The following is a 54055-nucleotide window of genomic DNA, read 5'->3' as shown; positions in this document are numbered from 1 at the left end:
GATTTGAGCGCATTGTTAGATTACGGCACGCAATGGTTTACAGCATGAAAGCTGCAACCAGTTTGGCAAAGCTCTAGAAGGACGCTTTCGTCGAGTATGAATACACGAGAAAACGTGCTCCAAGGACTTTTGATGTGCAGGTGTGACAACAGTATGGGTACTGCTTTTTGGTGTTGCAGTGCAGCGCCTGGCCAGTTGTCGTACACAAGAAGCCAATTCTCATCGAACAGCGTGAAGCCTTCTCGACCTGCAACTTCTACCTTCTTGCCGATGAAGTGGGCCATTGCCTCGGCCCAGCTTCGCTCAACAGAATCACCTACCCATCCAGGTGAAGGCTTGTCGGCCTCGATCTCGGCCATGAGGGCCGATCTGCTCTTGCGCGCCTCTGTAAGGCTAGCGGGGCGCGTAAAGTGAAGATCTGGACCGTGGCCTTGGGAACGAAGAAAGGCTTCCTTTGCAGTGTTTTCGGGAATCGCCTCGGTGTGCTCAATCCCAATGCGAGATTTAGCAAGCGTTAGAAGAAAATCGGGGCGCTCCCGCTTTTCGATAGCAAGTGGGAAATCATCCAATTTAAAGGGAAGCGAGCCCAACAATCGCACTACCGAATAGATTTCTACATGATCCTGTGTGCGCCCCTTAGATCGTTCGGGAACGTCAACGTTTACAGTACGAAGCCTGCAGTGAAGCTGTTCAAAAGTGTCAGCGACCAACATAGCTGGCTCCGTAATCTAACGTTTGGTTAAGGGGCGGGCTTTAGCCCGTCCCAGCGAGCGCAGCGAGCGATTTGAACCAACTGTTAGACGCTCGGATGTACGCATAATTTAAAGTACCGCCTTCCCTGCTTGTAACGCGTTACGCGCTGAACCTGGCGAAACGCATTAAATTTAATGTTTGCAATGCTACTGACTGTCTGCGGTTTTGACTCTGCCCCGTTAGTGGCCGCGGTAGTTCAGTAAATACAAATTTCGATGATCTGTGAAGCATTAAGCAGTGGAGCGATGTTGCTGATGTACACGATACAAAACCAAACAAGCTGAAAGCGATTGGCTAACTATAAATAGACACCAATTGGTGTGATAACGCTTTTACGATCGTGGTGGATAACATTCCTTGTCCTCTCGTCTATCCCTGTCTAGGCTAGGCATTGCAGCGGTCGGATGACCGTATAAGGGAGTTATACACCATGGACGGAAGGCCCCGGTTGCTCGATCAGATGCGCGAGCAGATTCGCCTCAAACACTACTCGATTCGGACAGAGCGCGTCTATTGCGAGTGGGTCAGGCGTTTTATTCGATTTCACCACTACCGCCACCCGCTGGAAATGGGGGCTGCTGAAGTCGAAGCGTTTCTTTCCGATCTTGCTGTGCGCCGAGATGTCTCCGCATCCACGCAGAACCAGGCGCTGGCTGCTTTGTTGTTCCTCTACAAGCAGGTACTCAAGCTGGATCTGCCATGGCTTGGGAAAGTCGTCCGGGCGAAAAAGCCTGTGCGTTTACCCGTGGTGTTGAGTATTGCCGAGGTTCGGCATGTGTTGTCGCGTCTTGAAGGTGAGCTCTGGCTGGTTGCCAGTCTGCTGTATGGCTCGGGCATGCGTTTGATGGAGGTCATGCGTTTGCGGGTCAAGGACGTGGATTTCGTTCGGCAGGAGATCCTGATCCGTGACGGCAAGGGAATGAAGGACAGGGTCACGGTGCTGCCGCAGTGCTTGATTCCGCCGTTGCAAGGACACCTGGCCGTGGTGAGGGCCATCCACCAGACGGAACTCCAGGCTGGACGCGGCGACGTGTATCTGCCCTTCGCGCTCGAGCGAAAATACCCGAAGGCGCCGGTGGAGTGGGCTTGGCAGTATGCCTTTCCTGCCGCCGGTCTATCGCGAGATCCACGCAGTGGCAAGGTGCGCCGCCATCATCTCGACGAGAAGCGGGTGCAGCGTGCCTGCAAAGCGGCGGTCAAGGAGGCCGGTATCGTCAAGCTGGCCACCCCGCACACGTTACGGCACTCCTTCGCCACCCACCTGCTGGAAGGCGGCCAGGATATCCGCACGGTGCAGGAGTTGTTGGGCCATGCTGATGTGAAGACGACCATGATTTATACCCATGTACTCAACCGCGGCGGTTTTGCTGTGCTGAGTCCGCTGGATCGTTGAGCTGCACAGGAGACGCCGACGATTTACGCTGCAAATCTTTACAGAGATACCCGTGTTTCCTATTACCCGGACGGTCGAGTCCGGCAGGCTGCTAGCGCTGACTCAGGCAGGCTACCGCCGCCCCTACGCACTACGGGGCTGGCGACTGAATGACAAGAAACACAGGGAGTGACGGCGGTCCTTGCCGGAGAGGTGGGGAGCTGGCATTCCCTTGGATTGGCCGAGCATAGTGCAGTGAGTCGTTCGCGCCAAGCCAAGGCTCCTGCGGCCTGGCAACACACACTTGTGCCCGGGCAGGCGCTGACGGCGCTTGGCGGCGACCGTCAGCCGGACGGCCGCCCCGGCCATGGCAGGGCGTTGATCAAGCTCGGCTCGCGTTGCCGATGTGGTTGGCCTTGAGCACCGGTAGGGACGGTCGCCAGGCCTGTCCACATCCATCGCTGATTGGGGACCGGGACGGGTTACAGAACCCGGTAGATTTCCCAGCGGCTGGTCCCGGAAACGACATGCGGCTCGAGATCCTTGCTCCATTGCTTGTGGGCTGCGATCGTCGCCAGTTTTTCCCACACCTGATTGAGTTCGGTGAGGTCATCGATCAGGTGCTCGGCCTGAACGGTGGCCTCCAGTGCACCGACCGAGCCGGTGAGCAGGCGCATCTTGTCCGTGTCCAGGCCGACCTGCGGGGCGATCTCGCGCATCCAGCGCTGCATCAAGTCGATCACATTCTGTTTGTAGCCAAATTTCGCATCGATGCTCCAACGGGCAATCATCATGACCTGTCTCCTCGCGATGAAAGCAATGGCGCGAACGGTATGGCTTGAACCGTCTGGCACGCAGGCGCCATTGCGGCACTGTGGGTGCGTACTCATTAAAGGTATAGCGCACACGCTCGGTGGAACCGGTCAGCGGACGGGCGCCGGGGCGAGCGCTCAGGCTGATGCCGGCGCGGGCTGCAGCAGGGCCTCGATAAAGCTCTGTCCCCAGGCCTGGATAGGGTTGGCCAGCAGCGCCGCAAACAGCTGCCGATGACGGCTGCAGCGTTCCTCCAGCGGCATCTCCAGGGCGAGCTTGATCGCTTCGGCCAGGGCATCGCGGTCATGCGGGTTGATGATCAGCGCCGCATCCAGTTCGGCAGCGGCACCGGCGAACTGCGAGAGGATAAGCACGCCGGGGTCGGCCGGATCCTGGGCAGCGACGAATTCCTTGGCCACCAGGTTCATGCCGTCGCGCAGCGGTGTGACCAGGCCGACTCGGGCCAGGCGCATGACCGTGGCGACGTCCTCGCGTCGGTGGTTGCGGCTGACGTAGCGCAGCGGCACCCAGCAGACGGCGCCGAAGCGGCCATTGATGTGGCCGACCTTGGCGTTGACGATCGAGTCGATCTCGGCGTATTCGGGGATGTCAGAGCGGCTGCCGGGGGCGATCTGCAGGTAGGTGACGCGGTTGTGCCATTCGGGGTTGCGCTCGAGGAAACGTTCGTAGCCGTCGAACCTGTTGACGATGCCCTTGGAGTAGTCGAGGCGGTCGACACCCACCAGCAGGGCGCGGCCGGCCAGGCTGTTGGCGAGCTCCCGCGCGAAGTCTCCCTGCGCCGATTGCTGGGCCAGGTGGCGAAAGCCCTCGGCATCGACCCCGACCGGGAAGGCACCGACCTGAAAGTGCTGGTTGCCCAGGTGATAGTGGCGTCCGTCGTGGGTTGTCGCGCCGATCACCTGGGTCAGGTAGCGGGTGAAGTTGCTCGCATCGTTGGCGGTCTGCAGGCCGATCAGGTTGTATGCGGTGAGCGCGCCGACCACCTCGCGATGGCGGGGCAGGGCGGTGAGCAGGTCAGGCGGCGGCAGCGGAATGTGCAGGAAGAAGCCGATACGGTTGGCGTGGCCGCGCGCGCGCAGGGCCAGGGCCAGGGGCATCAGGTGGTAGTCATGCACCCAGAGGAGGTCGTCTGGCTTGAGGAGTGGGCTCAGGCGCTCGGCGAAAAACTGGTTGACCCGCAGGTAGCCCTCCAGATCGGACTCGTTGAACTGCGCGAGATCCAGCCGATAGTGCAGGATCGGCCACAGCACACGGTTGGCGAAGCCGTTGTAGTACTCCCGGAAATCCTGCGGGCGCACGTCGGTAAGCACGTACTTCATGTGCCCGGAGTCGATGGTCACGGGCGGCGGCGGTGTCTCGGACATCTGCCCGCTCCAGCCGAACCACAGCCCGTCGCGTCCCTGCATGGCGGCCTCCACCGCTACGGCGAGGCCGCCCGGGGCGGGTCGGCCCTGTTCGTCGGGGATCGCTACCCGGTTGGATATCACCACGAGCCGCGACATAGCCCCTCCTTCCAGCCGCCCGACAGGCGCATGCCGCTGTCGATCAGCCCGGCCATCGAGCAGGTCTGAGGGATGTTGCCCCAGCGTTGGCCGGCGAGCGGAGGCAGATCCTCGGCCAGCAGGCCGAGTTCGAGCGCGCCCGGCTGCCCGATCATGGCGCCAGCTCCCTGGCCGCCTGGGCCAGGGCGGCGGGCAACACGTCCGTTACGCTGACCGCATCGGGAGATTGGGGAATGTCCGGCAGGGGGCCATCGACATCGAGAAGCTGCGCGCAACCCGCTGCCCGCTTGCTCAACCAGGCGTTGATCCGGGCACCCGCCGAGGGGTGCCTACGCGAGGTCGCGCCCGCGCCGGTTTGCCCCTGATTGAGCGGACAGGACATGGGGATTGCCCTCATAGCTGCCTGCGCCGCGTCGACGCATCCGTGCGGGCGGCGATGAGCTAAGAATAGCATCGCTGCCCTGCAGCCCCCCGCCGGACGGCCGGGGAGAGGGCCACTAGATGCCGAACGGGTAGGTCTCGTCATCGTGACTTGCGCTGTCGGGGGCGCTTAGCGGTTTGATCGGCTGGGTTTCGTCAAACCAGATGTAGGCATCGAACTGATCGGCCAGCACGGCCTGGAAGTAGTGGCTTTGCAACTCGGTCAGTGGCCGGTAGATGACGCCGATGGCGCGCTCGAGCAGCAGGGTCGACAGTCCGTCGCGCAGGGGCTGGTGCTTGGGGTCACGCCAGTCGAACAGGACGGCGTCGAGGCCGCTCTGGTGAAACTGATATTCCCAGCTGTTTGCGCGCGCCGGGCGGATGTCCTTGATGTGCATGGGGCCATCCCAGTCATCGGCGGCGGCCACCTGGCCATGGTCAGTGCCCATGCCGATCAGGACGGCGTCGTGCCCCCAGGCAATCCGGCTGAGTTGACCGATGTTGAACTCGCCGCGCCAGCCCATGGCGGTGGCGGCGGCATTGCCGATATGCGAGTTGTGCGCCCAGACCACGGCTTTCGCCGCAGGGCCGCGGTGTTGCAGCAGGGCCTGCAGGGTCTCGAACATATGCCGGTCGCGCAGGTTCCACGAGGCGGCGGAGCCGCGGTACATGACCCGGTAGTACTGCTCGGCCGCCCGCACTACCCGGGCGTTTTGCGCGGCATTGAAGAGGTCTTCGTGGTCTTGCTCGAAGGCCTCCAGGCGTTTGCCCAGCAGGTCGTTGAGCTGGGCGACCACGGCATCTTCGCAGGAGCCGCCGTTGCCGTGTTCGACGAACAGGCCATAGCGCGCCGGCTCGTCCTGCCAGGGCGACAGGCAGGCATAGCGCTGGCGTGCTTGTTGGGCCTGCTGCGGGTCGACCTGATCCAGGTAATGCAGGACCTCGGCCATGGAGTTGCGCAGGCTGTAGACATCCAGGCCGCGAAACTCGACGCGCTGGTCCGCGGGCAACGATTGGTTGTGATGGTGCAGCCAGTGGATGAAACGCGATACATCGGTGTTGCGCCACATCCAGGTGGGGAAGCGGGTAAAGGCGCTTTGGGTCCAGGCCGAGGTATCGCGCTGGCGGGCGAAACGGTCGAGCTGCGCGGCATCCGGCCAATCTGCCTCGGCGGCGACTATGTTGAAGCCGTGCCGTTCGATCAGGCACTGGGTAATGGCGGCGCGGGTTCGGTAGAAGTCCGAGGTGCCATGACTGGCCTCGCCGATCAGCACCACGCGGGCATCACCGTAGCGGTCGAACAGTTCGGCGAAGGCGCTGCTGTGCAGATCCGGCAGAGGCTCGGCGTATTGGCGGAGGAGGGCAGGCAGCTCGCTTGCCTGCGCCGGTGCACGGTTGGCAATTTCGATCGGGGATCCCATGACGCACCTCAGCTCACGAATCAATCACTTATCAGCGTAGTGCGGCCAGGCTCACGGATTCTTGTGCGGCGACGAACGCACCTCGTTTGTGCCTAGCGCCCTGGTAACCGTCTGCCGGTTAAGGGAACTCGCGGCGCACCGGTGCTGTCGGAGCGACTGTTAGCGATTGTGGAAAAACACTCGCCTACTGGACCGCCTCCAGACGCCCGCCGCTGACGTTGTGCGGCGTGAAAAGCAGGAGCATTCAGCTCACTGAGTCCCCCGGCTTGTCACGCAGCGCGCCTATCCGCGAACACTGGAGAGGGTCTCGCTACGGCGCTCGATATTTTCACAACCGCTGAATTGTGCTGGTCCCGCGGGGGGTGGCGACTCCAGGGCTCTGACCTCTAGCAGGGGGCATTGCCGATATGGGGCGACGTCTGGTCGAAAATGGTGGTTGGCGACACCTGGCTTCTCCCGGGGCTTTTCTTTATTGTGGCGGCCCGCCAAAAAGCTCGAGTAATCAATATGTTGGAAAATAGCCTAAGTCAGTTGGAACAGCTGGTCAGTGACCTTGTGCAGGCGAACAAGGCGCTGCAGAGCACAAACGTGCAATTGAGCAGCGAACTGGCGCAGATCAAGGATGAAAACGAGACCCTGCAGTTGAGCGCGATCGAGCAGGAAGAACTGCACGGCGCCACTATCCAGCGGATCCAGGCCCTGGTGGAACTGGCGACTGGCAGCAACACGGTCAAGGCGAGCCCGGCTAACGTATGAGTGGTGACGGTGCATCGATCCAGGTCATTTCAGTCTTGGGCAATGACTACAGCATCAGGGTGCCTGTTGGCCAAGAAGCGGAGTTGACCGCGTCGGCGCTGCTGCTCAAGCGCCTGCTGGCGGAGACCAAAGCCCAGTCGACGACCCTGATCGGCGAGCGCCTGCTGGTGCTCACGGCGTTGAAGTTGTGTGCGCAGCAGGTCGAGCTGGAGCAGCGTCATCGGCAAAACATCGAGCGTCTCGAGGGCGCAGTCAGCGCCAGGGTCGCCGATATCGCCGGTTTGATCCACCAGGCGTGAGGCCAAATACAACCGCCGACTGTCGGGGCAAGCCCGTCTGCATCGTGGCGCGCTGCTAGTCTGTTTTATTGGCCAGCCCTTGGAAGGGCTGTCAATCGGCTCCCACTGCCGGCCACTGGAGAGTGCCGAGCGGCGCAGGAGTTAAAACTATGACGGCGCTCGCGACAGACAAGCAAGCAATCAACCAGGTGGTGCGCAATTATGTAGAGGGTATGGTGTTTGCGAACCAAGCCCGGCTGCGACAGGCGTTCCATCCCGACTGCCGGATCATCGGCCACTATCATGGCGAGCTGGAGTGGTTATCGCTGGATGACTTCATCGCCGCCATCGAGGCCGAAGGCCCTGCCCCGAGCAGTACCGAGCCGGTATGGGAGGTGGAAAGCATCGATATAACGGGTGATGCGGCCGCGGTAAAGATGACCGATCTGTATTTCGACCTGAAGTTCACGGACTACCTGGCGCTGCTGAAGATCGGGCAAGACTGGGTGATCGTTAACAAGCTGTATTACTACCATGCTTAGGCGACGAACAATCAAAACCATCGGGTGCAGGCGATGACCCCAGGCTCCGGCGCGCGCCTGCAAGGAAACGCCAACAGACCCTAGCACTCCCAAAGCCAAGACTTGCGTCTTGGCTTTTTAATTTGCGTGCAGTACAGGGGCTCCTCAAGCAGCGTGTCAGTGGCCAATCAACGGTAGCGGGAAAGGATGGTCTCGAACTCGTCCGCCTGTCTCATCTGCACCAGGGCGCGCAGCACCCGCATGGTCGGCACGTCCGGTTCGTCGCGGACGATACAGGCGACAATGTCAGAGGAAATTTCCAGCTGCGGCTGAAGGTTATGCCCAGCCGGCTGCTGGCGGTTGAACCACTGCAGCGTCAGTTCGTTGCTGATGGCGTAGTCGTAACGCCTGGCTTTGAGCTTATCCAGCACCAGCTCCTGGGTGCGGGCGTCGTCGCGCCGCAGGTGGCCGCTGGCGAACAAGGGCGCGAGTTCGGGGTAGGTGAAGCCCAGTACGGTGCCGATTGTCTCGCCCTGCATCTGGCTGATCTGCAGCTGCTGCTTGTCCCGTCCGACCAGCAGGTCGCGCTGGACCATGAACGGCACACTCCAGATGTATTGATGGTGCGACTCGTTCAGCCAGGCCGGGTTGACGTAGCAGCGCACGTCAATTTCACCCCGCACCAGCATTTGTTGAATGCGCAGGCGCGGGCGCACCAGCATTTCGGCGCGGCGGCCGACTTTCTCGGCCAACCGTTGTTGCAGGTCATAGAGAATGCCGCCGGTGGCCTGGCCATGCTCGATGTGGATCATGGGCATGGCCCAGCTTTCGCTAACGGCAAAACGTAATGGCCGTTCCTCGGCGGTACTACCCAGGCTCAACAGAATCAGGGCGAGTGACAGGCAGCGCATAGTCGGGTGTTCGTTTTTTGCCAGGCAACTGATGGCCTGCCTGGTGGTGATAGTGAAGGGCAAGACTAGCGGGCCATCGGCAAGGCCGCGCCCATCATCGCAAAAAGTCCGCCGCAGCAGCGGTTGAAGCCTTTGCCGCTGCGCTCCAGCCAGGGGCGGATACGGTAGGCAGCGCGCGCCAGCACGTACTCGACGAGGCCTTCCACGACCGCGAAGGTCAGGGCCATCACGGCGAACTGCATCCAGAGGTCGCCTTGCGGGTCGAGGAACTGTGGCAGGAAGGCGCCGAAGAACAGGATCACCTTGGGATTGGACAGCGCCGACAGCAGGCCCTGGCGAAACAGCGCAGGGCCCGGTTTTGCGACTGCCAGAACAGGCGCGCTGAGGTGCAGCGGCGGGGCGCGCCAGAGCTGGATGCCGAGCCAGACCAGGTAACCGCCGCCGATCCACTTGAGGATGTTCAGGGCGTTGGCCGAGGCCTGCAGCAGAGCGCCGATGCCGAACATCGACAGGGCCATCAGCACGGCGAAACCAATCACCCCGCCCGCCACTGTCCACAGGGTCTTGCGGTGGCCATAGAGGGCGCCGTGGGTCAGCGCCAGCAGGCCGTTGGGCCCTGGTGTCAGCGACAGGCCGATGACGGCGGCGAGATAAAGTAACCAGCTGTGCAGGGCCATAGGGTTGTCCGTGGGAGAGGAGGGCGCTTGTTGTGCTTGCCTTGGAGGATGCTGGCTATACCGGAGGCATCGGTCAAGCGGTTGCACTCAGGGTGCCGCGTCGAAGCTGTCGGCGCGGGCCATTTTCCACATCCGTTGGTAGAACTTGCCTTCGATCTGCTCGTCGAGCAACTCGCCCGGTTTGAGGTAGACGTGTTGCTGCGAGAACAACTTGATCTCGCTAGCAGAAATGCGCCGCACCAGATGGCGGGCGTCCAGTTGCGCCGGGTGCTCGAGGCCTGCGGCGGCGAGCATCTCCGCCAGCGCCTTGAGGGTGTTGCGGTGGAAGTTGAACACCCGCTGGGCCTTGTCCTCGGGCACCAGGGCGCGTTGACGCAGCGGGTCCTGGGTGGCGACGCCGGTCGGGCATTTGTTGGTGTGGCAGGAGCGGCTTTGTACGCAGCCGACGGCGAACATGAAGCCGCGCGCGGAGTTGGCCCAGTCGGCGCCGATGGCCAGCATGCAGGCGATATCGAAGGCGCTGACGATCTTGCCGCTGGCGCCGAGCTTGATCTTGTCGCGCAGGCCGCAACCGACCAGGGTGTTGTGCACGAACAACAGGCCTTCGCGCATGGGTACGCCCATATGGTCGGTGAACTCCAGCGGCGCGGCGCCGGTGCCGCCTTCCTTGCCGTCGACGACGATGAAATCCGGATATATCCCGCTCTCCAGCATGGCCTTGGCGATGCCCATGAACTCCCAGGGGTGACCCAGGCACAGCTTGAAGCCGACGGGCTTGCCGCCGGACAGTTCGCGCAACTGGGCAATGAACTGCAGCAGTTCGAGCGGCGTGGAGAAGCTGCTGTGCCGCGCCGGCGATATACAGTCTTCGCCCATCGGCACACCGCGGGTCGCGGAGATCTCCGCAGTGACCTTTTGCTTTGGCAGAATGCCGCCGTGGCCGGGTTTGGCGCCCTGGCTGAGCTTGATCTCGATCATCCGCACTTGTGGCTGTTGCGCCTGGACGGCGAAGCGCTGCGGGTCGAACCGGCCATCGCTGCTACGGCAACCGAAGTAGCCGCTGCCCAGCTCCCAGATCAGGTCGCCGCCATGTTCGCGGTGGTAGGTGCTGATGCTGCCTTCGCCGGTGTCGTGAGCGAAATTTCCCAGCTTGGCGCCCTTGTTCAGGGCACGAATGGCATTGGCACTGAGCGAGCCGAAACTCATCGCCGAGATATTCAACAGCGATGCCGAGTAGGGTTGGCTGCACTGCGGCCCGCCGATGGTCACCCGGAATCCGGCCGGATCGGTCAGTGGCGCCGGGCGTATCGAGTGGCCGATGAACTCGAAGCCGCTCTGGTAGACGTCCAGCAGGGTGCCGAACGGCTTGTCGGCGACTTCCTCCTTGGCCCGCGCGTAGACCAGCGAACGCTGGGAGCGGGAGAAGGGCAGCTGCTCGCGGTCGGCTTCCAGCAGGTACTGGCGGATTTCCGGGCGGACCCTCTCGACCAGGTAGCGGATATTGCCCAGTACCGGGTAGTTGCGGCGGATCGCATGACGCTTCTGCAACAGGTCGCCGATGCCGATCAGGCTCAGCACGGCGCTGATCAGGGTCAAGGGCCATAGCCATTCGTGCTGCAGGAACGCCAGGCTAAGCAGGGTGAAAAGCAGGCAAAAAGCGAAGAAGGCGTAACGGCTGAGCAGCGACAAGGTCATGCAGGCTCCCAATGGCAAGGCAGGGCGAGGCGTCAATGTAGATGGGCGGGTGGGCGTTCGTCGATCGCTGCACGCTCGGCTGCATTGTCATGCCTGACCAGCGGCAGGGTGAAATAGAAGGTGCTGCCTTCGCCCAGCACACTGCTATAGCCAATCTTGCCGTTCATGCGTTCGACCAGGGTTTTGCAGATACTCAGGCCGAGCCCAGTGCCGCCTTTGCGGCGACTGTCCGAACCATCGGCCTGGGCGAATTTCTGGAAGATGCGTTCGCGGAATTCCTCGGCGATGCCGGGACCATGGTCGTGCACCTGGACCCTGACTTCATTGGCGATGATTGCGGCGGATATCTGCACCTGGTTCTGTGGGTCGGAGAATTTCACTGCATTGGAGATCAGGTTGCTCAATACCTGTTGCAGACGCAGGCTGTCGATTACGACCGGTACCTGCTCCGGCAGTGCCTGGTCATCCAGGCTGAGGTGCACCTCGAAACTGTCGGCGTATCCCTGGTTATGCCGCAGCGCTTCATGCAGCAGGGGCCGCAAGTCGGTGCGGCTGAGCTGGATGCTGGTTTGACTGAATTCGAGTTTCTCGATGTCCAGAATGTCGTTGACCAGGCTGATCAGGCGTTCCGAATTGCTCTGCGCGATGCAGACCAGCTCGCGCACCTTCTCCGGCAGCTCGCCCACAGCACCCGCCGCCAAAAGGCCTAACGACCCCTTGATCGAGGTGAGCGGGGTGCGCAACTCGTGGCTGACGGTGGAGACGAACTCACTTTTCAGGCGTTCGACCTGTTTCCGTGCGCTGATGTCACGGGCCATGCAGATATAGCGCTGACGCCCCGGCAGCTCATAGCGGCTGAGGCTGATCTCCAGTTCCAGCTGTTGGGCATCGGCATTGTTTGCAGTGACCTCCAGCGGCTTGCCAAGCATGGCATCCCAATGCTCCCCAGAGTGCCGGTGCAGCATGGGGATCAGGCCGCCAATCTGCCTGCCGAGCAGCGCACTGGCGGGATAGCCGAACAGGCGGCTGCTGGCAGGATTGGCGCGTTCGATCAGGCCTTGCTCATCGAATATGAGAATGCCTTCGGCAGCGCTTTCCAGGATGGCACTCAGCTCCAGGGTGCGTTGCTTGACCTGATGGCGAATCTGATCGGCGCGACCGGTGATGGTCAGCAGATAGCCGCCGAGCAGGCTGCATAGCAACAGGCCGCCTGCCAGCACCGCCCAAGGCTGCAGACCATGGTTGCGTTGCAGAAAGGCTTCGGTTGGCGAGATCGACAGCTGCAGCATGCGTCCGGCCACCTCAAACGACTCCTGCCAGAGCAACCCTGCCGCATAGGGCGGCAGCGTGGCGCTGGCTTGGCCATACAGGGGCTGCGGCGTGGCGTCGGTAATATCGAGCAACTGCAACTGGAAGCTGTCTCCCGGGTAGGCCTGGAGTGCATTGTCAATAAGGTCGGCAATCCGGATCACCGCCACCGCATAGCCGCGTAACTCACGGTGACGCTCGCCAACACTGAGGGGCGGATCGCCCATGTAGACCGGGTACAGCAGCAATACGCCGGGTTGCGGCGCTGCGTTGTCCTGGATGAGGGTGATCGGTGCCGTCATCACCGCCCTGGCGCTATCCCGAGCCTTCTCCAAGGCCTGGCGTCTCTGCGGCTTGGACAGCACGTCGAAACCCAGTGCCTTGGCGTTGGCCGCGAAGGGCTCGACAAAGGTTACCGGGGCATAGACCTCTCGTTGTGCCGCGGCAACTTGCTCGTCCGAGTCGTTGTTTTCACTGATGCGGAACCCTGCAAAGCCTTCGGCGACCATCTGCGCCTCATAACGCGCACGCTGGTCGGCGCTGATCAATGGGTCCCAGCTCACCGCGGTGATCCCTGGATAGGTGCTCGGCAGATTCGCCACGAAACGGGCGAAATCTTGCCTGGAAACCTGAGCTGAGGATGAAAAAAACCGCTCTATGGACTGGGCCGCTTTGCCGTAAAGCTCGAAACGGAACTTCAGGCTGGTGCTCATCATCTTGGCCTGTTCGTGAAAGCGCAGGCGCAGGTTGTTCTGTTCGGCTTCGCTGGCACGGATGAAGATCAGCACCATGATGCTGCAGCTGATCAGCAGCGGCAGGCCCACGCTGCCAGCGCGGCTGCGCCAGAGGGCGCGGGGCTGGGCGAAGAGGATGAGCATCAGCGGGGTGGCGATCAACACGCCAATGCTGTCGCCGACCCACCAGGTCCACCAGCTGAAGGGAAATTGCGCGGCCGTGATGACCTGGCTCAGGTAGAGCACGCCAGCGCCGCCGCTGGCACTGATCAGGCAGGCCAGCGGCCCGCCAATAATGAGCAGGAGGAAAATGCTGCGTTCATCGGTGAGCGAGGTGGGGAAGCCGACGAAATGACGAATCAGCCAGCTGCCGACCAGGCTCTGCAATGAGGTGCCGATCGCGATGCCCATGGCGATCAGCAGGCCCTCGAGGCTCAGTTGCTCGAAGCTGATGAAACCGATGCTGAGATTCAGCAAGGTCGAGCCGAGAAACACCCCGGCGAGCATGGGGTACCCCCAGATCAGCACTGCGGCCAGGGCGATCCCCACAGGCGGAAAGATGGCACTGGCGAACCCCGGCGGAATGGCCAGCATCAGCGCCAGGTGGCCTGCTACGGCATAGGCCAGAGCAAGCAGCAATATTTTCACAGGCAGTGGCACGGCGGCAAAGGGTGCAGTCTGCATGGACTGAAGGGCTCCGTTGATGCGGGTTGTCCAACTGTCTTGGCGGCCGATTCAGGCTTGGTCTTCATTCAAGCAAGCAGGTCAGCAGCAATCCGAGACAGCGCACTGGTTCTAGCGGGTGAAATATACTTTTTGGGGCGCAACGAAAAATTAGCGAGGGAGGGGCTAGGCTTCTTGTCCGTGGGTGCGTCACTGCATGGCCCGAAAGCTAGCGGAAGATAACTCACACCACAAGTCAGGGCAGCCAGGGTGGGCGTTTTAGAGGCAGTTACTCGCACCCTGCAGGCACTTGTCTGTCGTGGGGACGAAGCCGCGCCGGTTGTGGCACACTCTGCGCTTTGGAACGAGTGTGCTACTGCTCGGCGACAATGCCCGGTCAGCACTCAACAATTTCTGTCTATGGCCCGCCGGCCAAGGGCTTATGCATAAATGGCCGCGATGCGCGGCAAATCAACGAGAGGAATGACCGTGCACAACGTCGTGATCAGTGGGACCGGCCTGTACACACCGGCGAACAGCATTTCCAACGACGAGCTGGTGGAGTCCTTCAACGCTTACGTACAGCAGTTCAATGCGGACAATGCGGCGGCGATCGCCACGGGTGAGGTCGCCGCACTGATCGAGTCGAGCAGTGCCTTTATCGAGCGGGCGTCGGGGATCAAGAGCCGCTTCGTGATCGACAAGGACGGCATCCTCGATCCGCAGCGCATGGTTCCGCGGATTCCCGAACGTTCCAACGAGCAGTGGGGCATCCTCTGCGAGATGGCCGTCGCCGCCGCCCAGGAAGCACTGGCCCGTGCGGGCAAGACCGCTGCGGATATCGACGGGGTGATAGTCGCCTGCTCGAATCTGCAGCGCGCCTACCCGGCGGTGGCCATCGAAGTGCAGGCGGCACTGGGGATCCAGGGATTCGGCTACGACATGAACGTAGCCTGCTCCTCGGCCACCTTTGGCCTGCAGGCTGCGACCAACGCCGTGCAGCTCGGCCAGGCGCGGGCGATCCTGATGGTCAACCCGGAAATCTGCACCGGTCACCTGAACTTCCGCGACCGTGATAGCCACTTCATCTTCGGCGATGCCTGCACCGCAGTGATCGTCGAACGGGCCGACCTGGCAACCTCCGAGCACCAGTTCGATATCGTCAGCACCAAGCTGATCACCCAGTTCAGCAACAATATTCGCAATAACTTCGGCTACCTCAACCGTGCCGCGGAAGAGGGGGTTGGCGCCTCGGACAAGCTGTTCGTCCAGGAAGGCCGCAAGGTGTTCAAGGAAGTCTGCCCAATGGTCGCCGAGCTGATTGCCAGCCATCTGGCGGAAAACCAGTTGAATGTTGGCGACGTCAAGCGTTTCTGGCTGCACCAGGCCAACCTCAACATGAACCTGCTGATCGCCCGCAAGCTGCTCGGTCGCGATGCCGAGCCAGGTGAAGCGCCGGTGATCCTCGACAGCTATGCCAACACCAGCTCGGCCGGTTCGGTGATCGCCCTGCACAAGCACCAGGACGACCTGCCGAGCGGTGCGCTGGGCGTGCTCAGTTCCTTCGGCGCCGGTTACTCGATCGGCAGCGTGATTCTGCGTAAGCGTTAATGGACTACCCGTCCGATAGCGCGTTGCTCGCCCGCCTGCTGGCTGGCGAGGAGAAGGCCTTTCGCGAATTGGTCGCCACCTACCAGGGGGCGATGCGGGCGGTGGCTTTCGCCATCGTTGGCAGCCGCAACGCCGATGAGGTGGTGCAGGATGCCTGGCTCGCGGTGGTGCGCAACTTGGGCGGCTTCCAGGGCCGCTCCAGCCTGAAGACCTGGCTGCTGACCATCACGGCCAATACCGCCAAGACGCGTCTCAAGCACAACCGGCGTGAGGTGCTGCTGGATGATCTGCCGGGACCGCACGGATCGGTTGGCGACGAGCGCTTCTCGGGCGACGGCCACTGGTTGCTGGAACCGTTCGCCTGGCATCAGGACACCCCGGAGGCGTTGCTCACGGAGGAAGAACTGCGTGAGTGCCTGGAGAAAACCCTGACCAGCCTGTCGGATCTACAGGGCAGCGTGTTGCTGCTGCGCGAGCGCCAAGGCCTGGAGTTGGAGGAAATCTGTAATCTTTTGCAGATATCGCTCTCCAATGTCCGGGTGTTGTTGCATAGGGCACGGTTGAAGGTGTTCGCCACCCTGGAACATTTCGAGGAGACCGGCCAATGCTGAGTTGTAAGGAGTTGGTGGCGAACTCCAGCGATTTCTTGGATAGCCAGTTGAGTCTGCGCCAGCGTCTGGCTGTGCAGATGCATCTGGCCATGTGTTATCGCTGCAGGCGCTTCATCAAACAGATGCGTCTGAGTCAACGGGTGTTGCGCGCGTTACCGGATGCCGCCATTCCCGAGTTGGACAAGCTGGCCGCACGGCTGGCCGAAGAGGTTCGCTCGCGGCGTTGATCGGGGCTGCAAAAGTGAGTGTCCTTATCTCATTGCAGTCTCTGGTCGTGCCAGCCAGCGCGGTTGGCGCCAGCGGCTATGCTTGGTCGGCCAATCAACATTCCGACCCGGGAGCGCTGGATGTCATTCATTACCAGCCACGATGCCTGGTTCGCCGGTCTTCGGGCGTTGAGTCATGACAGTTTTCCCAAGCTCTGCCGCACGTGCGGGCGGGAATTTGCCAGCGCGGCAGACTACTTCCAGCAGACCCAGGCGATTCGCCACGATATCACCGGCCTGAAGGCCGTCTATGACGACGAGGAGGGGGCGCTGGTCGAGGTCTTCCGTAACTGCGTATGCGGCTCCACCCTGTTGGTGAACTGCATGTCGCGGCGCGACGATTCGGCGGCCGGGCATAGCCGGCGGCGGCTGTTCGACGACCTGCTCGGCTATTTGCAGCTCCATGGTGTCGAGCGGGCGCAGGCGCGGCACGAACTGCTGCGGGTGGCATCCGGTGAGCGCAGCGAAGTGCTGGAGGCCTGGTATGCGCAGATCGCCGCGCGCGGTGCCAAGCCCGAGGGCTGAGAGCTTGTGAAACAGCGCTCGCCTAGTGCGATCGTTCCCAAACGCCCTCGGCTCCGATCAATGACCGCGAGCAATCCGCGATCCATAGGGTGCCAGTCGCCGCAGGCAGCGCACCGTCGATCGGCGTTACCACAGCCATCCGCCGGACTGTCGCTGCGCTCGAATGGAACGCCGCACGGCACTCTTTTTCCACAGCCCCTTAGCAACGTCTCGCCCGACCTGACGACGCGGGCGGGTGGCGTTGTGTGTCAGCCGCTCCAGTCGTGGCCAATGCCCCCTGTCACAAGAGTAATGCGGTGTTGTTTGCGTCAGGGCTGTGGCGTTCCCCGGCTCGACTTCGATACGCGGCCCTAGCCATCACTGCTTATAGATATTCGAAGTAAAAAAGTTCCACTGTCATCAAAAATTTATATATCAGCAATCGCGCTGACATAACTCGCCGCCAAGATTCCCTGCAGCACAAACGAGCGCGCTCGCTCGGGTGTTTTCAACACTAAAAGTCTACTAGAGGAATCTTCGATGATCCGTAAGCACAGCTTCCGTGGAACAATGGTCGGTTTCGCAGCCAGCGCCCTGGCTCTGGCCGTTTCCGCCCAGGCTTTCGCTGGTACCGTCACCACCGACGGTGCCGATATCGTGGTCAAGACCAAGGGCGGCCTGGAAGTGGCCACCACCGACAAGGAATTTTCCTTCAAGATCAACGGTCGTCTCCAGGCGGATGCGGACAGCTTTGACGGCTTCTACACCAAGAATGGCAATCGTGCCGATGAAACCTATTTCCGTCGTGCCCGCTTGGAAATTTCCGGTGTAGCCTTCACCGACTGGGGCTATACCTTCAATCGTAACTTCAGCGACAAAGCCAGCGATTGGGATGAACTGGCCATTCACTACAATGGCTGGAAACCGCTCCAGCTTTCGGTCGGTCGCATCAATCCGACCTTCGGTCTGGAAGAAGCCGTCAGCTCCAAGTGGATCACTGCCATCGAGCGTTCGGCCATTTATGACCTCGCCCCCTGGCTGAACAGCCATGAGAATGGTGAAGGTATCCGACTGCGCGCCACGCTGGGCGACATGTTCCACGGTGAGGTTGGTGGCTATCGTCAAGACGGCAACCAGGACGAAGATGGCAAGAACAACACCACTTTCGTAGCGCGCGGTGTATTTGCCCCGATCGTCCAGGATAAGCAGGTTCTGCACTTCGGCCTGAACTACGCGACCCGTGAAGTAGAGGCGGGTTTCAGTGACTCGATCAAGTCGCGGTTGTCGGTTCGTGGCACTACCGAAGACAGTGCCAACGGTAACCGTGGCACTTTCGGTGGCGCTGCGCTGGATGGCACCGATCAGGCATGGGGGGCGGAAGCGGCCTATATGATGGGGCCGTTCTCCATTCAGGGTGAGTACCTGGCTCGTACCGCCGATGGCGATGCAGCGGCCAATGGCAACGACAACGATCTGGAAGCCAGCGGCTACAACGTGCAAGTTGCCTACACCCTGACCGGCGAATCGCGCAGTTACAAGCTCGATGGCGGCAAGTTCGACAAGATCAAGCCAGAGAACAAGCAGGTCGGTGCTTGGGAAGTGTTCTACCGCTACGACGACATCACGGTTGATGAGACTGCGGTTGCACCCTCCAACGCCGGCTTGCTCGGCCTGACTGCCAATACCGCTGAAGCCAGCGCCAAGACTCACACTATCGGTGTGAACTGGTATGCCAACGAAGCCGTGAAGATTTCCGCCAACTACCTGAATACCAGCGTGGACGACATTGTGAACGCCAATGGCGACGATGATGGCGACGCCATCAGCCTGCGCGCCCAGTACGTGTTCTAAGTAAACACCTCGCCACTACAACCTTGCACCCCTCAAGCCCCGCCTCGTGCGGGGCTTTTTTTCGTCAGGCCAACAGGCCAGACTGCGCTCATGCCTATATCGACCCTGTCTGCGTTGAACGAGCTGGATGCCTCGAGCTGGGATGCCTTGCGCATCGATCAGCAACCTTTTCTGTCTCATGCCTTTCTCTCGGCGCTGGAAGACAGCGGCAGCGTGGGCGGGCGCAGCGGCTGGCAGGCGGCGCATCGCTTGCTGCAGGACGGCCAGGGGCGGGTGCTGGCGGCCATGCCGGCCTATGTGAAAAGCCATTCCTATGGCGAATACGTGTTCGATCATGGTTGGGCCGATGCCTGTCACCGGGCGGGCATCGACTATTACCCCAAGCTGCTCGGCGCCATTCCCTTCTCACCGGTAAGTGGGCAGCGTTTGCTCGGCGATCCGCTCGCCGCCGGGCAATTGCTCGATGAGCTGAGCGCCAGCCTTGCTCAGCAGGGTCTGTCGAGCCTGCATATCAACTTCACCAGCCCGGCCGATGATGCGCTGCTGCAGGGGCGTGACGGCTGGTTGCAGCGTCTCGGCTGCCAATACCATTGGCATAACCGCGGCTACCGGGATTTCCAGGATTTTCTCGATGCCCTCAGCTCGCGCAAGCGCAAGCAGATGCGCAAGGAGCGCGAGCAGGTGGCGGGGCAGGGCATCGAATTCGACTGGCGCGAAGGGCATCAGCTCAGCGAGGCCGAGTGGGATTTCGTCTACCAGTGTTACGCCAATACCTACCGGGTGCGTGGCCAGATGCCCTATCTGACCCGGACGTTCTTCAGCTTGCTGGCCGAGCGAATGCCGCAGATGATCCGCGTGGTGCTGGCGTGCCAGGGTGGCCGGCCGGTGGCCATGGCGTTCAGCTTGATCGGTGGCGACAGTTTGTATGGCCGCTACTGGGGCTGCCTGGCGGAGTTCGACCGCCTGCACTTCGAGACCTGTTTCTACCAGGGCATGGAGTATGCGATTGCTCAGGGGCTGCAGCGCTTTGATGCCGGTGCCCAGGGCGAGCACAAGCTGATCCGCGGCTTCGAGCCGGTGATCACCCACTCCTGGCATTACCTCTGCCACCCGGGCTTGCGCGCGGCGGTGGCCGATTTTCTCGAACAGGAGCGGGTTGGCGTGCAGGGCTACGCCGAGGACGCGCGCGGGTTGCTGCCGTATCGGCAGGGCTGAGGTTTTCGCGGTTGCAGTTTCGTGGCTATGACCCCTGATCGTAGGAGCGGCCCATGGCCGCGAAATCCCCAAGGAGAACGCTTATGGACGAGCGCTACAGCTACAAAACGCCGGGGCACGCTGAATTACGCAATGGCCGTGTATCCATTTGCCATTCGGCTTATCTGATAACCACTACAACTCAAAACCGCACACCACTCTTCATCCATTTTCCAGCCGCCAGTTCGGCCGCGCGCTGTTTCGAAGATGCCACCTTGCTCAGGGAAAGCCGCATGCTGGCCTGGGTGTTAATGCCGGATCATGTGCACTGGCTGCTTCAGCTTGGAGAGACAGACAGCCTCGGCGGGGTGATTGGCCGACTCAAATCCGCCAGTTCTCGCCATACCAACCGGACCCTGAATCGAACGGGTCCACTCTGGTCGAAAGCCTTTCACGATCATGCTTTGCGCGAAGAGGAAGACCTGCAAGCCGTCGCCCGTTACATCGTGGCCAATCCGCTGCGTGCAGGACTGGTCAAGCGGGTCGGGGATTATCCGTTCTGGAATGCCATCTGGCTTTGATCAGGCTCGGCGATGATTGGTGCACTCAACATCGATTCGCGGGCACGGCCCGCTCCTACGGGGTGGCGGCGTGCTCTGCTTTTGTAGGAGCGGCCCATGGCCGCGATCGACATTTCACTCCACCCCGACGAAGCCGCCAGTCTGGTGTTGCCAAAGGCGGGCGTAGAGGCCGCCGCGTTCGATCAACTGGCGGTGGCTGCCTGTTTCGACGATGCGGCCCTGGTCGATTACCACCAGGCGGTCCATGCGCGCGATGGTCGACAGGCGGTGGGCGATGGCGATCACTGTCTTGCCCTGCATCAGAGTATCCAGGCTTTCCTGGATCACTGCCTCGACCTCCGAGTCGAGCGCCGAGGTGGCTTCGTCGAGCATCAGGATCGGCGCATCTTTCAACAGTACCCGGGCGATGGCGATGCGCTGGCGCTGGCCACCGGAGAGCTTGACCCCGCGCTCGCCGACCCAGGCATCGAAGCCGTGGCCGCCCTGGCCGTCGTCGAGCAGCGGAATGAAGCTGTCGGCGCGGGCCTTGCGCACGGCTTCGAGCAATTCGGCTTCGCTGGCTTCGGGTTTGCCGTACAGCAGGTTGTCGCGGATCGAGCGGTGCAGCAGCGAGGTGTCCTGGGTTACCACGCCGATCTGGGCGCGCAGGCTTTCCTGGGCCACCTCGGCGATGTTCTGACCGTCGATCAGGATGCGCCCGCTCTCCAGGTCGTAGAGGCGCAGCAGCAGGCTGACCAGGGTCGACTTGCCCGCGCCGGAAGGGCCGACCAAGCCGATCTTCTCGCCGGGCGCGACCTCAAGGTTCAGGCCGCTGATGACCCCGTGGCTTTTGCCGTAATGGAAGTGGATGTTGTCGAAGTGCACCGCGCCCCTGCTGACCCGCAGCGGCCTTGCGTCTGCCCGGTCGCACACCTGGCGCGGCTGGACGATGGTGCGCATGCCGTCCTGCACCGTGCCGACGTTCTCGAAGATGCCATTGACCACCCACATGATCCATTCGGCCATGTTGTTGATGCGTATCACCAGGCCGACGCTCAGGGCGATGGCCCCGCTGCTGATCAATGCCTGGCTCCACAGCCACAGGGCCAGCGCAGCGGTGGCGGCGATCAGCAAGCCATTGAGGCAGGTCACGCTGAAGTCCAGGGCCGTGACGGTGCGGGTCTGCAGGCGCACCTTGTCGAGCAGTTCCTGCATCGCCTCGCGGGCGTAGCCTTCTTCTTCGCGGGTGTGGGCGAACAGCTTGAGGGTGGTGACGTTGCTGTAGCCGTCGACCACCCTGCCCATGAGCTTGGAACGTGCCGCCGAAGCCCCGGCCGACCGGTTCTTGATGCGCGGCACGAAGTAGCACAGCAGCAGGCAGTAGCCGGCCAGCCACAGCGTCAGCGGCAGCATCAGGCGCAGGTCCGCCGCGGCGAACAGGTACAGCGCGCTGCCGGCGTAGACCAGTACGTGCCAGAGTGAGTCGACCACCTGCATGGCCGAATCGCGTAGCGCCGGGCCGGTCTGCATGATGCGCTGGGCGATACGCCCGGCGAAGTCGTTCTGGAAGAAGCTCAGGCTCTGCTTGAGCACGTAGCGATGGTTCTGCCAGCGCACCAGGTTAGTCAGGTTCGGGGTGATAGCCTGGTTGGCCAGGAGGTCGTGCAGGCCGAACACCAGCGGGCGGATCAGCAGCACCACCAGCAGCATCCACAGCAACTCGCCTTGATACTGGTTGAAGAACTCGGCGTTCGGCGTGGCCTGAACCATGTCGATCAGCCGGCCGAGGAAGCTGAACAGCGCCACCTCGATCAGCGCGGCGAAGAAACCGACCACCAGCACGGCGATCATCAGCGGCCAGACCTGGCGCAGGTAGTAGGCATAGAACGGCAGGATGCCCGCTGGCGGCGCGGCGTCCGGGCTGGCCTTGAATACGTCGATCAGGGCTTCGAAGCGGCGAAACAGCATCTCAGGCATCCTGCCTTGGCGGTGGTAAGAGTACTGATTCTATCCCTTAACCCGCAGGCGCTCGACTGCCAGGTAACGCCGCAGGATGACGCTCATCCCGGGGGCGCAGGCGACTGCTGTCGACCATCGGCAGGGCTCTGGCCAGGGCGGTCAGGTTTGGGGAGCCCCTGTCGCTGGCCGTATTGGCATTCTTGCGCCTGACGCCGGCCCATACAGGTGAGAGGTGTCGGGAAACCACTCACTAGAAATGGAGGTCAGGCGTACGTATTGCGTTTCTCTTAGCCGCATTTCTCGCCCTGACGTTGATAGGGGGCGACGACGAACCGGCCCAGCCCAGTGCTCCGGCGAAGCCCATGCCGGCTGAGCCTGCCTCGGCCGAGGAAGACCAGCGCCAGTAGGCTGCGAAAATGTATGGGAGTTCCCCAGCTTGTGGCCAGGGTGGCGGTGTGATGTGCCCCCGGTAGTGGGGCTACCGCTGTGGCAGAAAGAGGAGGCGCTCGGCGCAGCGCAGTAGGGGCCAACCGACGCTGTTGCGCCGGTTATGCCAATGCCGCTGGCGCGCCTCCAGGCTGGCGGCATGGCCCCTGGAGAGTCTGCGCGTGCCGCCACGCGATGGCTGTGGTCAAGTGGCGGGCGTCATGCGCCGCCCATGGGTTACAGACGCTTGGCTTCGATGATCAGCACCGGTTCGCGCGGTACGTTCTGCTGGCCGCCGCGATTGCTGGTCGGTACCTGGGCGATCTTGTCGACCACCTCCATGCCACGCAGTACCTTGCCGAATACTGCATAACCGAAGTCGCGCGAGCCGTGGTCGAGGAAGGCGTTGTCCTTGTGGTTGATGAAGAACTGGCTGGTGGCCGAGTCGCGCACCTGGGTGCGCGCCATGGCCAGGGTACCGCGCACGTTGTGCAGGCCGTTGTCGGCTTCGTTCTTGATCGGCGCCCGGGTCTGCTTCTGCTGCAGGTTGGCATCGAAGCCGCCGCCTTGCACCATGAAGCCCGGAATCACCCGGTGAAACTGGGTGCCAGCGTAGTAACCGCTGTCGACGTAGGCGAGGAAGTTTTCCACGCTGATCGGCGCTTTTTCCGCGTCCAGTTCGATTTCGATGTCACCGAGACTGGTGGTCAGCAGTACTTTCGGGTTCTCCGCAGCCATCAGGCAGCTGGCAAACAGTACGGAGCAGGCGGCGAGGGCGATTTTTTTCAGCATGGTTGTTTATCCTTGTTGAGGGCAGTGGCGGCAGTCTGTTCGACTTCCTCGAGGAAGGCCAGCAGGCTGCTGTTGAAGCGCTGCGGTTGATCCAGCGGTGTGGCGTGACGCGAATCTTCGATTACCAGCAAGCGTGCATTGGGCATTTCCTTGACGTAGGCCTCTTTCTGCGCGACAGGGGTGTAGTCGCGGTCGGCGCTGATTACCAGGGTAGGGCAGGTTATGCGCGCCAGGCGATCGCGCACACCCCAGCCGATGATCGCATCGAGGCTGGCGAGGTAGGCGCGCTTGTCATTCTGCGGCCAGCGCTGCTCGATCTTGCGCCGCAGTTCGGCTTGTTCGGGCTTGGGGAACAGCAGTTTACCCAGTGCCTTGGCAATGGTATCGAGGCTGAGCAGGCGCGACAGGCTCCAGCGTTTGGCGATTTCCAGGAAGTCGCGCGGGCTCTTCGCCTTCACTTCGGGACCGCTGTTGACGATGGTCAGGCTTTTCAGCAGTTCGGGACGGTCGACGCCCACCTGAAAACCGATCATGCCGCCCATGGAGATGCCAACCAAATGCACCCTGTCGAGCCCCAGGTGCTCGATCAGTACGTTCACATCCTGGGCAAAACCGGCGATGCTGTAGCGTTCGCGCGGCTTGTCAGAGCGACCGTGACCGCGGATGTCGATGGCAATCACTTGGTAGTGCGCAGCCAGTTCCGGGATCTGATATTCCCAGTCGCAGGTGCTTGAGCCCAGGCCGTGTACCAGCAGTACCGGAGCGCCCTTGCCATACACTTCGTAGTGCAACTGGCAGCCATCATTATCGTAGTAGGACATGGGTGGTTCCTGTCAGCTGGTTGATTGGGGGGCGGCGAAGGGTGCATTGAGGGGGGCGGCGTCGAAGTTCCTGATCAGGTCAACGAGAATCTGGCTGGCTGGACCCAGGGTCTTGTCCTTATGGCAATAGAGGGTGAAGCGTGGGTGGTTGCTGCCGCCCTGTGCCAGTGCCAGGGGTTTGAGTATGCCACTACTCAACTCCCGGTCGATCAGGTGGCGCGGCAGCCAGGCGAAGCCGAGGCCGCTGCTGACGAAGTTGGCGGCGGTCGAGAGGCTGCTGACCGTCCAGCGTTGCTCGGCACCCAGCCAGCCGACGTCGCGCGGCTTGCTGCGCCCGGAGTCGCGGATGACCACCTGCAACTGGTTCTGCAGGTCCTCGAAGGTCAGTTCGCGTTGCAGCTTGTGCAGTTGATGGTCGGGGTGGGCGACCGCCACGAATTCCACTTCGCAGAGTTCATGGCCCAGATAGCCGACCATGGACAGGCTGCTGATGGCCAGGTCTGCGGTGCCTTCCAGCAGCACTTCCTCTACGCCCGAGAGCACTTCCTCACGCAGACGCACGCGGCAACCGCGACTCTGCGGGATGAAGGCGGCCAGTGCCCTGATCAGTCGCGCGGTCGGGTAGGCGGCATCAACCACCAGGCGTACTTCGGCTTCCCAGCCCTGGTCCATGTTGTAGGCCAGGTCTTCCAGCTGACTGGCCTGCTTGACCAGTTGCCGCGAGCGGCGCAGCAGCACGTCGCCGGCCTCGGTGAGCACGGCCTTGCGTCCGTCGATGCGCAGTAACGGCACGCCGAGTTGTTCCTGCATCCGCGCAATGGTGTAGCTGACCGAGGATTGCGAGCGATGCAGCACCTCGGCGGCCTGGGCAAAGCCGCCCTGATCGACCACGGCCTGCAAAGTACGCCATTGATCGAGGGTCACGCGGGGCGCTTTCATTATCCTCTCCTATTCACGCGAGTCGTTGGGTGCACAGTGGGGCGAACTCGCCCTAAACTGGCAGTCCTTTGTTGGAGACTGCCGCATGAAGAAATTTTGCTGTGCCCTGATCGCCCTGTTGCCGCTGGTTGCTTTCGCTTATCCGATCGAGGTGGAAAAACAGCTCAACGGTGCCGAAGTGTCGGTCACGACCCAGGAAATCGATCACAACATGGGCGCCGTGCTGCTCTACAACTACGGTCAGACGGAGGCCGAGTGCACCGGGGTGTTTCGCAACGGCCCCGAACTGCCACGCACCCGTAAAGTATTGTTGGTACCGGGGCAGAGCAGCAACCTGACGGTAAAATTCGCCCGCAGCATCATCAAGCTTCGCGTGCAGTTGACCTGTGGCCTGAAATGAGCGCGACCTTGTCAACATTAGTGATCCTAGAGCGAGGCGTCTGATAAATCAATTTTATAGATAGGTAGAAGTGGTTATTTGCGCTTTTTAATCGATAACTGTGTCTCTACCCTTTGCTCCATCGACGTTAACCAATCCCTTCGATGGAGCAAAAAAATATGTCCAAAGTTCTGGTAATCGAAAGCAGCGCCCGCCAACAAGGCTCGGTTTCCCGTCAGCTCACCGAGCAATTCATTGCCCAGTGGCAAACCGCCCACCCAGCCGATCACATCCAGGTGCGCGACCTGGCAGTCGAGCAAGTACCGCACCTGGACGCCAATCTGCTGGGCGGCTGGATGACCCCGGCCGACCAGCAGAGCGTCGCGGAGCAACGTGCATTGGCCCTGTCCAACACACTCACCGATGAAGTGCTGGCTGCCGATGTGCTGGTGCTGGCCGCGCCCATGTACAACTTCGCCATCCCCAGCACCCTGAAAGCCTGGCTGGATCATGTGCTGCGTGCCGGCGTCACCTTCAAGTACACCGAAACCGGCCCGCAGGGCCTGCTCACTGGCAAGCGTGCCTTCGTCCTGACCGCCCGTGGCGGTATCTACGCCGGCGGCAGCCTGGATCATCAGGAACCCTACCTGCGTCAGGCATTGGCCTTCATCGGCATCCACGAGGTCAGCTTCATTCACGCCGAAGGCCTCAACCTGGGCGGTGAGTTCATGGAAAAAGGTCTGGCCGAGGCCAAGGCGCAAGTGGCGCAAGTGGCCTGACAGGCCGGCCTCGGCCATGCGGCGATGTAACCTGGCAAAGCGCCGTAACAGCCGAAGGCAGGCCCGCAGGGCGAGCGCGACGAGTCAATCAGGCTCGAATGCGCGCCCCGGCCCCGGCGTCGCTCGCCAGGTTTTCAACGGCCTGCTAGTGTTCAAGTAACAGGCAGCTCCCTTGGCGTCCCTTTGCTCCTGGGGCGCATATGCCCGGTTGATCGCTTTGACGGTCCGCCGGGTTTTTTTTGTGCCGGTTGCGCGGCGATTGTTCGAAACCGCACGACACGCTAAGGTCGCCGGCCAGCTGTGAGGTGGCCATGCGTTATCTAGTGTTCGTGACCCTGTTATGGGCCTTTTCTTTCAGCCTGATCGGCGAGTACCTGGCCGGCCAGGTGGACAGTTATTTTGCCGTGCTGACGCGGGTGCTGATCGCCGGTCTGGTGTTTCTGCCCCTGACCCGCTGGCACGGCGTGGCGCCAGCGTTCATGCGCGGCATGCTGCTGATCGGCGCGCTGCAGTTCGGTGTCACCTATGTCTGCCTGTACCTGAGTTTCAGCCTGCTGACGGTACCGGAAGTGCTGCTGTTCACCATTCTCACGCCATTGCACGTGACCCTGATCGAGGATGCGTTCAATCGGCGTTTCAATCCCTGGGCCTTGCTCGCCGCCCTGGTCGCGGTGGCCGGTGCGGCGATCATTCGTTATGACCAGCCCGGCACGGACTTCTATGCCGGCTTCTTCCTGCTGCAAATCGCCAACGCCACCTTTGCCGCCGGGCAGGTGTTCTACAAGCATCTGCTGGCCCGGTACCCCTCGGACATGCCGCAGTACCGGCGCTTCGGCTACTTCTATCTGGGCGCGCTGGCCGTCGCCTTGCCGGCCTTTCTGCTGTTCGGCAATGCCGCCCGCTTACCCAGCAGCGCCATCCAGTGGGGGGTCTTGGCCTGGCTCGGTCTGCTGGCATCCGGGCTTGGACTTTACTGGTGGAACAAGGGCGCGAGCCTGGTCGATGGCGGCACCCTGGCGGTGATGAATAACGCTCTGGTGCCGGCAGGGCTGCTGGTCAATCTGTTGCTGTGGAACCGTGATGCCGATCTGGTGCGCTTGAGTCTGGGTGGGGCGGTGATTGCGAGCTCCCTGCTGCTGACGCGCTTCGGTAGCCGGCAGGCACTCGTGGCGAAGGGGGTGTGATGACGCTGTCCGGACGTGGCGTGTCGCTATCAATTGGCGCTTCGATGCTGTTTGCCCTGATTCCCGGCTATGTGCAGCAACTGGCGCCGCTGGACGGCGTGCAGGTGTTCGCCCAGCGGGTGCTCTGGTCGATTCCTGCAGTGCTGCTGCTGGTCGCCGTGGCCCGGCAATGGACGGTGCTGGCCGTGGCCATCGGCCGTCTGCGCCGTGAGCCGTTATTACTGGCGGCCCTGCCGCTGGCTGCGGCGTTGATTGGCGTGCAGTGGGCCTTGTTTGTCTGGGCACCGCTGGCCGGGCGCATGCTGGATGTGTCGCTGGGTTACTTTTTGCTGCCCCTGGCGATGGTGCTGGCCGGGCGGGTGTTCTATGGCGAGCGCTTGCGGCCGTTGCAGCAGTTGGCGGTGTGCTGTGCCTTGCTCGGTGTGCTGCATGAACTGTGGCGTCTGCAGGCGTTTTCCTGGGTCACCCTGGTCACCGCGCTGGGTTATCCGCCGTATTTCATGTTGCGCCGCTGGATGCGCCTGGATGCCCTGTCCGGGTTTATCCTGGAAATGCTGGTGCTGGCGCCCTTGGCGGTGTGGCTGATCGTCGCCTGGGGCCCGGTGGCGGTGTTTGTCCAGGCGCCGCAGCTGTGGTGGCTGCTGCCGGGTCTGGGCTTGCTCGGCGCCCTGGCGTTTGCCGCGATGATGGCGTCCAGCCGGTTGTTGCCGCTGGGGCTGTTTGGCATCCTCAGTTATGTCGAGCCGGTGCTGCTGTTTCTGGTGGCGCTGCTGTTTCTCGGCGAAAGCTTCAATGCCCAGCAGTGGCTGACGTATCTGCCGATCTGGCTTGCGGTGCTGCTGGTAGGCTGGGACAGTGCGCGGCTGCTGATCAAGCAGCGGCGTCGATGAGAGGTGGCGATATGCAGATCAATGCTGACCTGGCCGAGCGCGTGGTGCTCGATACCCGGACTATCGACTGGCAGGCCTCACCGTTGCCGGGCGTCGAGCGGCGTCCGCTGGAACGTTTTGCCGCGGAAAGCGGGCGCGCTACCTCGATCGTGCGTTATGCGCCGGGTTCGCAGTTTCGCAGCCATGAGCATCCGGGAGGCGAGGAAATCCTGGTGCTCGAAGGCGTCTTCGTCGATGAACATGGCGCCTATCCGGCCGGCTACTGGCTGAAGAATCCGCCCGGCAGCAGCCATGCGCCGTCCAGTCCCGCGGGGTGCCTGTTGTTCGTCAAGCTGTGCTACCAGCAGCCGCAGGATCAGCAAGCGCTGCGTATCGATACGCGCCGGGCGCAATGGCAGCCAGGTCTGGTGCCGGGGTTGCAGGTCTTGCCACTGGCCAGCTTCGCCACGGTGCACACGGCATTTGTGCGCTGGGCGCCAGGCACCGAGTTCCATGCCCATCGGCATCTTGGCGGGGAAGAAATCCTGGTGCTGGAGGGGGTATTCCAGGATGAGTTCGGCGATTATCCCGCCGGCACCTGGCTGCGCAACCCGCACGGCTCAACGCATACGCCGTTTTCCCGTGAAGGTTGCCTGATTTATGTGAAAGTCGGCCATCTGCTCGAAGCGGGTGTCGCGGATCAGTCCAGTACGTTTCTCAGCACTTCGTAGACGATCCCGGTGGCAATCGCCACCAATACCACGTCGGTGCCGGCCTGCTTCCATTGGTAGCCGTCATAGCGCGGCAGTTGGCTGGCTACGCGGCCGTCGAAGTTCTTGGCAATGCCGGGTGGCAGTGGTTTGCCACGGGCCAGATTCTTGGCGATGCCTGGCGGCAGTGAGCTGGTCGGGCCGATCAGTTGGCGGTTTTCGCCCAGCACGATGCGCACTCGGCCGATATCTATGGTGGGACCACTGACGTGGACACTGACGTCGCCGTCATAGCCAGCGCGTTGTTTGCCATGGTTATCGTTGTTCGACGCGGCAAATGCGCTCTGCGTGGCCAAGGCGATGGCCAGGCCGCTACAGATCAGCAGGATGCGAGAGGGGGTGGGCATGCAATTCTCCGGGGCTTTGGGGCGGTTGTACTGCTTGATTTGAGTGCGTTCATGGCGGTTTGTTCAAGTGCCGGGTAGCATGCTTTGTGCTGTCCAGCACAAACAAATTCGGCCACAGCGCGGGAAACCGTTACGCTATGCAACTGATTTCCGTTTTTCGTCGAGGTTACCTCCGTGTTTTCCCAATTCGCCCTGCATGAACGTCTGCTGAAAGCCGTGGCTGCGCTGAACTTTACCGAGCCCACTCCAGTGCAGCTGGCGGCTATCCCGCTGGCGCTGCAAGGGCGCGATTTGCGGGTGACGGCGCAGACCGGCAGCGGCAAGACGGCGGCCTTCGTCCTGCCGATGCTGAATCGCCTCTTAGGCGATGGTGCTTCCTCGCCGCGCATGAGTGTGCGCGCGATGATTATGCTGCCTACCCGTGAGCTGGCTCAGCAAACGCTCAAGGAAGTCGAGCGCTTTGCCCAGTTCACCTTCCTCAAGGCCGGTTTGATTACCGGCGGTGAGGATTTCAAGATGCAGGCCGCGATGCTGCGCCGGGTCGACATCCTGATTGGCACGCCGGGTCGACTGATCGAACACGCCAACGCCGGCAACCTGCTACTCGATGAAGTGGAGGTGCTGGTACTCGACGAAGCCGACCGCATGCTCGATATGGGCTTTGCCGAAGACGTGCAGCGTCTGAGCGAGCTGTGCAATGCCGAGCGCCAGACCCTGCTGTTCTCCGCGACCAGCGGCGGTGCAAGCCTGCGTGAGATCGTCGCCAAGGTGCTCAAAGATCCCGAGCACCTGCAGCTCAACCGCGTCAGCCAGCTTAATGAAGGCACGCGCCAGCAGATCATCACCGCCGATCACAATCACCATAAGGAGCGTCTGGTCGAGTGGTTGCTGAAAAACGAGACCTACGACAAGGCAATCATCTTCACCAATACGCGGGTCCAGGCTGACCGCCTGTATGGCAAGTTGGTCGCCCACGACTTCAAGACCTTCGTACTGCACGGCGAGAAGGATCAGAAAGACCGCAAGCTGGCCATCGACCGTCTCAAGCAAGGCGCAGTGAAAATTCTGGTAGCCACCGATGTGGCCGCTCGCGGTCTGGATGTCGACGGTCTGGATCTGGTGATCAACTTCGACATGCCGCGTTCGGGTGACGAATACGTCCACCGCATTGGTCGTACCGGCCGAGCGGGTGCCGAAGGTCTGGCGATTTCGCTGATCTGCCACAACGACTGGTCGCTGATGTCGAGCATCGAACGCTACCTCAAGCAGCGTTTCGAGCGGCGCAATATCAAGGATATGAAAGGCATCTACCAGGGGCCGAAGAACCTCAAGGCGTCTGGCAAGGCGGTTGGGCCGAAGAAGAAAAAGGTCGATCCCAAGACCGGCAAGAAGCTCGCCGCGAAGAAGCCGGCCAGCAAGGCGCCAAGCAAGCGCAATACCATCAACAAGCCCAAGGTCGCAGCGCCCGAGCTGGTCAGCCAGGATGGTTTGGCACCGCTCAAGCGGCGCACTCCTGCCGCAGAGTAAGGCTATGGCCTTTGCGCGTCTGTATGGGCTGGGGTTGACGATGTGCGTTGGCCTGGTCCATGCGCAGGGCACTATCCACAAATGTGTGCAGCCCGATGGTGTGGCGCTCTACAGCGACCTACCCTGCGCCTTGGCGCAAAGCAATCTGACCTTGAGTGTCACTGACTACGCCAGCTACCCGCCAATGCTGCGGGGCGTTGCGCGTCTTTGGCACGAACAGGCTCAGGCAGTGCTCGTTGGAGTCGATATGTCGCTGTTACTGGCACTGATCTATGGGTTGATGAGCCTGATCTGCTTTGTCGCCTACTACCGCGATAAGCAGTTCGCCATCAAAGGCCTGCAGCGCACACCCGAGGCGCGCCTGCACCTTTATGAGCTGTTGGGTGGCTGGCCGGGTGGATTCCTGGCGCAGCGCCTGATTCGCCATAAGAATCGCAAGCTGGGCTATCAGCTGACGTTCTGGCTGATCGTGCTGCTGCATCTGTCGCTGGCTGGCCTGGCACTGTGGCTGGGGTATGCGCCGGCAGCAGGTTGAACCTGCGGCGGACAGGCGCAAGGCCTGTCCGCCGCCGCTTTGCTGAGGCTTACTTCGGCACGATCAATATCTTGCCGTCGCGTTCGCCGCTGGCCGCTGCGGCCACCGCTTCCTTGATCTGGCTGACGTCATAGGTGGCTGCCACGCGGGTGTGCAACTTGCCGCTGGCAATCAATTGGGTCAGTTCACCGAACACCTTCATCTGCTCGGCCGGGGTGGCTTTCTGGAACCATTTGGCCAGCCAGAAACCACGCAGGCTCACGCCGCGGAACACGAAGGACGCCGGTGAGACCTGGCAAGGCTGGCGGCTCATCATGCCGTAGTTGACCAGCACGCCGTCTTCGCTGAGGCTGGCGGCCAGGTGGTCGGTGGACGCGCCACCCACCGCATCGATGCCCAGACGCACGGCTTCGCCGCCGGTGGCCGCGCGCACGCGCTTGGCCAGGTCAGGTCCGTCGACCAGCACCACGTCGCCGCCTTCGGCTTGCACACCGGCCACTGCCGACTCCCGGCGCACCACGTTGATGGTCTTGAAACCACGCAGTTTGGCCAGTTGCACCAGGTAGCTGCCAACGCCCGAGTTGGCGGCGTTCTGGATGACCCAGTCGCCCGGTTTGAGGTCGACGAACTCGCTGAGCATCAGCGAGGCGGTCGGCGGATTGACGGTCAGCATCGCCAGTTGCAGCGGGTCGGCTTCCGGCAACGGGATAAGTTTGTTCGCCGGCGCATTGAGGTGGCTGACCCAGGTGCCGCAGCCGACCGGCAGCAACACCAGTTGGCCGACCTTCAGGTTGCTCACCTCGGGCCCCAGTTCCTCGATGCGGCCGACACCTTCGTTGCCGCCAATCGCCGGCAGCGGCGGCAGCATGCCGTATTCGCCGGTCAGGGTGAGCACGTCGGAAGGATTGATCGGTGCGGCCGCCACTTTGATCCGTACCTGGCCCGCGGCAGGGGCTGGTAGTTGCAGATCGACGGCCTCGATCACGTCTTGCGGCACGGGGCCACGGGTTTGGTATTCGGCTTTGAGCATGAGGATTCTCCAGTTGGTCGCGGCGCATCAAGAGGACAGAGTCTAGACCTGAGTGGGTAGGGCGGCACGAATGCTGTTACATCGATGATGGTGATTGCCCTCGGCTTCTGCACCTGTGCCGGTGAACCTTGGCGTGCTCTTGCGGGTCGCATCTACAGGGCGTCGTATGCAGGGAATTGATCGCGCGAGATGCTGACTGGAGAGGATGAAATGACTTACCACGGAGATCTGATCGAGCGCTTGCCGCATGAAGTCCAGGGCAGCATGGGCCAACCATTCTCGCCCGGCGAAGAGCTGGCCGCAGAAACGGTCGATGAACCGGCCAGCCTCTTGCAATCCATTACCTTGGCAGCTGCATGAGTCGAGGTCGCCTGAGGGTCGCTACGAGGCTCCCCGTTCACCATTATTGGCCGGTTATGCTGCACTTCTGCAGAACGAAGGGGACTGGCATGCAGTGGATGTGGGGGATGGTGCTGCTCGGGTTCAGTTTCGCAGTTGCGGCAGAACCGCTGCGCCTGGGTATTGGAACGCACAAGCCACCTTACGTGTTTCAAGGCGAAGCGCGTGGGCTCGAATACGAGATAGTTGTGGCTGCTGCAAAGCACGCCGGCTTTGCCGTTCAAGTCACCCATGCGCCGATGGAGCGCCTGCATCTGCGCTTGCGTCGTGGCGAAATCGACGCCATTGCCACCACTAACGAGCAGAGCGGCATAGATGCCTTCTATTCCGAACCGCATATCTACTACCAGAATGTTGCCCTGGCCTTGCGCGCGCGCCACTACAAGATCGAGCGGATTGCCGACCTGGGAAATTACTCGGTCAGCGCCTTTCAACGTGCGCGCTTCTTGCTCGGTAGCGAATTTCAGCGGATGGCGCAGAACAACCCGCGCTACCGCGAAGAGGCGCAGCAGATCGCGCGTAACCGCCTGCTCTACAGCGGGCGGATCGAGGTGGTGGTGGCGGATATGCGAATCCTGCGCTACCTCAATCGTGAAGTGCTCGATCAGGTCGATGTCAGCCAGCCACTGAGCGAATATCGGATCTTCGCCGCCACCCCCTATCAGGTCGGCTTCCGCCATGAGGCTCAGCGCGACTGCTTCAATCGGGGGCTCGCGGCTATTCGCGCGAGTGGCGAGTACCGCGCGATAGAGCGTCGTTACGCGATGTATTGAGTTCGACCGCTAAAGTAATGCTCTCTGGGCCGAAAGCCGGGCGGTGCCGCTGCATGATTTGGCCATCCGGCGCCACCACTACTCGACATTGAGGAGCGAAGCATGTTGCGCACACGCATACTGGCGATACTGGGCTTGGCCGGCGTGCTGATGATGCCGCCGACTGCCGTGCAGGCCGGTGAATACCCCAGTGAGCAGGGCGTTCTGCAGGTCAGCCAGCTGGTCGCGGGGCTGGAGCACCCCTGGGGCATGGCCTTCCTGCCTGACCGACAAGGCCTGCTGGTTACCGAGCGGCCTGGGCGTTTGCGCCTGGTTGATCTGCAGGGCGGGCTGTCCGAGCCGATCGGCGGAGTCCCGGCGGTCTATGCCAGAAGCCAGGGTGGGCTGCTCGATGTGGCGCTGTCGCCCGAGTTTGCCCAGGATCGCCTGGTCTATCTGAGCTACGCCGAGGCCGGCGACGGTGAGTACGCCGGTACTGCGGTCGGGCGCGGCAGGTTGTCGCTGGATAAACGCCAGCTGGAAGATTTCCAGGTGATCTTCCGGCAGTTGCCAAAACTGTCCAGCGGCGCACATTTCGGCTCGCGGTTGGTGTTCGACCGCGACGGCTACCTGTTTGTCGCCCTGGGCGAAAACAATCAGCGCTCGACCGCGCAAGACCTCGACAAGCTGCAAGGCAAGGTGGTGCGCCTGCACCCGGACGGCAAGATACCGCGTGACAACCCCTTCGTCGGCCAGCCAGGCGTCCGAGCGGAAATCTGGTCTTACGGTCATCGCAACCAGCAAGGCGCCGCACTCAACCCCTGGACCGGGCAGCTGTGGACCCACGAGCATGGCCCGCGCGGCGGCGATGAGATCAACATCCCGCAAGCTGGCAAGAACTACGGCTGGCCGCTCGCCACCCATGGGGTCAACTATTCGTTCCTGCCGATCCCGGAAGCCCAGGGCAAGGTGGTCGCCGGGACCGAACCGCCGCACTATGTCTGGAAAAAGTCACCGGCAATCAGCGGGATGGCGTTCTATGACGGCGAGCGTTTCCCCGCCTGGCGGGGCAACCTGTTCATCGGCGCGTTGGCCGGGCAGGCGCTGATTCGTCTGGAGTTGCGCGGCGACCAGGTGGTACACGAGGAGCGTCTGCTGAAGCAGCTCCATGCACGCATCCGCGATGTGCGTCAGGGGCCGGATGGCTATCTATATGTGCTGACTGACGCGGCCAACGGCCAATTGTTGCGGCTTGAATTGCGGCCGAAATGAGTCCGGGGTACGCAGGCAGGAACGGGCCTTGGACTTGTCGGTCAGGCTGCACTGAGGGCTGGGGCTTGATTGCGGGAAGGGGGGATGAAGCGGTAGCCCAGCGCCTTATCGGGTAAGCAAAGCGCTGCGGGCTAAGGTCGCTATTGGCTATTTTTTGCCAATGGTGATCTGCTTGGATGCACCGTAGACCTGGCCACTGACGCCTTTGGCGATCTGCTGGATTTCACCGCCGGAGTTCAAGAAAGCGGCAATCTGCGCATCAATCGAAGCGCTAGTTTCAACGGCTGGAGCTGGTTTGGGCTTGCTGTTTGATGCTTTAACACGCATGGCGGCCATTAACCTATTTAAAAATTAATTTGGCCGCAGATTGTACCTGAACGGCTTGACAAATGCTTGGTAAATAACGCTGGCAACTCAATATGCGCCTAGGGCCGATAGTGGTCGCGGGTGTGCATGGTGCTGATGGCATTGAGTAAGTCATTGTTTTATTGAGTGTCTGTCAAAGGAATGAGCCGTCCGCTGGTTTGATTAACGGCTGGTTCCCACTGGTCGGGTCGGTCCGAGCTGCCCTGGCAAGGCCCTGCGCGTTCGCGTGTCGGCGCCGAGAATCCAGGCCACAACTCAGGTAGAATGTCCGGCTCGCAACGAGGGTAGGGCACCATGGCTGTAATTGGACGAATGAATAGTTTGCAGGTCGTGAAACACACCGACTTTGGCCTGTATCTGGATGGCGGCGCGGATGGCGAAATATTGCTGCCAAAGCGCTATATCCCCAAGGACACGCCAAGTGAGGTGGAAGACTGGCTGAATGTATTTATTTACCTGGACAGCGATGACAAGTTAATCGCCACCACGGAAACACCGAAAGTGCAGGTGGGCCAATTTGCCAGCCTGAAAGTGGTCGATATCAACCGCGTCGGTTTATTTCTTGACTGGGGTTTGCCGAAAGATCTGTTATTGCCTCACTCGGAAGAAAAGCGCCCGCTGCAAGTCGGCGACTACTGCGTGGTCTACGTGTTTCTCGACAAGCGCAGCAAGCGCATCACCGCCACTGCCCGCCTGGATCGCTACCTGGACACCGTGCCGGCCACCTACACGGCCGGTCAGGAAGTCGACCTGCTGGTGGTCGAGTCCACCGACATGGGCTTCAAGGCGATCATCAACGGCAAGCATTGGGGCCTGATCCACAAGAACGAACTGTTCAAGTTCGTGCGCAGCGGCATGCAGGAAAAAGGCTTCATCAAGGAAGTGCGCGCCGACGGCAAGATCAGTCTCAGTCTGCAGGCGGTTGGGCAGGAAGCGGCGAGCAGCCTGGGCGAGCAGATCCTGGCCAAACTGCGCGAGCACGATGGCGTGCTGCCCCTCAATGACAAGAGTTCGCCAGAGGCCATCAGCGCCCTGTTTCGCGTCAGCAAAGGCAACTTCAAGAAGGCCATCGGCGGTTTGTACAAGCAGGGTCGCATCGTGATTCACGAGGACCGCATCGAGTTGTCCGCCAAGTAACAGCACCTACCCGGCAGCAATGTGCTGCTGGGCATGGTTCTGCCTGTGGGCGCGATGCGAGCGCTGGTTTTCAAAAAACCTGCTTGAGCGACCACGGACTCCGTTGAATAATGCCCAGGCATTTGCCGTTGTAGCTCAGTTGGTAGAGCACGTCATTCGTAATGATGGGGTCGGGGGTTCGATTCCTCTCAACGGCACCAACTCTCTCCCTTGTAGTGCGAGGCCTACTCGTCGCTATCGCTCTACGTAGTCCTACGGAAACGACAAAGGCTGTGCCGCAATGGCACACTCTGTTGCTGATTGGCCAGTTGCTTGGCGCATTGGTCCGGCCATCCCTTCCGAGAGCACTTCGATGCAGATACTCAGGTTGCGCACCCGCGACGCCGCACCATGAACCGCAAACCACTATCGCCCTGGCTCGCTGCTTTGCTGGTCTGGCTGGGACTGTCCCTGGGTTATGCCTACTGGCTGCTGGGGGAGGAACGGGGGCGCACATACGAGGCGTTCGAGACTCAGTCGCGGATTCTCCATCGCCTGCTGACCCAGCGTGCCGAACAACATGAAGCGATTCTAGCCGCCTTGGTGGCTGCCGAGCAGTCGCTGGGTACTTCGACGGCATTGTTCGAGAGTTTCGCCGGCTCGTTGCAGCGCAGCTACCCGCAGATTGTCGGCATCGAACGCTACCGCAGGGAACCCACTGGGCGCTGGCAGCGCAATGCCAGCCAGGCTTCGCCCGCTCTGGCTGCGGCTACGCTTGAATCCTTGCCGGCGCTGTCGAGGCAAGCCCGACTGTGGGTGCTGGCCGATGACCCCGAGCACTATCGCCTGCTGCGCTCCAGCCCGACTGGCACGCTATACGCCATCCGCATCGCCGGTGCTCGCCTGCTGCAGCTGGAGGAATTGCCGGCCGAGCGGATGACTGCACAACTGACCACTGATGATGGTCTGCTGCTCTGGCAGGTTACCGCGCAAGCGAGCCGCTGGTCGGACTTGACCCCGTTGCTGTTCCGCAAGGCCTTGGGCAGTCACTCCCAGCCTTTCCAGCTGGCGACCGAGCAGTCGCCCCTGCCCGAGCAACTGCCCTGGCTGCGGCTGGCGATCGGTATCGTCACGCTGTTGTCGATCAGTCTGCTGTGCTGCTGGGCCTTCGTGCAATACCGGCACAGCAGCATCGCCCGGCGTCAACTGGCCTTGGCCCAGGCATCGCGGATCAACAGCATGGGCGAGTTGGCTGCCGGTATTGCCCACGAACTGAACCAGCCGCTGGCGGCCATTCTGGCCAATAGCCAGGCACTGGCACATTTCATGGCCGATGACCCGGTGGATCTGTCGGGTGCCCAGCAGGCCGCCGGTAACCTGGCGCGGCAGGCCAAGCGTGCCGGCGCGATCGTGCATAGGTTGCGTCAGTTTCTCTCGCCTAAGGCTGATCGGGTCGAACCGGTGGACTTGCGCGGCGTGGTGGAGGAAGCACTGGCGCTGACTCAGGCGACCCTGCGCCGTCAGCAGATCAAGGTCAAAACCGCATTATCCAGCGGACTGCCGGCGGTGCTGGGCGATGCCGTTGGTTTCGAGCAGGTGCTGGTCAACCTCCTGCTGAATGCCGCCGAGGCCATGAGCGAGTGCGCCGAGCGCCGACTCGACATCCACTTGACCCAGGAGGGGCAAGTGCTGCGCCTGGAGATCGCCGATTCCGGCCCGGGTCTCAGCGCCGAGGCGGCCGCTCGTCTGTTCGAACCCTTCTACACCACCAAGCCAGGCGGCCTCGGGCTTGGCCTGACACTCTGTGCCAGTATCATCGAGCAGGCCGGCGGCAGGCTTGCTGTCGAGCCCAGTCCGGCAGGCGGCTGCCGGTTCAGCGTTATTCTGCCCGTCGCCACGCAGGTACAGTGCCAATGAATGAATCCTCCCCTGTGGTCTACCTGGTGGATGACGATCCGGATGTGCGCGAGGCGCTGGCCTTGCTGCTGCGCTCCATCGGCCTGGGCAGTGATGCCTATGCCAGTGGCACGGCTTTCATCGCCGGCTGGGATGCCGATGCCATTGGCTGCCTGATCTTGGATATCCGCATGCCCGGCGAGTCCGGCCTGCAATTGCTCGAGCGTCTGGCCGGCGAGCAGATCGATCTGCCGGTGATCATGCTTACCGGACATGGCGATCTGGCAGCCTGCCGGCGGGCGTTTCGCAGCGGCGCGTTGGAGTTTCTCAGTAAACCGGTGGACGAAGGTGAGCTGATCGAAGCTGTACAGACGGCCATTCGCAGCCATATCGGCCGTCGGCAAAAAACCAGCGTCTCACGTGCGGCACAGGAGCGCCTGGCGCGCCTGACCGACCGTGAGCGAGAGGTACTCGGGCAGATCGCCGAGGGCCTTTCCAACAAGCAGATCGCCCGGGTGCTGGGCCTTTCACCGCGAACGGTGGAGACCCATCGGGCCAACCTGTTCGAGAAGCTGCAGGTGGATTCGCTGGCGCAATTGGTCAGGCTCTACCTCAAGGCCATCGAGACCCCCTGAGGGGCGGGCTGGGTAGTTTTACCGAGTCTGCTGGGCAGTCGAGCCGATGGTGGTGGCGGTACGTCGAGCCACAGAATTGTGGCCTCGGAACTGACCGATTCCCAACTGGAGCAACTCGATGAAATCACTCGCCAGCCTCACCCTCACCACCCTCGCCGCGCTGAGCCTGCAGGCACAGGCCGAGGTCGTCAGCGAACGCAACATCAGCCAGGCGCTCGCCGCGCAGATCGTTACTGTCGCCGTGCAGAGCTGTGCAGCCCAGGGCTATAACGTCGCCGCCACAGTCGTCGACCGCGCCGGTAACGTGCGAGCCGTGCTGCGCGCCGACAATGCCGGACCGCATACGGTCGATGCCAGCCGGCGCAAGGCCTATACCTCGGCATCGACCAAGGCGCCGACCTCCTCCGTGCTGGCCATGGTGCAGAAGAATCCCGGTGCCCAGTACCTGCCGATGATCGATGATTTTCTGGTGCTCGGCGGCGGCCTGCCGATAAAGTTCGGCGATCAGGTCATCGGCGCCGTTGGCATAGGTGGCGCTCCCGGCGGCCATCTCGATGAGCAATGCGCCAGTGCCGCGTTGCAGAGCGTAGAGGACGCGCTGAAGTAAGTTCGCAGGGCGGGAGCTGCTGCGAACAGGCCACAGGCATGCCTGTGGCCTGGTGCATGCACTAGTGTTTTTTGCCCCAGAGTTGTTCCAGGCGCGCATCGCGGCCACAACCGTGCCGGTAGTAGCTGTAGCGCAGCGGATTCTTCTGGTAGTAGTCCTGGTGATAGTCCTCGGCGGGATAGAAAGTGGTGGCGGGCAGGATTTCCGTGACGATCGGTTGGCTGAAGCGTCCCGAGGCTTGCAGGGCCGCTTTCGAGGCTTCGGCCAGGGCTTTTTCCTCGGCTGTGCTATAGAAGATGGCGCTGCGGTATTGCGAGCCGTGGTCGCAGAACTGCGCGTTCGGGGTCAGTGGATCGATAGTCGGCCAATAAGCTTCGAGCAGCTTGGCGTAGCTGGTCCGACTCGGGTCATAACGCACCTGCACCGCTTCGATATGACCGCTATTGCCGGCCGATACCTGCTGGTAAGTGGGATTCTTCACGTGGCCACCGATGTAGCCGGAGGTGGTGGACAGTACGCCGGGCACCTTGTCGAAATCCGACTCGGTGCACCAGAAGCAGCCCCCGGCGAACACCGCCACACCAGCACCCTGTGAGCTGGAATCGCTCGGCATGGTTGCCGGCACCTGGCTTGTTTCGGCCGAACTCGGTCCGCAGGCGCTGAGCAGCCCAGCCAGGAGCAGGGCGGCAGCTGTCAGCGGTCCGTGGGAGAGCCAGAATCGGACTTTGGCGGTCATGTTCAACTCCTGAGTGCAGGCAAGGCTTCACCTTGGGGAATGAAACGCAACGCGACGCCGTTGTTGCACCAGCGTTCGCCGCGAGGCGGCGGGCCGTCATTGAACAGGTGGCCCTGGTGCCCCTCGCAACGGGCGCAATGGTATTCGGTACGCGGGAAGATCAGTTTGAAGTCACGCTTGAATTCAGTGTGGCCGGCAATCGCCTGGGTAAAGCTGGGCCAGCCGGTACCGCTTTCGTATTTGTGCTGGCTGTCGAACAGCGGCAAATAGCAGGCGGCGCAGATATAGGTACCCGCGCGTTGTTCCTGGTTCAACGGGCTGCTGCCTGCCCGTTCGGTGTCCTCTTCGAAAAGAACCGCATAGGCTTCTGGCGACAACAGTTCGCGCCACTCGCTGTGCGCTTTGGTCAGCGGCACAACAGTCGCAGCCTGGCTGCGCGGTGCATGGCTGGCAAGTAGGGGCAGGGAGGGCAGCAAGGCCATGCCCTGAAGGAATGAGCGACGTTTCATGGCAATTCTCTGCACGGGAATGTGCTTAATAGACTGGCTGATGCCCGCCTTGTTACAACCACTGACCGATATTTTTCGCGTGATTGGGCGCGTCATCTTCATGGCCGGGACGGGACGTATCTACAGCGCCAGCGTACTCGCTGGAGCAAGTGCTTCGCCAGGGTTGCTGCGTCCGCTGCAGATCCAGCTGGTGCCGCGCGCTATTGCGCGGGCAGTGGCTCCGGGTTGAGCGGTGCGCCATCGATGATGGTGCGGTTGCGTCCGGCGCTTTTGGCTTGATACAGGCATCGATCGGCGCGTCCCAGCCAGGATTCCCAGTGCTCGTCGTCGCGCAGGATGGCGCCGCCAATCGAGACGGTCACGGGACCGCCCGGGCCTGGCAGGTTTTGTGCGATCTGTTGTTGCAGATGAGTCGACGCGGCTTTTAGGCCACGCTCGTCGGTGTTGGGCAAGAGCAACAGGAACTCTTCGCCGCCGAAGCGGAACAGGCGATCCTCCTGGCGTGAGCAGCACTTGATCAGGTCGACGAAGGCGACCAGCACCTGATCGCCCGCCTGGTGGCCGAACTTGTCGTTGACCTGTTTGAAGTGATCGAGGTCCATGACCAGTACGCCATAGCTGTTGCCGTGCCGACGATGGGTGGAGACGGCGATCTTCAGTTCTTCATTCATCGCTCGGCGATTGCGCGCACCGGTCAGTGGGTCCTGGATCGCCAGGATCTGCAACTGGTCGCGCTGGCTGCGGGTGCGGTAGGCGAAGATGAAGGTCATGGCGCTGGCCAGCATGCCGGTGACCAGGAATGACACCATCTGGTAGCTGCTCTCGAATACCGTGCCCGGTACCAGCAGTGCATAGCCAGCGAGGGTCGACAGCACCAGTACGGTGACCACCACGGCTTTCCCCGGGGAAACCATGAAGAAGTTGAACAGGATCAGCGGGTAGATCCAGAACAACCCGTTGACCCCCAGGTTGATGGCGATCAGCGTCGCGCCCAGCGAGAAAACGATCGCCAGGTAGATGCCGGGTTTGACTGTGTCGCCGGTGCGCCAGGCGTAGAGCACGGCACAGGCAGTAGAGAATACGATGGTGGTATCGGCCGCGCTGACCAGGTAATTGCCTTCGGCCAGCCGATACACGGCATAGGGCGAGATGCCCATGATGCCGAACAGGCTCATCAGGGTAATGATGGACAACTGGAAGTCATTGCGCAGCCGCTTGAGCAGTCGCTGGGTCAGTCTGGCCATGAAAGGCTCTTGTCGTTGTTATGGGTGAAGGATGCAGAGCTTTGCCGAAACCGGCAAGGGCAAAAGTTGAACAAAGTGCCAGCATATGCGCCAAGCTGGCCAATGGTGCGGTATCTGTCTGCCGAGACCCTGACCAGTATTCCTGCTAACGGTACAGGGCGATGAGGTTTTTCTTGCGCTGATAGCGTGACAGCCGCTCGGCGAGTGCCGTGGGTAGCCTGGGGCAGGGCATAAAGCCCAGGCCTGCATAGAACCTGTGCAGTTCTGGATGACAGAACAACCAGACCGGTTCGCAGGCTTGCGCCAGGGCCTGTTCGAGCAATTGGCGCGCCAGCCCCTGGCCGCGTTGACTTGGTGCGACGAACAGGCCGCTAAGCCAATACCCCTGTGCCAGGGGGCGCAGGCATAGGGCGGCGACAATCTCTGCGTGCTGCACGACCCACACCTGAGCCTGGCGGTCGATGCGCATGGGGGAGCGATGGGCGCGATAGAACTCATCCACCAGCGGTAGCAGTGGGGCCGGAAGGGCGCGGCAGTGCAGATCGGGCATGCGGGGTCAGTCGTTTATCGAGAGCGGCGGATTCGCGGTCTATCTGCCCAGCAGCAGGCCATTGGCCTGTGCTGGGCGAGTGGTTCAGGCGCTGGTGGAGTGACTGCCGAGCAGGGATTTGTCGGCGTGTTTGCCCTTTTTCTCCATGCGCTTTTCTTGCGCAGTTTTAAGCGGTTTCTTTTTCGCCTGTTTCTTCGAGTCCATGCCTTTGCTCATGATCTTCACCTCGGTCTAGACAGCGGTTGAGTGATGCGTGAAGCCTAGGGGTTTCAGTCATTACCACCTCCCGACGGCATGAGCCTGGATGGATCGAAGTCTACGCCGATGACTGACCAATAGAATAGCCGGACAGTCGCGCAACTTCGGCAGCCCAATGCCAGTCCGCTGGTTGCTCCGGCGTGGCATTGGGGCGGCCGTCATGGTCTCAGGCGTGGCGAAGCAGGCGTTCGGCAGTGATTTCCGGTAGATCCTGGCGCTGCATGTAGCGCCGCAGCGCTTCGCCGATATTCAGGCGCTCGTCGATGCGCAGGTCGAGCAGCAATTGCAGGCGCTCGCGCTTTAGGGTCATCAGCTGATCTGGTCCGGCGCACCAGACGAACTCGCAACTTGGGGTGATGCTGTCTTGCGGCACATCCAGGCCGAACGAATCTTCGCTGAAGCGCACGATATGTTGGCCGGTTCTGGCATTGAAGCCGACAAAACCCTGCAGTTGGTCGGCGGCCTCGCAGATGCTGGCGGACGTGATACTCATATGAACCTCGCGCGTTACGACTGTGTAGACCCTCGGGGGGTGTTCGCTACAGGCTAAGGCGTTATGCGTGACGTGCATTGCTTCTGGTCAATAGGCCGACCGTTAGGCGCGAATTCGTGTTGTCGAGGCGCATGCTGGGTTCGGCCGGCTGGCATTGTCGTCGAATGCGGCCATGTGCGGCGCCCAGGGTCAGCACTGTGTCGCAGGCGTTCGGCTGCCTGATAGGCTGCGCCGCGGGCGGCTGTTTGACCCGGCAGGCGCTATTCTTACTTGTCCTTGGACGTGGGAAGGGCGTTGATCTGGCCTAAAGGTGCGCTGTGCATGCCGACATTCACTGCCATCAAGGGCGAGTTGTTGATCCAGATGTTGTCGATCACGATGGTTTTGCCGATGTCTTCATTGTCCGCAGCCACTAGCAGGTAGTAAGTCCCATCTTCCGGCGCCTCGCCATCCCAGCCCAGGCTTACCTGGCCGACCAGGCCGGTGGCGGGGGTTGGTTCGCTCGCGATCACAGTGCCGTAGGCGTCGAGCAGCAGTGCCCGCGGTTTGAGGGCGAACTTGTTGAAACCCAGGCAGGCGTTGTGGCACGGCGAATTGACGTTGAGCGCATAGCGCTCGCCCTTTTTCAGTTCCAGGGAGAACACCCGGTAATTGGAGATCGAGCTACCGAAGTCCAGGCGCGGCTCATCCGCGCCGATCTGCCAGGTTCGCGGCAGCAGCCCGGGATTAAGTGGCAGGGGGATCGCCTGGACATTGTGGATGGCTTCGAGATTGCTTTTGGCGATCGGGCCCTGCGCCGAGCGTGCGGCGTGTTCATAGGTCGACGGCGGGTTCCCGGTGCAGGCGCCGAGCAACAGGCAGCTGGCCAGGGTGATTAGTAGGCGCAAGATAAAACTCCTCGATGACAGCGTCCTTGTGTGCCCAGCGCGCGCTCCCAGCACGACGGGCGCGCATTCTACTCGCTTCGAGCCATCCTGGGTGTGATCGATGCTCTATTGATCGGGAGACAGCGCAAATTCTTGGCCAGTCCGGACACTTCAGCGGTAGAGGGATCACCGTGGGTGCCTTGTCCTCGCTGGCTGCAGGCGACAATCCTGTAACCAGGGCGTGCGGGGGGTAGGGGGTGATAGCCGTACCGCTCCGCTTGGATCAGTCGGCGCCGAGAACTTCCTTCATCACAGCGGCGAGGTCGCGGATAGCCTGTTCACCATTGCCGGTAAAGGTCGAACCATGCATGGTCGCGAGCGTCTTGGGCTTGAGCTGCGCCAGGCGCTCGAGCGTGGGTGCGGTCTGTGCGGTGTAAGGCATGTAGGCGGCGAACGGGCTGCTTTCATAGTCCAGCAATGTTTGCCTGGCCCTGCCGATCACGTCCGCGGAGGTCGACGGCTCGACATCGCCGTTCTGGTGGAAGAGGTCGGAACAGAGCAGGGTGCCCTGGGTTTCCTCGAAGAACAATCCGGCATCCCAGCAGTGGGGGACGTGCGGTGTACGCAGGAAGCGCAAACGATATTTGCCGGTGCTGATCAGTTCCCCATCATCGAGCGCCTGAGCCGGCCTGGCGGCCACCACATCGTCGACACTCACCAGCTTGCCAACCAGGCTGCACAGGGCGCAGGCCTCTGGCGCCAGGGTCTGCCACTCGCGTAGCGAGCCGCACTCATCGGCCTCGAAGTGACTGAAGGCGATCCAGCGCAGCGTCGCCGGGTCGATCAGGCGAGCCACTGCTTCCTTGACGGATGGAAAGAGGCCGCGCATGCCGGTATGCAGCAACAAGGGCTGCTCGTCGCGTAGCAGGAACTGGTTGAACTGCAGGTTTGCCTCCGGCACGTAGGTCGATAGGCGATACAAGTCCGGCGCAATTTCGCTGACTAAAGTCATGGTAAGCCTCCGTTAGGCTGAAAGCCGCGCTGGACGGTAACTGTCCGCACACATCAGGAGCTGGCGCGGTGAAGCACTAAATATTTGTCCGTCCTGCAGCTGCCGGTCTGGCAGTCGGCTGCTCGAACGATGCCATCAGCAACTATAGCTCTTGCCTTCTGTAACCCACGGCTAAGCCGGATTTGGGTTGGAAGGATGCGGCCATGCCCGCGGCCTCTTGATTGGGGCTGGAAGGCGGTGTCGGGAAATACTGCCTGCCTGAATATCGGGACGAATGGCGTTGGTCATAACGATCCTTTTCATGCTGCTTCCCTGCGCAATGAGTATTTCTGCGAATTTTCAGGACGTTGATTATGGTCAATCAATGATTCGTTAGGCATGCAACTATTTCGCCTGGATTTATCAATACTTCTGCCAGTAAGGATGAGGACAGGCCCATGAAAGAACGTAATTACACCCGTGCACTAACGGAATTCGCCCTGCTGTCTTGTATGGTGGCGCTGGCCTCGACAGCCGCAGTCGCCGCGACCGAAGCGGATTTGCCGGTGATCGTTCAGGAACTGGTTGCGCCCCCGGCGCTGCCGGCGCCAATTACCCGTAAGAGCCCGGCACGGGTGGTGGTCAATCTGACCGTGGAGGAGGTCGAGAGAGAAATAGCGCCCGGTACGCGCTATATGTTCTGGACCTTTGGCGGCACCGTGCCGGGAAAAATGATCCGTGTGCGTGAAGGCGATACTGTCGAGTTGCATCTGCAGAATCTGGCCAGCAACAAACTGCCGCACAATATCGATTTGCATGCGGTGACTGGCCCGGGTGGCGGCGCTGCACAAACCCTGATCGCGCCGGGCAACGAAGCGGTCTTCACCTTCAAGGCCTTGGCCTCGGGATTGTATGTCTATCACTGCGCCACGGCGCCCGTGGGCATGCATGTGGCCAATGGCATGTACGGCATGATTCTGGTCGAACCCAAAGAGGGCATGTCCAAGGTTGACCGCGAATACTATGTAATGCAGGGCGATTTCTATACCTCGGGTGCCTACCGCGCCGAGGGTCTGCAGAATTTTGACATGCAGAAAGCGGTCGATGAAAAGCCCACCTATGTATTGTTTAACGGTGCCGATGGCGCCCTCACTGGCGAGAGCTCGCTGACCGCTAATGCCGGTGAAAAAGTGCGCATGTACTTCGGCGTCGGCGGCCCTAATTTAGTGTCCAGCTTTCATGTGATCGGGGCGATTTTCGACCGGGTGTATGGCGATGGCGGTAGCCATTTTCAGGAGAATGTGCAGACCACTCTGGTGCCGCCCGGCGGCTCAACCATTGTCGAATTCGTGCCCAAGGTGCCGGGTAATCTGACGTTGGTCGATCACTCCTTGACCCGTGCCTTCAACAAGGGGGCAGTCGGTCTGCTGACTGTCAGCGGAGCAGCGCAACCGGAGATCTATAGCCAGGGTTTGAAAACACCATTGCCGGTCTTGGCGGGCGCGCCGGTTAAAGCCGTTGCAGCGGCTGTGTCCGAGAGCGCAATGCCGCTGGCGCGCGGCAAAGGGGTGTTCGAGCGGGTTTGTGCGGCGTGCCACTTGCCGGATGGTTCGGGCGTTGCCGGGGTGTTTCCGCCCTTGGCCAACTCCGATTTTTTCCAAGAGCGGCCGTATGAGATGGCTCACATCGTCATGTACGGGCGCAGTGGCGAGTTGGTGGTCAATGGCGAACACTACAACGGTGTAATGCCTGCGCAGGACCTGAATGACGAAGATGTGGCGGCGGTGATCAATTACATCAACGTCGACATGAACCAGGGGAAACCCGTGCTGACCCCGAAGATGGTCAGAGAGATGCGTCAGATCAAGAAGTTGTGAGCCAGGCATTGAAGTGCGCCTGGGCGGCCCGTGCGGTGCTGTTCTGCTGCGCGGGCATCGCCTGCAGTACCTGGGCCGCCGATTACCGGTTGTTAAGCGGTGGTGAGTTTCGCAGCGTATTGCCAGCAGATGGCGAAAGTTCGCCGGCCAGCATTCAGCCGTTCTGGCTGCGTAACAGGCCGGTGAGCAATGCCGAGTACCAGGGGTTTCTCCAGGCACACCCGCAATGGCGGCGAGGCAGGGTACCTGCCGTGCTGGCGGGCAAGGACTATCTGGCTTCGTGGGCTGGGCCGCTGGTGTTTGCACCATTGCAGGCTGACGCACCGGTAACCCAGGTCAGCTGGCATGCCGCCCAGGCCTACTGTGCAAGTGAACAGGCGCGGTTGCCAACCTGGTACGAGTGGGAGTTTGCCGCCGCAGCCGACGAGCAGCGTGCCGATGCGCGGGGCGATCCGCTTTGGTTGGCACGAATTCTCGCATGGTATTCGCGTCCGGCCAGCCAGTCGCCCCAGGCCATAGGTCTGCAATCGGCCAATTACTACGGGATCCATGATCTGCATGGGCTGATGTGGGAGTGGGTCGAGGACTTCAATGGTCTGTTCGTCAGCGCCGACAGTCGGACACAGGGCGAGCAGAAACAGCTGGCGTTCTGCGGTGGCGCGGCGCTGTCGCTGAGCGACAAAAACAACTACGCAGTTCTGATTCGTTTGTCCCTGCTAGCGGCCATGGAGGCTGATCAGGGCGGCAACTTTCTGGGCTTTCGCTGCGCCCGCGAGCCAGCCCCTCATTTATCGAGAACCCTCAATGACTAGAGTCAAACGTCTGAGTCAGGCGCTGCACGGCGCCTTGTTGTCCGCTGTCTTGTTGGTGGCCCCCGGCATATTGCCGTGGGCTCAGGAAGCACCTGTCAATGCCGCGCTCGCCAGCGTGCCCGCCGACTCGTTGTATGGGTTGGCCATGCCCCTTACCGATGCCCGGGGTGAGCATTTTGATTGGCGTGAAATGGCCGGCAAGCCGCTGCTGGTCACCATGTTCTATGGTGATTGTGCATCGGCCTGTCCAGTGCTCATGCAGAGCCTGCAGCGTACCATCGCCGAACTCCAGCCCGAGCAGGGTACGCTTCGGGTGCTGATGGTCAGCCTGAATCCGCAGCACGACACGCCAGCCTCGTTGGCCCATCTGAGCCACATGCATCAGCTCGACCAGCGCTTTTTTCGTCTGGCGGTGGCGGCCGATGAGGGCCAGACCCGTGCCATGGCGGCAGTGCTGAAGATCAAGTATCGGGCGCTGGACAATGGCGAAATAAGCCACAACACCAGGGTCACCTTGTTGAATGCATCCGGTCAGGTTATTGCCAGCAGCACATTGCTCAAACCCACGGCGGACCAGGCCTTGCTTTCTGACATTCGTCAGGCGCTGCAGTGAGGCCTGAGCAATGACTCCGCCTGCTGGCGTCGGTGAGTCTTCTGCGTGGCCTGCGCCACGGCTGTCTATGCTTAGCGCATCGAGGGCGACTTAGGCTTGCAGGACTGGTGATGCCCGATCGACTGCTTGCAGGTGAGGGCGAACCGGCCTTTTGTCGCTCAAGCTCGTGGCAGAATCATCAGCTTGGCGGTGGAGCAGTGCGTCCAGGCCCGTAGCCGGATCAGTCCTCAATGACAGTGCGCCGCCCGCTCAAGGTCCTTTTCTATTGCAATGTGCTGATTGTCTGCCTGCTGCTGGGCTACAAGGTCTATCTGAACATCGTGCTGTCCGACTTCGCGGCCGAACACACCAGTCAGATAGAGGCAATTCAGGCGCGGCTGCAAAACCGGGACAGCTTCAGTTTCGCGGTGGTGGGCAATATCAATAATTCCGTCGGCATTTTCGAACGACGGATTATTCCCATGCTGAATGCATCCGGCGTCGATTTCATCATCTCCGCCGGCAATGCGGTCAGCGGCGGCGGCGAGGACAAGTACCGGGCATTGCACGGCACCCTGAGTCATTTGCAGATGCCCTACTTGCTGACCTTTGGCGCCCATGAATACGAGGAGTTCGGCAGCTATCGGTTCTACGAGCACTTCGGCCCGCATTTTTTCAGTTTCCGCGCCGACAGCAGCCACTTCATCTTTCTCGACAGCACCGGCAAAACGCCTTGGCGCTGGCAGATTCTCTGGCTCAGGGATCTCCTGGGTCAGAGTGATGCACAACAAACCTTTGTCTTTACCGGCCTGCCGCTGCTGCACGGCGAAGTGCCTCCCCGCCTTGCCGACGAGCAGGATTACCTGCAGCCAGCGGCGTTTCGTGAAGCGCTGCTGGGGCTGTTCGCTGAATACCCTGTCGATGCGGTGTTTGCCGCCAACCTGCCGCTGTTTTCCGAGCAGCGGCGCGGCAATACCCGGTTCATCAGCAGCGGCGGGGCGGGGGGACTGCTGCTGAGCGATCAGGCCAGTTTCCATCACTATGTGCAGGTGTCGGTATCTGCCCAGGGCGTCGGTATCCAGTTGCAGCGTCTCGACGTGGGCCAGCACCCGCTCTTCAAGCAACTCGAGAGCCTCTGGTTCTTCATCTATTCGCTGTTCTACGTGGGCTATCTGAACTTCATCCTGCTGGTCTGCGGTCTGACCATCGCCGCGATCAAGCTCTACGCGCTGGCCTTCGTCGAGCGCGACTATTACCCGAATTTCGATCTGGATCCCTCGCCCTGGGTGGAGAAGCCGCTGCGAGTGGTGATGTTCACCAACAACTACCTGCCATTCATCGGTGGCGTTCCCATCTCGATCGAGCGGCTGCGCCGGGGGCTGGACGCCATGGGCAACGCTGTTCTGGTCATCGCGCCCAGTTATCGGGACCAGCCGCGCGAGGAGGCAGATGTCGTCCGGGTACCGTCGATCCTGGCCATGGGCGAGAAGCAGGAATTCCGCCTGGCCAATATTTTCCTAAGACGTATCGGTCAGGCGGTCAGAGACTTTCGCCCCGACCTGATTCATCTGCACCATCCGTTCTGGCTCGGCTCGTTGGGCCTGTTGCTGGCGCATCGGCTGCGGGTGCCGGCGGTTCTTACCTACCATACCCGGCTGGAACACTATGCTCACTTCGTGCCGCTGCCGGGCATGCTCTTTCGCAACTTGATCTCCCATGCGCTGATCAAGCGCTTTGCCAATAAATGCGATGCGGTGATCGTGCCCACATACTCCGCCGAAGAATATTTGCGCTTGATCGGCGTGAAGAAACCCGTCTTCATACAACCCACGGGCATCGACTGCCAGGGCTTTCACGCCGTCACAGAGGAGCAGGTCGGCCGTCTCAGGGCGTCGCTGGGCATTGGCGAGGAGCAAGTCCTGATCAGTGTTTCGCGGCTTTCCAATGAAAAAAACATCGATTTCCTGATCGATGCGATCGCCAGTCTGCGCGGGCAGACCGAGCGTCCCTTCCTCGTCCTGATGATCGGTGATGGCCATCAGCGTGAGCGGCTGCTCAGGCGTATCGACGAGCTGGACCTTGCTCGCCATTTCAGACTGCTCGGCGCCGTACCACCCGAGGACATGGCGATTTACTACCGGCTGGGCGAGCTGTTTCTGTTCGCGTCCAAGTCGGAGACCCAGGGCATGGTGCTCCTGGAGGCCATGGCCGCCGGTTTGCCAGTGGTGGCGGTACGCTCGAGTGGTATCGATGATGTGATCAGGCAGGGCTATAACGGCTTCAAGACCCCGGAGAACATTGCCCAGTGGTGCGCACGGGTGATCCTGTTGCTCGAGGATGATCGGCTGCGTGACGAAATGTCCAGGCACGCCCTGCTGGTGGCCGAGGAACACTCCATTGAACAGTTCGCCGCGGGGGTCAAGGAGATCTACGGCACGGTCATTGCCGCTTCGCGTATCCAGCCAGCCGGTCGATGGCGCTGAGCAATTCGGCGCCTTGCTACAGCCGCCCCTCTTGCTGCAGGCGGCGCAGTACCCAGTGACGGTAGCACCAGGAGAACATGGGTTTGAGGCCAGGCAGGCCAAGTAGCCAGGCCAGCGGGCGCAGGGCCGGAGTGCGTGACATCAGCAGGATGTAAGCGTCCAGTTCGCGGTGGATGCGGCCGTGGCCGTCTTCAACGTGGAGTTCGGTCAGTGCCAGGTACGGGTCGATACCGGCCGCACGCAACTGATCTTCCTTGCCGGTGATGTCCACCCACTCGACGCTGTCATCGCTGCGCGTGCGCAGCTTCTCATAACGCCGCCGGTCGGCTATGCAGCGCGGGCAGGCGCCATCGTAATAGACCTTGAGTCTGGCCATTGGCCCGGCCTGGTTAGGGGTTTATAAGCAGTTTAGAGCAGAAACACGCGCCCCTCGGACGAGGGGCGCAGCGGTTCAGACCAGCTCGGCCCACATGTCGTATTCGTCGGCGTCGACGATGCGTACCCGTACCTTGTCGCCGGGCTGGACGTCGGTACTGGCGATAAACACGCTGCCGTCGATCTCCGGGGCGTCGGCATAGCAGCGCGCCACTGCACCCTGGTCGTCGACTTCATCGATCAGTACTTCCAGTTCCTTGCCAACCTTGAGCTGCAGGCGTGCAGCGCTGATCGCCTGCTGATGCACCATGAAGCGATCCCAACGATCCTGTTTGACGTCGTCGGGTACATGGTTATCCAGCAGGTTGGCCGATGCGCCTTCAACCGGCGAGTACTGGAAGCAGCCGACGCGGTCGAGCTGGGCTTCGCTCAGCCAGTCGAGCAGGTACTGGAAGTCTTCTTCGGTTTCGCCGGGGAAGCCGACAATGAAGGTCGAACGGATGGTCAGTTCCGGGCAGATCTCGCGCCAGTTCTTGATCCGTGCCAGGGTCTTGTCTTCAAAGGCCGGGCGCTTCATGGCTTTCAGCACTTTCGGGCTGGCGTGCTGGAAGGGGATGTCCAGGTAGGGCAGCAGCTTGCCAGCGGCCATCAGCGGGATCAGCTCGTCGACGTGCGGGTACGGGTAGACATAGTGCAGGCGCACCCAGATGCCCATGCTCGAGAGCGCTTCGCAGAGTTCGGTCATGCGGGTTTTCACCGGCTGGCCGTTCCAGAAGTCGGTCTTGTACTTCATGTCGACGCCGTAGGCGCTGGTGTCCTGGCTGATCACCAGCAGTTCCTTGACCCCGGCCTTGACCAGGCGCTCGGCTTCGCTGAGGACTTCGCCGACCGGACGGCTGACCAGCTTGCCGCGCATCGAGGGGATGATGCAGAAGCTGCAGCTGTGGTTGCAGCCTTCGGAAATTTTCAGGTAGGCGTAATGACGCGGGGTCAGTTTGATGCCTTGCGGTGGCACCAGATCGATCAGCGGGTTGTGTTCTTTGCTCGGTGGTACCACTTCATGTACGGCGTTGAGTACCTGCTCGTACTGCTGCGGGCCGGTGACGGAGAGTACGCTGGGATGGACATTACGAATCGCGCTTTCTTCCACGCCCATGCAGCCGGTGACGATGACCTTGCCGTTTTCGGCCAGGGCCTCGCCGATCACGTCGAGGGACTCGGCCTTGGCGCTGTCAATAAAGCCACAGGTGTTGACCACCACCACGTCGGCGTCCTGGTAGGTCGATACGACTTCGTAACCTTCCATGCGCAGTTGCGTGAGGATGCGTTCGGAATCGACCAGGGCCTTCGGGCAACCGAGGCTTACGAATCCGACTTTCGGCGTGGCAGGGGTGGACATGCGGCGAACCTCAGGCTTTGAAGGATGGGCGCTGGAGGCGCCACTGATCAAAAAGTGCGCAATTCTAGCGGTGGCTCGCAAACTTCGCCAGTACTCTTGGACGAGTGAGGCAATTAGCGGGCGCTGGCAGTGGAGTCGCCAAGACAGTCTGCATGGTTGTGCGGGGTGCGTTGAACCCCCAGTGGGGCGATTCGGACCCTATAGAGAAGAAGGGCTTGCCAGCATGTGGCGAGCCCTTCTTCTCTGTAGGTGGCGTGCCGGTAAGCGGATTACTTGCGGTTGGGCAGCATCATTCTCAGGGCATTGTCGCCGCGAACGTAATGATGAAACAGCCCGGCTGCCGCATGCAGGCCGATCAGCCAATAGCCGGCTTGGGCGATCCATACGTGCCAGTGTTCAAATTGCTTGGCGAGTGCATGGTCCTTGCTGAGCAGTGCAGGTAGTTCCAGGCCGAAGAACGGAATCGGCTTGGCTTCGGCGCTGAGGATCAGCCAACCCAACAGTGGGGTGCAAATCATGAGCAGATAGAGCGCCAGGTACATCAGCTTGGCAAGCTTCGTCTGCACCCTGTGCGGGACAGGCTGTATCAGGGGGGTAGGTGCGATCAGCCGGGTCAGGATGCGCAACCAGACCAGTGTCAGGATCGACAGCCCGAGCATGAAGTGCAGTTGCTTCATCAGCGCGCGGCCATCACTGCCTTTGGGGAACAGGCCACGGTATTCCATGGTGAAGTAGACCGTAGCAATCAGCAGCAACATCAGCCAGTGCAAGCCGATGGACAGCTTGCCGTAACGAAATTCGGTGTTTTTCCAGGTCATGATTGGGGTGGCTCCGGCGTGGTTGATTCAAAACTGCGCCTAGCTTAAAGAGCGAACCTTAAGCATTGCTGAGCAGAGCCCCGTCGCCACAAACAAAAAAGGCCACTCGATTGAGTGGCCTTTCTTGAGTATCTGGTTGCGGGAGCAGGATTTGAACCTACGACCTTCGGGTTATGAGCCCGACGAGCTACCAGACTGCTCCATCCCGCG

Annotated in this window: 57 protein-coding genes, 2 tRNA genes and 1 pseudogene; 31 read left to right on the top strand and 29 right to left on the bottom strand. The window is 61.4% G+C overall.

Annotation, left to right across the window (positions count from 1 at the left end):
- Positions 1-20 precede the first annotated feature (20 nt).
- The gene (locus LJY18_RS11400; protein ID WP_238041935.1) at positions 21-713 is read right to left on the bottom strand and encodes a hypothetical protein; all 693 of its coding nucleotides are present in this window, start codon (positions 711-713) and stop codon (positions 21-23) included.
- Positions 714-1183: 470 nt separating this feature from the next.
- On the opposite strand from LJY18_RS11400, the gene LJY18_RS11395 reads away from it, so the two are divergent.
- The gene (locus tag LJY18_RS11395) at positions 1184-2146 is read left to right on the top strand and encodes an integron integrase (RefSeq protein WP_238041934.1); all 963 of its coding nucleotides are present in this window, start codon (positions 1184-1186) and stop codon (positions 2144-2146) included.
- A 461-nt stretch (positions 2147-2607) separates the two neighbouring features.
- Here the strand turns inward: LJY18_RS11395 and LJY18_RS11390 are convergent, their stop codons facing one another.
- The 5 genes from LJY18_RS11390 to LJY18_RS11370 form a co-directional block, all read right to left on the bottom strand.
- Positions 2608-2919, bottom strand: a complete 312-nt coding sequence (locus LJY18_RS11390; protein ID WP_238041933.1) for a hypothetical protein — start codon at positions 2917-2919, stop codon at positions 2608-2610.
- Positions 2920-3075: 156 nt separating this feature from the next.
- Complete coding sequence (locus LJY18_RS11385) at positions 3076-4461, bottom strand: alpha,alpha-trehalose-phosphate synthase (UDP-forming) (RefSeq protein WP_238041932.1); 1386 nt, start codon at positions 4459-4461, stop codon at positions 3076-3078.
- A complete protein-coding gene (locus tag LJY18_RS11380) occupies positions 4443-4616 on the bottom strand; it encodes a hypothetical protein (protein ID WP_238041931.1) in 174 nt (57 codons plus the stop codon). The genes LJY18_RS11385 and LJY18_RS11380 overlap by 19 nt, the downstream gene beginning before the upstream one ends.
- Positions 4613-4843 (bottom strand): hypothetical protein, encoded by a 231-nt coding sequence (locus tag LJY18_RS11375; RefSeq protein ID WP_238041930.1) that lies wholly within the window; start codon positions 4841-4843, stop codon positions 4613-4615. Before LJY18_RS11375 ends, LJY18_RS11380 begins: the two co-directional genes overlap by 4 nt.
- A 115-nt stretch (positions 4844-4958) precedes the next feature.
- Positions 4959-6302 carry an erythromycin esterase family protein gene (locus LJY18_RS11370; protein ID WP_238041929.1) on the bottom strand — a complete coding sequence of 448 codons (1344 nt, stop codon included), beginning with the start codon at positions 6300-6302 and terminating at the stop codon, positions 4959-4961.
- A gap of 507 nt (positions 6303-6809) precedes the next feature.
- Between LJY18_RS11370 and LJY18_RS11365 the strand changes: the two genes are divergently transcribed.
- From LJY18_RS11365 to LJY18_RS11355, 3 genes are all read left to right on the top strand, one after another.
- A complete protein-coding gene (locus LJY18_RS11365; RefSeq protein ID WP_238041928.1) occupies positions 6810-7058 on the top strand; it encodes a hypothetical protein in 249 nt (82 codons plus the stop codon).
- Entirely contained in the window at positions 7055-7357 is a 303-nt protein-coding gene (locus tag LJY18_RS11360) for a cell division protein ZapA (RefSeq protein WP_269137806.1), read from the top strand. The genes LJY18_RS11365 and LJY18_RS11360 overlap by 4 nt, the downstream gene beginning before the upstream one ends.
- Before the next feature lie 149 nt (positions 7358-7506).
- Positions 7507-7878, top strand: coding sequence for a nuclear transport factor 2 family protein (locus LJY18_RS11355; protein ID WP_238041926.1), 372 nt, complete (start codon positions 7507-7509; stop codon positions 7876-7878).
- Positions 7879-8045: 167 nt separating this feature from the next.
- On the opposite strand, the gene LJY18_RS11350 is transcribed toward LJY18_RS11355, so the two are convergent.
- The 4 genes from LJY18_RS11350 to LJY18_RS11335 form a co-directional block, all read right to left on the bottom strand.
- Positions 8046-8768, bottom strand: coding sequence for a substrate-binding periplasmic protein (locus LJY18_RS11350; RefSeq protein WP_238041925.1), 723 nt, complete (start codon positions 8766-8768; stop codon positions 8046-8048).
- A gap of 65 nt (positions 8769-8833) precedes the next feature.
- Positions 8834-9445 carry a LysE family translocator gene (locus tag LJY18_RS11345; protein ID WP_238041924.1) on the bottom strand — a complete coding sequence of 204 codons (612 nt, stop codon included), beginning with the start codon at positions 9443-9445 and terminating at the stop codon, positions 8834-8836.
- An 87-nt stretch (positions 9446-9532) separates the two neighbouring features.
- Positions 9533-11140: an FMN-binding glutamate synthase family protein gene (locus tag LJY18_RS11340; RefSeq protein ID WP_238041923.1), complete on the bottom strand. Its 1608-nt coding sequence runs from the start codon at positions 11138-11140 to the stop codon at positions 9533-9535.
- Between the two features lie 32 nt (positions 11141-11172).
- The gene (locus LJY18_RS11335) at positions 11173-13866 is read right to left on the bottom strand and encodes a CHASE domain-containing protein (RefSeq protein WP_238041922.1); all 2694 of its coding nucleotides are present in this window, start codon (positions 13864-13866) and stop codon (positions 11173-11175) included.
- A 468-nt stretch (positions 13867-14334) separates the two neighbouring features.
- Between LJY18_RS11335 and LJY18_RS11330 the strand changes: the two genes are divergently transcribed.
- The 7 genes from LJY18_RS11330 to LJY18_RS11300 all read left to right on the top strand — a co-directional run bounded on the left by LJY18_RS11330 (position 14335) and on the right by LJY18_RS11300 (position 20463).
- Positions 14335-15456 carry a beta-ketoacyl-ACP synthase III gene (locus tag LJY18_RS11330; protein ID WP_238041921.1) on the top strand — a complete coding sequence of 374 codons (1122 nt, stop codon included), beginning with the start codon at positions 14335-14337 and terminating at the stop codon, positions 15454-15456.
- On the top strand, positions 15456-16067 hold the full coding sequence (locus LJY18_RS11325) for an RNA polymerase sigma factor (RefSeq protein WP_238041920.1): 612 nt from the start codon (positions 15456-15458) through the stop codon (positions 16065-16067). Before LJY18_RS11330 ends, LJY18_RS11325 begins: the two co-directional genes overlap by 1 nt.
- Positions 16061-16294, top strand: coding sequence for an anti-sigma factor family protein (locus LJY18_RS11320; RefSeq protein ID WP_238041919.1), 234 nt, complete (start codon positions 16061-16063; stop codon positions 16292-16294). Before LJY18_RS11325 ends, LJY18_RS11320 begins: the two co-directional genes overlap by 7 nt.
- Before the next feature lie 120 nt (positions 16295-16414).
- The gene (locus LJY18_RS11315; RefSeq protein ID WP_238041918.1) at positions 16415-16858 is read left to right on the top strand and encodes a hypothetical protein; all 444 of its coding nucleotides are present in this window, start codon (positions 16415-16417) and stop codon (positions 16856-16858) included.
- A 519-nt stretch (positions 16859-17377) separates the two neighbouring features.
- A complete protein-coding gene (locus LJY18_RS11310; RefSeq protein WP_238041917.1) occupies positions 17378-18688 on the top strand; it encodes an OprO/OprP family phosphate-selective porin in 1311 nt (436 codons plus the stop codon).
- A gap of 90 nt (positions 18689-18778) precedes the next feature.
- Positions 18779-19903, top strand: coding sequence for a GNAT family N-acetyltransferase (locus LJY18_RS11305; RefSeq protein WP_238041916.1), 1125 nt, complete (start codon positions 18779-18781; stop codon positions 19901-19903).
- Positions 19904-19986: 83 nt separating this feature from the next.
- The gene (locus LJY18_RS11300) at positions 19987-20463 is read left to right on the top strand and encodes an REP-associated tyrosine transposase (protein WP_238041915.1); all 477 of its coding nucleotides are present in this window, start codon (positions 19987-19989) and stop codon (positions 20461-20463) included.
- A gap of 114 nt (positions 20464-20577) precedes the next feature.
- On the opposite strand, the gene LJY18_RS11295 is transcribed toward LJY18_RS11300, so the two are convergent.
- The 4 genes from LJY18_RS11295 to LJY18_RS11280 all read right to left on the bottom strand — a co-directional run bounded on the left by LJY18_RS11295 (position 20578) and on the right by LJY18_RS11280 (position 25379).
- The gene (locus LJY18_RS11295; protein ID WP_238041914.1) at positions 20578-22410 is read right to left on the bottom strand and encodes an ABC transporter ATP-binding protein; all 1833 of its coding nucleotides are present in this window, start codon (positions 22408-22410) and stop codon (positions 20578-20580) included.
- A 654-nt stretch (positions 22411-23064) separates the two neighbouring features.
- Positions 23065-23619 (bottom strand): peptidylprolyl isomerase, encoded by a 555-nt coding sequence (locus LJY18_RS11290; protein ID WP_238041913.1) that lies wholly within the window; start codon positions 23617-23619, stop codon positions 23065-23067.
- Positions 23613-24440 (bottom strand): alpha/beta fold hydrolase, encoded by an 828-nt coding sequence (locus LJY18_RS11285; protein ID WP_238041912.1) that lies wholly within the window; start codon positions 24438-24440, stop codon positions 23613-23615. Before LJY18_RS11285 ends, LJY18_RS11290 begins: the two co-directional genes overlap by 7 nt.
- A gap of 12 nt (positions 24441-24452) precedes the next feature.
- Positions 24453-25379: a LysR family transcriptional regulator gene (locus tag LJY18_RS11280; protein ID WP_238041911.1), complete on the bottom strand. Its 927-nt coding sequence runs from the start codon at positions 25377-25379 to the stop codon at positions 24453-24455.
- An 85-nt stretch (positions 25380-25464) separates the two neighbouring features.
- Between LJY18_RS11280 and LJY18_RS11275 the strand changes: the two genes are divergently transcribed.
- From LJY18_RS11275 to LJY18_RS11255, 5 genes are all read left to right on the top strand, one after another.
- Entirely contained in the window at positions 25465-25779 is a 315-nt protein-coding gene (locus tag LJY18_RS11275) for a 3-phosphoglycerate kinase (protein ID WP_238041910.1), read from the top strand.
- A gap of 158 nt (positions 25780-25937) precedes the next feature.
- Positions 25938-26537, top strand: a complete 600-nt coding sequence (locus LJY18_RS11270) for an FMN-dependent NADH-azoreductase (RefSeq protein WP_238041909.1) — start codon at positions 25938-25940, stop codon at positions 26535-26537.
- 311 nt (positions 26538-26848) lie between these two features.
- Positions 26849-27721 (top strand): carboxylate/amino acid/amine transporter, encoded by an 873-nt coding sequence (locus tag LJY18_RS11265; RefSeq protein ID WP_238041908.1) that lies wholly within the window; start codon positions 26849-26851, stop codon positions 27719-27721.
- On the top strand, positions 27721-28611 hold the full coding sequence (rarD, locus tag LJY18_RS11260) for an EamA family transporter RarD (protein ID WP_238041907.1): 891 nt from the start codon (positions 27721-27723) through the stop codon (positions 28609-28611). The genes LJY18_RS11265 and rarD overlap by 1 nt, the downstream gene beginning before the upstream one ends.
- An 11-nt stretch (positions 28612-28622) precedes the next feature.
- The gene (locus LJY18_RS11255) at positions 28623-29321 is read left to right on the top strand and encodes a cupin domain-containing protein (RefSeq protein WP_238041906.1); all 699 of its coding nucleotides are present in this window, start codon (positions 28623-28625) and stop codon (positions 29319-29321) included.
- On the opposite strand, the gene LJY18_RS11250 is transcribed toward LJY18_RS11255, so the two are convergent.
- Positions 29291-29707 (bottom strand): anti-virulence regulator CigR family protein, encoded by a 417-nt coding sequence (locus LJY18_RS11250; protein WP_238041905.1) that lies wholly within the window; start codon positions 29705-29707, stop codon positions 29291-29293. The genes LJY18_RS11255 and LJY18_RS11250 overlap by 31 nt on opposite strands.
- A 174-nt stretch (positions 29708-29881) precedes the next feature.
- On the opposite strand from LJY18_RS11250, the gene LJY18_RS11245 reads away from it, so the two are divergent.
- Positions 29882-31234 (top strand): DEAD/DEAH box helicase, encoded by a 1353-nt coding sequence (locus LJY18_RS11245; protein ID WP_238041904.1) that lies wholly within the window; start codon positions 29882-29884, stop codon positions 31232-31234.
- A 265-nt stretch (positions 31235-31499) separates the two neighbouring features.
- A pseudogene (locus LJY18_RS11240) lies at positions 31500-31769 on the top strand (DUF1294 domain-containing protein); the annotation flags it as partial.
- 49 nt (positions 31770-31818) lie between these two features.
- Here the strand turns inward: LJY18_RS11240 and LJY18_RS11235 are convergent.
- Positions 31819-32799 (bottom strand): zinc-dependent alcohol dehydrogenase family protein, encoded by a 981-nt coding sequence (locus tag LJY18_RS11235; protein ID WP_238041903.1) that lies wholly within the window; start codon positions 32797-32799, stop codon positions 31819-31821.
- Positions 32800-33009: 210 nt separating this feature from the next.
- Between LJY18_RS11235 and LJY18_RS11230 the strand changes: the two genes are divergently transcribed.
- From LJY18_RS11230 to LJY18_RS11220, 3 genes are all read left to right on the top strand, one after another.
- Positions 33010-33159, top strand: coding sequence for a hypothetical protein (locus LJY18_RS11230; RefSeq protein ID WP_238041902.1), 150 nt, complete (start codon positions 33010-33012; stop codon positions 33157-33159).
- Positions 33160-33215: 56 nt separating this feature from the next.
- Positions 33216-33971 carry a substrate-binding periplasmic protein gene (locus tag LJY18_RS11225; protein ID WP_330872742.1) on the top strand — a complete coding sequence of 252 codons (756 nt, stop codon included), beginning with the start codon at positions 33216-33218 and terminating at the stop codon, positions 33969-33971.
- Between the two features lie 102 nt (positions 33972-34073).
- The gene (locus tag LJY18_RS11220) at positions 34074-35222 is read left to right on the top strand and encodes a PQQ-dependent sugar dehydrogenase (protein ID WP_238041900.1); all 1149 of its coding nucleotides are present in this window, start codon (positions 34074-34076) and stop codon (positions 35220-35222) included.
- Positions 35223-35369: 147 nt separating this feature from the next.
- Here LJY18_RS11220 and LJY18_RS11215 read toward each other — a convergent pair whose 3' ends face one another.
- Positions 35370-35558 (bottom strand): hypothetical protein, encoded by a 189-nt coding sequence (locus tag LJY18_RS11215; protein ID WP_170862154.1) that lies wholly within the window; start codon positions 35556-35558, stop codon positions 35370-35372.
- A gap of 324 nt (positions 35559-35882) precedes the next feature.
- Between LJY18_RS11215 and LJY18_RS11210 the strand changes: the two genes are divergently transcribed.
- The 5 genes from LJY18_RS11210 to LJY18_RS11190 all read left to right on the top strand — a co-directional run bounded on the left by LJY18_RS11210 (position 35883) and on the right by LJY18_RS11190 (position 39842).
- Entirely contained in the window at positions 35883-36725 is an 843-nt protein-coding gene (locus tag LJY18_RS11210; RefSeq protein WP_238041899.1) for a CvfB family protein, read from the top strand.
- A gap of 124 nt (positions 36726-36849) precedes the next feature.
- A tRNA-Thr gene (locus tag LJY18_RS11205) sits at positions 36850-36925 on the top strand.
- 190 nt (positions 36926-37115) lie between these two features.
- The gene (locus LJY18_RS11200; RefSeq protein ID WP_238041898.1) at positions 37116-38621 is read left to right on the top strand and encodes a sensor histidine kinase; all 1506 of its coding nucleotides are present in this window, start codon (positions 37116-37118) and stop codon (positions 38619-38621) included.
- Positions 38618-39235 carry a response regulator transcription factor gene (locus tag LJY18_RS11195; RefSeq protein ID WP_238041897.1) on the top strand — a complete coding sequence of 206 codons (618 nt, stop codon included), beginning with the start codon at positions 38618-38620 and terminating at the stop codon, positions 39233-39235. Before LJY18_RS11200 ends, LJY18_RS11195 begins: the two co-directional genes overlap by 4 nt.
- A gap of 118 nt (positions 39236-39353) precedes the next feature.
- Complete coding sequence (locus LJY18_RS11190; RefSeq protein WP_238041896.1) at positions 39354-39842, top strand: GlcG/HbpS family heme-binding protein; 489 nt, start codon at positions 39354-39356, stop codon at positions 39840-39842.
- Positions 39843-39903: 61 nt separating this feature from the next.
- On the opposite strand, the gene msrA is transcribed toward LJY18_RS11190, so the two are convergent.
- Together msrA and msrB are read right to left on the bottom strand one after the other, a co-directional pair.
- Positions 39904-40578 carry a peptide-methionine (S)-S-oxide reductase MsrA gene (msrA, locus tag LJY18_RS11185; RefSeq protein WP_238041895.1) on the bottom strand — a complete coding sequence of 225 codons (675 nt, stop codon included), beginning with the start codon at positions 40576-40578 and terminating at the stop codon, positions 39904-39906.
- Positions 40579-40580: 2 nt separating this feature from the next.
- Positions 40581-41087: a peptide-methionine (R)-S-oxide reductase MsrB gene (gene msrB, locus LJY18_RS11180; protein WP_238041894.1), complete on the bottom strand. Its 507-nt coding sequence runs from the start codon at positions 41085-41087 to the stop codon at positions 40581-40583.
- 40 nt (positions 41088-41127) lie between these two features.
- On the opposite strand from msrB, the gene LJY18_RS11175 reads away from it, so the two are divergent.
- Complete coding sequence (locus LJY18_RS11175) at positions 41128-41316, top strand: hypothetical protein (RefSeq protein ID WP_238041893.1); 189 nt, start codon at positions 41128-41130, stop codon at positions 41314-41316.
- Here the strand turns inward: LJY18_RS11175 and LJY18_RS11170 are convergent.
- The 6 genes from LJY18_RS11170 to LJY18_RS11150 form a co-directional block, all read right to left on the bottom strand.
- Positions 41288-42331, bottom strand: a complete 1044-nt coding sequence (locus LJY18_RS11170) for a GGDEF domain-containing protein (RefSeq protein WP_238041892.1) — start codon at positions 42329-42331, stop codon at positions 41288-41290. The two genes, LJY18_RS11175 and LJY18_RS11170, sit on opposite strands and share 29 nt — an antisense overlap.
- 145 nt (positions 42332-42476) lie before the next feature.
- On the bottom strand, positions 42477-42881 hold the full coding sequence (locus tag LJY18_RS11165; RefSeq protein WP_238041891.1) for a GNAT family N-acetyltransferase: 405 nt from the start codon (positions 42879-42881) through the stop codon (positions 42477-42479).
- Between the two features lie 84 nt (positions 42882-42965).
- Positions 42966-43097, bottom strand: a complete 132-nt coding sequence (locus LJY18_RS22505; RefSeq protein WP_269137804.1) for a hypothetical protein — start codon at positions 43095-43097, stop codon at positions 42966-42968.
- A gap of 208 nt (positions 43098-43305) precedes the next feature.
- On the bottom strand, positions 43306-43632 hold the full coding sequence (locus LJY18_RS11160) for a DUF2025 family protein (protein ID WP_238041890.1): 327 nt from the start codon (positions 43630-43632) through the stop codon (positions 43306-43308).
- A 266-nt stretch (positions 43633-43898) separates the two neighbouring features.
- Positions 43899-44519, bottom strand: a complete 621-nt coding sequence (locus LJY18_RS11155; RefSeq protein ID WP_238041889.1) for a hypothetical protein — start codon at positions 44517-44519, stop codon at positions 43899-43901.
- A gap of 262 nt (positions 44520-44781) precedes the next feature.
- A complete protein-coding gene (locus tag LJY18_RS11150) occupies positions 44782-45510 on the bottom strand; it encodes a hypothetical protein (RefSeq protein ID WP_238041888.1) in 729 nt (242 codons plus the stop codon).
- Positions 45511-46001: 491 nt separating this feature from the next.
- Between LJY18_RS11150 and nirK the strand changes: the two genes are divergently transcribed.
- The 4 genes from nirK to LJY18_RS11130 all read left to right on the top strand — a co-directional run bounded on the left by nirK (position 46002) and on the right by LJY18_RS11130 (position 51253).
- A complete protein-coding gene (gene nirK, locus LJY18_RS11145; RefSeq protein WP_238041887.1) occupies positions 46002-47366 on the top strand; it encodes a copper-containing nitrite reductase in 1365 nt (454 codons plus the stop codon).
- Complete coding sequence (locus LJY18_RS11140) at positions 47363-48178, top strand: formylglycine-generating enzyme family protein (RefSeq protein ID WP_238041886.1); 816 nt, start codon at positions 47363-47365, stop codon at positions 48176-48178. The genes nirK and LJY18_RS11140 overlap by 4 nt, the downstream gene beginning before the upstream one ends.
- Positions 48171-48791, top strand: a complete 621-nt coding sequence (locus tag LJY18_RS11135) for an SCO family protein (RefSeq protein WP_238041885.1) — start codon at positions 48171-48173, stop codon at positions 48789-48791. Before LJY18_RS11140 ends, LJY18_RS11135 begins: the two co-directional genes overlap by 8 nt.
- A 230-nt stretch (positions 48792-49021) precedes the next feature.
- Positions 49022-51253 (top strand): glycosyltransferase, encoded by a 2232-nt coding sequence (locus LJY18_RS11130; protein ID WP_238041884.1) that lies wholly within the window; start codon positions 49022-49024, stop codon positions 51251-51253.
- A gap of 16 nt (positions 51254-51269) precedes the next feature.
- On the opposite strand, the gene LJY18_RS11125 is transcribed toward LJY18_RS11130, so the two are convergent.
- From LJY18_RS11125 to LJY18_RS11110, 4 genes are all read right to left on the bottom strand, one after another.
- Positions 51270-51629 carry a thiol-disulfide oxidoreductase DCC family protein gene (locus LJY18_RS11125; protein WP_238041883.1) on the bottom strand — a complete coding sequence of 120 codons (360 nt, stop codon included), beginning with the start codon at positions 51627-51629 and terminating at the stop codon, positions 51270-51272.
- 75 nt (positions 51630-51704) lie between these two features.
- Positions 51705-53027 carry a 30S ribosomal protein S12 methylthiotransferase RimO gene (rimO, locus tag LJY18_RS11120; protein WP_238041882.1) on the bottom strand — a complete coding sequence of 441 codons (1323 nt, stop codon included), beginning with the start codon at positions 53025-53027 and terminating at the stop codon, positions 51705-51707.
- Between the two features lie 269 nt (positions 53028-53296).
- On the bottom strand, positions 53297-53845 hold the full coding sequence (locus LJY18_RS11115) for a cytochrome b (protein WP_238041881.1): 549 nt from the start codon (positions 53843-53845) through the stop codon (positions 53297-53299).
- Between the two features lie 133 nt (positions 53846-53978).
- Positions 53979-54055, bottom strand: a tRNA-Met gene (locus tag LJY18_RS11110).

The organism is Pseudomonas sp. MMS21 TM103 (genome assembly GCF_022132145.1).
GTDB lineage: Bacteria > Pseudomonadota > Gammaproteobacteria > Pseudomonadales > Pseudomonadaceae > Aquipseudomonas.
Note: the sequence above shows the minus strand (reverse complement) of the source record. Positions and strands in the feature narration are given on the sequence as shown.

Bases quoted from the DNA above. Each gene is read 5' to 3' on its own strand.
- LJY18_RS11200 (WP_238041898.1), top strand. From the start codon at position 37,116: ATGAACCGCAAACCACTATCGCCCTGGCTCGCTGCTTTGCTGGTCTGG.
- LJY18_RS11160 (WP_238041890.1), bottom strand. From the start codon at position 43,632: ATGAGTATCACGTCCGCCAGCATCTGCGAGGCCGCCGACCAACTGCAG.
- LJY18_RS11350 (WP_238041925.1), bottom strand. From the start codon at position 8,768: ATGCGCTGCCTGTCACTCGCCCTGATTCTGTTGAGCCTGGGTAGTACC.
- LJY18_RS11275 (WP_238041910.1), top strand. From the start codon at position 25,465: ATGAAGAAATTTTGCTGTGCCCTGATCGCCCTGTTGCCGCTGGTTGCT.
- LJY18_RS11325 (WP_238041920.1), top strand. From the start codon at position 15,456: ATGGACTACCCGTCCGATAGCGCGTTGCTCGCCCGCCTGCTGGCTGGC.
- LJY18_RS11285 (WP_238041912.1), bottom strand. From the start codon at position 24,440: ATGTCCTACTACGATAATGATGGCTGCCAGTTGCACTACGAAGTGTAT.
- LJY18_RS11315 (WP_238041918.1), top strand. From the start codon at position 16,415: ATGTCATTCATTACCAGCCACGATGCCTGGTTCGCCGGTCTTCGGGCG.
- msrB (WP_238041894.1), bottom strand. From the start codon at position 41,087: ATGAAACGTCGCTCATTCCTTCAGGGCATGGCCTTGCTGCCCTCCCTG.
- LJY18_RS11190 (WP_238041896.1), top strand. From the start codon at position 39,354: ATGAAATCACTCGCCAGCCTCACCCTCACCACCCTCGCCGCGCTGAGC.
- rarD (WP_238041907.1), top strand. From the start codon at position 27,721: ATGACGCTGTCCGGACGTGGCGTGTCGCTATCAATTGGCGCTTCGATG.
- LJY18_RS11320 (WP_238041919.1), top strand. From the start codon at position 16,061: ATGCTGAGTTGTAAGGAGTTGGTGGCGAACTCCAGCGATTTCTTGGAT.
- LJY18_RS11365 (WP_238041928.1), top strand. From the start codon at position 6,810: ATGTTGGAAAATAGCCTAAGTCAGTTGGAACAGCTGGTCAGTGACCTT.
- LJY18_RS11375 (WP_238041930.1), bottom strand. From the start codon at position 4,843: ATGTCCTGTCCGCTCAATCAGGGGCAAACCGGCGCGGGCGCGACCTCG.
- LJY18_RS11220 (WP_238041900.1), top strand. From the start codon at position 34,074: ATGTTGCGCACACGCATACTGGCGATACTGGGCTTGGCCGGCGTGCTG.
- LJY18_RS11355 (WP_238041926.1), top strand. From the start codon at position 7,507: ATGACGGCGCTCGCGACAGACAAGCAAGCAATCAACCAGGTGGTGCGC.
- LJY18_RS11390 (WP_238041933.1), bottom strand. From the start codon at position 2,919: ATGATGATTGCCCGTTGGAGCATCGATGCGAAATTTGGCTACAAACAG.
- LJY18_RS11210 (WP_238041899.1), top strand. From the start codon at position 35,883: ATGGCTGTAATTGGACGAATGAATAGTTTGCAGGTCGTGAAACACACC.
- rimO (WP_238041882.1), bottom strand. From the start codon at position 53,027: ATGTCCACCCCTGCCACGCCGAAAGTCGGATTCGTAAGCCTCGGTTGC.
- LJY18_RS11335 (WP_238041922.1), bottom strand. From the start codon at position 13,866: ATGCAGACTGCACCCTTTGCCGCCGTGCCACTGCCTGTGAAAATATTG.
- LJY18_RS11125 (WP_238041883.1), bottom strand. From the start codon at position 51,629: ATGGCCAGACTCAAGGTCTATTACGATGGCGCCTGCCCGCGCTGCATA.
- LJY18_RS11115 (WP_238041881.1), bottom strand. From the start codon at position 53,845: ATGACCTGGAAAAACACCGAATTTCGTTACGGCAAGCTGTCCATCGGC.
- LJY18_RS11345 (WP_238041924.1), bottom strand. From the start codon at position 9,445: ATGGCCCTGCACAGCTGGTTACTTTATCTCGCCGCCGTCATCGGCCTG.
- LJY18_RS11385 (WP_238041932.1), bottom strand. From the start codon at position 4,461: ATGTCGCGGCTCGTGGTGATATCCAACCGGGTAGCGATCCCCGACGAA.
- LJY18_RS11175 (WP_238041893.1), top strand. From the start codon at position 41,128: ATGCCCGCCTTGTTACAACCACTGACCGATATTTTTCGCGTGATTGGG.
- LJY18_RS11300 (WP_238041915.1), top strand. From the start codon at position 19,987: ATGGACGAGCGCTACAGCTACAAAACGCCGGGGCACGCTGAATTACGC.
- LJY18_RS11280 (WP_238041911.1), bottom strand. From the start codon at position 25,379: ATGAAAGCGCCCCGCGTGACCCTCGATCAATGGCGTACTTTGCAGGCC.
- LJY18_RS11225 (WP_330872742.1), top strand. From the start codon at position 33,216: ATGCTGCACTTCTGCAGAACGAAGGGGACTGGCATGCAGTGGATGTGG.
- LJY18_RS11290 (WP_238041913.1), bottom strand. From the start codon at position 23,619: ATGCTGAAAAAAATCGCCCTCGCCGCCTGCTCCGTACTGTTTGCCAGC.
- LJY18_RS11195 (WP_238041897.1), top strand. From the start codon at position 38,618: ATGAATGAATCCTCCCCTGTGGTCTACCTGGTGGATGACGATCCGGAT.
- LJY18_RS11255 (WP_238041906.1), top strand. From the start codon at position 28,623: ATGCAGATCAATGCTGACCTGGCCGAGCGCGTGGTGCTCGATACCCGG.
- nirK (WP_238041887.1), top strand. From the start codon at position 46,002: ATGGTGGCGCTGGCCTCGACAGCCGCAGTCGCCGCGACCGAAGCGGAT.
- LJY18_RS11135 (WP_238041885.1), top strand. From the start codon at position 48,171: ATGACTAGAGTCAAACGTCTGAGTCAGGCGCTGCACGGCGCCTTGTTG.
- msrA (WP_238041895.1), bottom strand. From the start codon at position 40,578: ATGACCGCCAAAGTCCGATTCTGGCTCTCCCACGGACCGCTGACAGCT.
- LJY18_RS11395 (WP_238041934.1), top strand. From the start codon at position 1,184: ATGGACGGAAGGCCCCGGTTGCTCGATCAGATGCGCGAGCAGATTCGC.
- LJY18_RS11305 (WP_238041916.1), top strand. From the start codon at position 18,779: ATGCCTATATCGACCCTGTCTGCGTTGAACGAGCTGGATGCCTCGAGC.
- LJY18_RS11295 (WP_238041914.1), bottom strand. From the start codon at position 22,410: ATGCTGTTTCGCCGCTTCGAAGCCCTGATCGACGTATTCAAGGCCAGC.
- LJY18_RS11340 (WP_238041923.1), bottom strand. From the start codon at position 11,140: ATGACCTTGTCGCTGCTCAGCCGTTACGCCTTCTTCGCTTTTTGCCTG.
- LJY18_RS11265 (WP_238041908.1), top strand. From the start codon at position 26,849: ATGCGTTATCTAGTGTTCGTGACCCTGTTATGGGCCTTTTCTTTCAGC.
- LJY18_RS11150 (WP_238041888.1), bottom strand. From the start codon at position 45,510: ATGACTTTAGTCAGCGAAATTGCGCCGGACTTGTATCGCCTATCGACC.
- LJY18_RS11270 (WP_238041909.1), top strand. From the start codon at position 25,938: ATGTCCAAAGTTCTGGTAATCGAAAGCAGCGCCCGCCAACAAGGCTCG.
- LJY18_RS11165 (WP_238041891.1), bottom strand. From the start codon at position 42,881: ATGCCCGATCTGCACTGCCGCGCCCTTCCGGCCCCACTGCTACCGCTG.
- LJY18_RS11230 (WP_238041902.1), top strand. From the start codon at position 33,010: ATGACTTACCACGGAGATCTGATCGAGCGCTTGCCGCATGAAGTCCAG.
- LJY18_RS11380 (WP_238041931.1), bottom strand. From the start codon at position 4,616: ATGATCGGGCAGCCGGGCGCGCTCGAACTCGGCCTGCTGGCCGAGGAT.
- LJY18_RS11310 (WP_238041917.1), top strand. From the start codon at position 17,378: ATGATCCGTAAGCACAGCTTCCGTGGAACAATGGTCGGTTTCGCAGCC.
- LJY18_RS11250 (WP_238041905.1), bottom strand. From the start codon at position 29,707: ATGCCCACCCCCTCTCGCATCCTGCTGATCTGTAGCGGCCTGGCCATC.
- LJY18_RS11360 (WP_269137806.1), top strand. From the start codon at position 7,055: ATGAGTGGTGACGGTGCATCGATCCAGGTCATTTCAGTCTTGGGCAAT.
- LJY18_RS11400 (WP_238041935.1), bottom strand. From the start codon at position 713: ATGTTGGTCGCTGACACTTTTGAACAGCTTCACTGCAGGCTTCGTACT.
- LJY18_RS11235 (WP_238041903.1), bottom strand. From the start codon at position 32,799: ATGCTCAAAGCCGAATACCAAACCCGTGGCCCCGTGCCGCAAGACGTG.
- LJY18_RS11170 (WP_238041892.1), bottom strand. From the start codon at position 42,331: ATGGCCAGACTGACCCAGCGACTGCTCAAGCGGCTGCGCAATGACTTC.
- LJY18_RS11370 (WP_238041929.1), bottom strand. From the start codon at position 6,302: ATGGGATCCCCGATCGAAATTGCCAACCGTGCACCGGCGCAGGCAAGC.
- LJY18_RS22505 (WP_269137804.1), bottom strand. From the start codon at position 43,097: ATGAGCAAAGGCATGGACTCGAAGAAACAGGCGAAAAAGAAACCGCTT.
- LJY18_RS11215 (WP_170862154.1), bottom strand. From the start codon at position 35,558: ATGGCCGCCATGCGTGTTAAAGCATCAAACAGCAAGCCCAAACCAGCT.
- LJY18_RS11130 (WP_238041884.1), top strand. From the start codon at position 49,022: ATGACAGTGCGCCGCCCGCTCAAGGTCCTTTTCTATTGCAATGTGCTG.